The 56827-nt window shown below is 58.9% G+C and carries 54 protein-coding genes and 1 tRNA gene (2 of these 55 cut by a window edge); 30 read left to right on the top strand and 25 right to left on the bottom strand.

Features of this window, described 5'->3' with window-relative positions:
- From JTJ32_RS08965 to JTJ32_RS08915, 11 genes are all read right to left on the bottom strand, one after another.
- Positions 1–34: the 5' portion of a NuoB/complex I 20 kDa subunit family protein gene (locus JTJ32_RS08965; RefSeq protein WP_004884656.1), read on the bottom strand. It extends 641 nt beyond the left edge of the window; the window shows 34 of its 675 coding nt (coding positions 1–34); its start codon is at positions 32–34; its stop codon lies off the left edge, out of view.
- 10 nt (positions 35–44) lie between these two features.
- On the bottom strand, positions 45–458 hold the full coding sequence (locus tag JTJ32_RS08960; protein ID WP_002554011.1) for an NADH-quinone oxidoreductase subunit A: 414 nt from the start codon (positions 456–458) through the stop codon (positions 45–47).
- A gap of 452 nt (positions 459–910) precedes the next feature.
- A complete protein-coding gene (gene aceA, locus JTJ32_RS08955; protein ID WP_099228004.1) occupies positions 911–2236 on the bottom strand; it encodes an isocitrate lyase in 1326 nt (441 codons plus the stop codon).
- Positions 2237–2764: 528 nt separating this feature from the next.
- The gene (locus JTJ32_RS08950; protein ID WP_099228002.1) at positions 2765–3496 is read right to left on the bottom strand and encodes a secretin N-terminal domain-containing protein; all 732 of its coding nucleotides are present in this window, start codon (positions 3494–3496) and stop codon (positions 2765–2767) included.
- 179 nt (positions 3497–3675) lie between these two features.
- On the bottom strand, positions 3676–4098 hold the full coding sequence (locus JTJ32_RS08945) for a GNAT family N-acetyltransferase (protein ID WP_004884663.1): 423 nt from the start codon (positions 4096–4098) through the stop codon (positions 3676–3678).
- Complete coding sequence (locus JTJ32_RS08940) at positions 4091–5257, bottom strand: ribosomal protein uL16 3-hydroxylase (RefSeq protein WP_184323331.1); 1167 nt, start codon at positions 5255–5257, stop codon at positions 4091–4093. Before JTJ32_RS08940 ends, JTJ32_RS08945 begins: the two co-directional genes overlap by 8 nt.
- A 61-nt stretch (positions 5258–5318) precedes the next feature.
- On the bottom strand, positions 5319–6689 hold the full coding sequence (gene purB, locus JTJ32_RS08935; protein ID WP_210041811.1) for an adenylosuccinate lyase: 1371 nt from the start codon (positions 6687–6689) through the stop codon (positions 5319–5321).
- A gap of 131 nt (positions 6690–6820) precedes the next feature.
- Complete coding sequence (hflD, locus tag JTJ32_RS08930) at positions 6821–7441, bottom strand: high frequency lysogenization protein HflD (protein WP_099227999.1); 621 nt, start codon at positions 7439–7441, stop codon at positions 6821–6823.
- On the bottom strand, positions 7441–8571 hold the full coding sequence (gene mnmA, locus JTJ32_RS08925) for a tRNA 2-thiouridine(34) synthase MnmA (protein WP_099227998.1): 1131 nt from the start codon (positions 8569–8571) through the stop codon (positions 7441–7443). The genes hflD and mnmA overlap by 1 nt, the downstream gene beginning before the upstream one ends.
- A 60-nt stretch (positions 8572–8631) precedes the next feature.
- Positions 8632–9078, bottom strand: coding sequence for an NUDIX hydrolase (locus JTJ32_RS08920; RefSeq protein WP_210041810.1), 447 nt, complete (start codon positions 9076–9078; stop codon positions 8632–8634).
- A gap of 133 nt (positions 9079–9211) precedes the next feature.
- The gene (locus JTJ32_RS08915) at positions 9212–11437 is read right to left on the bottom strand and encodes an NADP-dependent isocitrate dehydrogenase (protein WP_099227996.1); all 2226 of its coding nucleotides are present in this window, start codon (positions 11435–11437) and stop codon (positions 9212–9214) included.
- Positions 11438–11876: 439 nt separating this feature from the next.
- Between JTJ32_RS08915 and icd the strand changes: the two genes are divergently transcribed.
- A complete protein-coding gene (icd, locus tag JTJ32_RS08910) occupies positions 11877–13133 on the top strand; it encodes an NADP-dependent isocitrate dehydrogenase (RefSeq protein WP_210041809.1) in 1257 nt (418 codons plus the stop codon).
- 80 nt (positions 13134–13213) lie between these two features.
- Here the strand turns inward: icd and cspD are convergent, their stop codons facing one another.
- Positions 13214–13483, bottom strand: coding sequence for a cold shock domain-containing protein CspD (gene cspD, locus JTJ32_RS08905; protein WP_099227994.1), 270 nt, complete (start codon positions 13481–13483; stop codon positions 13214–13216).
- A gap of 222 nt (positions 13484–13705) precedes the next feature.
- Here cspD and clpS point away from each other — a divergent pair, with 222 nt between their 5' ends.
- On the top strand, positions 13706–14068 hold the full coding sequence (gene clpS / locus JTJ32_RS08900) for an ATP-dependent Clp protease adapter ClpS (RefSeq protein ID WP_004884680.1): 363 nt from the start codon (positions 13706–13708) through the stop codon (positions 14066–14068).
- Between the two features lie 30 nt (positions 14069–14098).
- Positions 14099–16372: an ATP-dependent Clp protease ATP-binding subunit ClpA gene (clpA, locus tag JTJ32_RS08895; protein ID WP_004884681.1), complete on the top strand. Its 2274-nt coding sequence runs from the start codon at positions 14099–14101 to the stop codon at positions 16370–16372.
- A gap of 112 nt (positions 16373–16484) precedes the next feature.
- On the opposite strand, the gene infA is transcribed toward clpA, so the two are convergent.
- The 3 genes from infA to aat all read right to left on the bottom strand — a co-directional run bounded on the left by infA (position 16485) and on the right by aat (position 18251).
- Complete coding sequence (infA, locus tag JTJ32_RS08890) at positions 16485–16703, bottom strand: translation initiation factor IF-1 (protein ID WP_002553999.1); 219 nt, start codon at positions 16701–16703, stop codon at positions 16485–16487.
- Between the two features lie 101 nt (positions 16704–16804).
- Positions 16805–17512 (bottom strand): arginyltransferase, encoded by a 708-nt coding sequence (locus tag JTJ32_RS08885; RefSeq protein WP_004884684.1) that lies wholly within the window; start codon positions 17510–17512, stop codon positions 16805–16807.
- 49 nt (positions 17513–17561) lie between these two features.
- Complete coding sequence (gene aat / locus JTJ32_RS08880) at positions 17562–18251, bottom strand: leucyl/phenylalanyl-tRNA--protein transferase (RefSeq protein WP_210041808.1); 690 nt, start codon at positions 18249–18251, stop codon at positions 17562–17564.
- Positions 18252–18729: 478 nt separating this feature from the next.
- Here aat and JTJ32_RS08875 point away from each other — a divergent pair, with 478 nt between their 5' ends.
- From JTJ32_RS08875 to cysG, 6 genes are all read left to right on the top strand, one after another.
- Complete coding sequence (locus JTJ32_RS08875) at positions 18730–21132, top strand: DNA translocase FtsK (protein WP_184323336.1); 2403 nt, start codon at positions 18730–18732, stop codon at positions 21130–21132.
- Positions 21133–21201: 69 nt separating this feature from the next.
- Positions 21202–21825, top strand: coding sequence for an outer membrane lipoprotein periplasmic chaperone LolA (gene lolA, locus JTJ32_RS08870; protein ID WP_210041807.1), 624 nt, complete (start codon positions 21202–21204; stop codon positions 21823–21825).
- Positions 21826–21844: 19 nt separating this feature from the next.
- Positions 21845–23167 (top strand): replication-associated recombination protein A, encoded by a 1323-nt coding sequence (locus JTJ32_RS08865; RefSeq protein WP_099227991.1) that lies wholly within the window; start codon positions 21845–21847, stop codon positions 23165–23167.
- The gene (gene crcB / locus JTJ32_RS08860) at positions 23167–23541 is read left to right on the top strand and encodes a fluoride efflux transporter CrcB (RefSeq protein ID WP_083181343.1); all 375 of its coding nucleotides are present in this window, start codon (positions 23167–23169) and stop codon (positions 23539–23541) included. Before JTJ32_RS08865 ends, crcB begins: the two co-directional genes overlap by 1 nt.
- A 16-nt stretch (positions 23542–23557) precedes the next feature.
- Positions 23558–24838, top strand: coding sequence for a serine--tRNA ligase (gene serS, locus JTJ32_RS08855; protein ID WP_099227990.1), 1281 nt, complete (start codon positions 23558–23560; stop codon positions 24836–24838).
- Positions 24839–26233: a siroheme synthase CysG gene (gene cysG / locus JTJ32_RS08850; protein WP_099227989.1), complete on the top strand. Its 1395-nt coding sequence runs from the start codon at positions 24839–24841 to the stop codon at positions 26231–26233. It abuts the gene before it with no gap.
- Between the two features lie 46 nt (positions 26234–26279).
- Here the strand turns inward: cysG and JTJ32_RS08845 are convergent, their stop codons facing one another.
- From JTJ32_RS08845 to JTJ32_RS08815, 7 genes are all read right to left on the bottom strand, one after another.
- The gene (locus JTJ32_RS08845; RefSeq protein ID WP_210041806.1) at positions 26280–27278 is read right to left on the bottom strand and encodes a glutathione S-transferase family protein; all 999 of its coding nucleotides are present in this window, start codon (positions 27276–27278) and stop codon (positions 26280–26282) included.
- Between the two features lie 108 nt (positions 27279–27386).
- Positions 27387–28388, bottom strand: coding sequence for a glycosyl transferase family protein (locus JTJ32_RS08840; RefSeq protein ID WP_210041805.1), 1002 nt, complete (start codon positions 28386–28388; stop codon positions 27387–27389).
- Complete coding sequence (locus tag JTJ32_RS08835; protein WP_210041803.1) at positions 28385–28720, bottom strand: TusE/DsrC/DsvC family sulfur relay protein; 336 nt, start codon at positions 28718–28720, stop codon at positions 28385–28387. Before JTJ32_RS08835 ends, JTJ32_RS08840 begins: the two co-directional genes overlap by 4 nt.
- Positions 28717–29013: a sulfurtransferase complex subunit TusB gene (gene tusB / locus JTJ32_RS08830; RefSeq protein ID WP_099227985.1), complete on the bottom strand. Its 297-nt coding sequence runs from the start codon at positions 29011–29013 to the stop codon at positions 28717–28719. Before tusB ends, JTJ32_RS08835 begins: the two co-directional genes overlap by 4 nt.
- The gene (tusC, locus tag JTJ32_RS08825) at positions 29013–29375 is read right to left on the bottom strand and encodes a sulfurtransferase complex subunit TusC (RefSeq protein ID WP_099227984.1); all 363 of its coding nucleotides are present in this window, start codon (positions 29373–29375) and stop codon (positions 29013–29015) included. Before tusC ends, tusB begins: the two co-directional genes overlap by 1 nt.
- 1 nt (position 29376) lies before the next feature.
- Positions 29377–29769, bottom strand: coding sequence for a sulfurtransferase complex subunit TusD (gene tusD, locus JTJ32_RS08820; protein ID WP_025993112.1), 393 nt, complete (start codon positions 29767–29769; stop codon positions 29377–29379).
- 349 nt (positions 29770–30118) lie between these two features.
- Positions 30119–30206, bottom strand: a tRNA-Ser gene (locus JTJ32_RS08815).
- 121 nt (positions 30207–30327) lie between these two features.
- Between JTJ32_RS08815 and JTJ32_RS08810 the strand changes: the two genes are divergently transcribed.
- The 6 genes from JTJ32_RS08810 (at position 30328) to JTJ32_RS08785 (ending at position 37930) form a co-directional block, all read left to right on the top strand.
- A complete protein-coding gene (locus JTJ32_RS08810) occupies positions 30328–30999 on the top strand; it encodes a Bax inhibitor-1/YccA family protein (protein WP_184323343.1) in 672 nt (223 codons plus the stop codon).
- A 489-nt stretch (positions 31000–31488) separates the two neighbouring features.
- Positions 31489–32928, top strand: coding sequence for a serralysin family metalloprotease (locus JTJ32_RS08805; RefSeq protein ID WP_210041801.1), 1440 nt, complete (start codon positions 31489–31491; stop codon positions 32926–32928).
- Positions 32929–32985: 57 nt separating this feature from the next.
- Positions 32986–33375, top strand: coding sequence for a protease inhibitor Inh/omp19 family protein (locus tag JTJ32_RS08800; RefSeq protein WP_184323345.1), 390 nt, complete (start codon positions 32986–32988; stop codon positions 33373–33375).
- Positions 33376–33448: 73 nt separating this feature from the next.
- Positions 33449–35245: a type I secretion system permease/ATPase gene (locus JTJ32_RS08795; protein ID WP_184323346.1), complete on the top strand. Its 1797-nt coding sequence runs from the start codon at positions 33449–33451 to the stop codon at positions 35243–35245.
- Entirely contained in the window at positions 35242–36579 is a 1338-nt protein-coding gene (locus tag JTJ32_RS08790; RefSeq protein ID WP_099227979.1) for an HlyD family type I secretion periplasmic adaptor subunit, read from the top strand. Before JTJ32_RS08795 ends, JTJ32_RS08790 begins: the two co-directional genes overlap by 4 nt.
- A 1-nt stretch (position 36580) precedes the next feature.
- Complete coding sequence (locus JTJ32_RS08785; protein ID WP_184323347.1) at positions 36581–37930, top strand: TolC family outer membrane protein; 1350 nt, start codon at positions 36581–36583, stop codon at positions 37928–37930.
- 7 nt (positions 37931–37937) lie between these two features.
- Here JTJ32_RS08785 and solA read toward each other — a convergent pair whose 3' ends face one another.
- The gene (solA, locus tag JTJ32_RS08780) at positions 37938–39113 is read right to left on the bottom strand and encodes an N-methyl-L-tryptophan oxidase (protein ID WP_210041799.1); all 1176 of its coding nucleotides are present in this window, start codon (positions 39111–39113) and stop codon (positions 37938–37940) included.
- Positions 39114–40132: 1019 nt separating this feature from the next.
- Here solA and JTJ32_RS08775 point away from each other — a divergent pair.
- The 15 genes from JTJ32_RS08775 (at position 40133) to JTJ32_RS08705 (ending at position 50802) form a co-directional block, all read left to right on the top strand.
- A complete protein-coding gene (locus JTJ32_RS08775) occupies positions 40133–41056 on the top strand; it encodes a sigma 54-interacting transcriptional regulator (protein WP_099227976.1) in 924 nt (307 codons plus the stop codon).
- Positions 41057–41171: 115 nt separating this feature from the next.
- Positions 41172–41378, top strand: coding sequence for a type III secretion system major pilin HrpA (locus JTJ32_RS08770; protein WP_004884739.1), 207 nt, complete (start codon positions 41172–41174; stop codon positions 41376–41378).
- A 69-nt stretch (positions 41379–41447) separates the two neighbouring features.
- Complete coding sequence (locus JTJ32_RS08765; RefSeq protein ID WP_210041797.1) at positions 41448–42392, top strand: DNA-binding protein; 945 nt, start codon at positions 41448–41450, stop codon at positions 42390–42392.
- 34 nt (positions 42393–42426) lie between these two features.
- Entirely contained in the window at positions 42427–42786 is a 360-nt protein-coding gene (gene sctI / locus JTJ32_RS08760; protein WP_099227973.1) for a type III secretion system inner rod subunit SctI, read from the top strand.
- Between the two features lie 9 nt (positions 42787–42795).
- Complete coding sequence (gene sctJ, locus JTJ32_RS08755) at positions 42796–43587, top strand: type III secretion system inner membrane ring lipoprotein SctJ (protein ID WP_099227972.1); 792 nt, start codon at positions 42796–42798, stop codon at positions 43585–43587.
- Positions 43584–44207 carry a hypothetical protein gene (locus JTJ32_RS08750; RefSeq protein ID WP_210041795.1) on the top strand — a complete coding sequence of 208 codons (624 nt, stop codon included), beginning with the start codon at positions 43584–43586 and terminating at the stop codon, positions 44205–44207. Before sctJ ends, JTJ32_RS08750 begins: the two co-directional genes overlap by 4 nt.
- Positions 44173–44751: a type III secretion system stator protein SctL gene (gene sctL, locus JTJ32_RS08745; protein ID WP_210041793.1), complete on the top strand. Its 579-nt coding sequence runs from the start codon at positions 44173–44175 to the stop codon at positions 44749–44751. The genes JTJ32_RS08750 and sctL overlap by 35 nt, the downstream gene beginning before the upstream one ends.
- 70 nt (positions 44752–44821) lie before the next feature.
- Positions 44822–45043 (top strand): HrpF family protein, encoded by a 222-nt coding sequence (locus JTJ32_RS08740; protein WP_004884749.1) that lies wholly within the window; start codon positions 44822–44824, stop codon positions 45041–45043.
- Entirely contained in the window at positions 45030–45440 is a 411-nt protein-coding gene (locus tag JTJ32_RS08735) for a type III secretion system chaperone (RefSeq protein ID WP_210041791.1), read from the top strand. The genes JTJ32_RS08740 and JTJ32_RS08735 overlap by 14 nt, the downstream gene beginning before the upstream one ends.
- Positions 45433–47448, top strand: coding sequence for a type III secretion system outer membrane ring subunit SctC (gene sctC, locus JTJ32_RS08730; protein WP_236059221.1), 2016 nt, complete (start codon positions 45433–45435; stop codon positions 47446–47448). The genes JTJ32_RS08735 and sctC overlap by 8 nt, the downstream gene beginning before the upstream one ends.
- Before the next feature lie 115 nt (positions 47449–47563).
- Complete coding sequence (locus JTJ32_RS08725) at positions 47564–47755, top strand: hypothetical protein (RefSeq protein WP_143518954.1); 192 nt, start codon at positions 47564–47566, stop codon at positions 47753–47755.
- Positions 47748–48101 carry a negative regulator of hrp expression HrpV gene (locus tag JTJ32_RS08720; RefSeq protein ID WP_099227968.1) on the top strand — a complete coding sequence of 118 codons (354 nt, stop codon included), beginning with the start codon at positions 47748–47750 and terminating at the stop codon, positions 48099–48101. Before JTJ32_RS08725 ends, JTJ32_RS08720 begins: the two co-directional genes overlap by 8 nt.
- Positions 48102–48201: 100 nt before the next feature.
- Positions 48202–48600 (top strand): type III secretion system chaperone, encoded by a 399-nt coding sequence (locus tag JTJ32_RS08715; protein WP_099227967.1) that lies wholly within the window; start codon positions 48202–48204, stop codon positions 48598–48600.
- Positions 48601–48740: 140 nt separating this feature from the next.
- The gene (locus tag JTJ32_RS26580) at positions 48741–50444 is read left to right on the top strand and encodes a pectate lyase (RefSeq protein WP_210041790.1); all 1704 of its coding nucleotides are present in this window, start codon (positions 48741–48743) and stop codon (positions 50442–50444) included.
- 1 nt (position 50445) lies between these two features.
- Complete coding sequence (locus JTJ32_RS08705; RefSeq protein ID WP_099227965.1) at positions 50446–50802, top strand: HrpW-specific chaperone; 357 nt, start codon at positions 50446–50448, stop codon at positions 50800–50802.
- A 383-nt stretch (positions 50803–51185) separates the two neighbouring features.
- On the opposite strand, the gene JTJ32_RS08700 is transcribed toward JTJ32_RS08705, so the two are convergent.
- A complete protein-coding gene (locus tag JTJ32_RS08700; protein WP_210041789.1) occupies positions 51186–51803 on the bottom strand; it encodes an aspartyl/asparaginyl beta-hydroxylase domain-containing protein in 618 nt (205 codons plus the stop codon).
- Positions 51804–51900: 97 nt separating this feature from the next.
- Positions 51901–56827: the 3' portion of an AvrE-family type 3 secretion system effector gene (locus tag JTJ32_RS08695; protein WP_210041788.1), read on the bottom strand. It continues 239 nt past the right edge of the window; the window shows 4927 of its 5166 coding nt (coding positions 240–5166); its start codon lies off the right edge, out of view; its stop codon occupies positions 51901–51903.

Below are 56827 nucleotides of genomic sequence, written 5' to 3'. Positions count from 1 at the left end.
CGTCCGGGTCGATCCTTGTAAGGTTGTATTGCATCGCCAAAGCCTCATTGTTTCAGCTTCGCTTGCCGGTTACGGCGACCTTCAGGAGCCCAATCAAGTGCTCCAACCCGCCATAGGTAGACAAGACCTGCCAACAGAATTGCTATGAAAACGAGAGCTTCGACGAATCCGGTCCAGCCGCTTTCACGGACGGACACAGACCAGGCAAAGAGAAAAAGGGCTTCAATGTCAAAGATCACGAAAAGCATCGCGACCAGATAGAATTTTGCGGAGAGACGCAGACGCGCGCTGCCGGTGGGCAACATGCCGGATTCGAAAGGTTCGTTCTTGCTGCGGCCCCAGGCCTTGCTTCCGAGCAGGCTGGAGAGACCGAGCATGAAGGCGCAAAGGCCGACAACACCCAAAAGGAAAATGGCGAAGCCCCAGTTGTGGGCAATCAATCCTGTCGATTCGGGCATGCTGGCAGTCCTTGTTAGAGAGCAAAGGTCTCTGTGCTTGATAAAGAGTCGAGGCAGTGACGAAATGTCGCAGAGCAGTCAACGCGATGATTTTATGTGCAAACAGTTGGCAAGTAAATTTTCTACATCAAATTTATTCAACGAATCAATCGGCTATAAGCCCGAAACAAGGCCGGAGGGCCTGCCAGGCGGGCGTTACAGCGCATTTTGCCAATTATGTATCAACCGGTCGAAAATGAATGAAACGCAATTTGAATGATAATTGATATCATTTGAAGGGTTCTGTTAGTTCAACCTGCCATAGTTACGCCATGAGTTGATTAAGAGTCTGCAGGTTTTATCGCATTGCGCGCAGAGTCTTACATTGTCCCGGATCAATACAGTGCACCGATGCCCGGGAATAAAAAAACCGCCCCTTGGGGCGGTTTTTATCTGGCGCATTGCCGGTTGGATCAGTGGAACTGTTCTTCTTCTGTCGAGCCGGTCAAAGCAGTGACCGACGACACGCCGCCCTGGATCACGGTGGTCATGTCGTCGAAGTAGCCAGTGCCCACTTCCTGCTGGTGGGCCACGAAGGTGTAGCCCTTGGCGGCGTCGGCGAACTCCTGTTCCTGCAGTTTCACGTAAGCGGTCATGTCGTTGCGGGCATAGTCGTGCGCGAGGTTAAACATGCTGTGCCACATGTTATGGATGCCGGCCAGGGTGATGAACTGGTGTTTGTAGCCCATTGCCGACAGCTCGCGCTGAAATTTCGCGATGGTCGCGTCGTCCAGATTCTTCTTCCAGTTGAAGGAAGGCGAGCAGTTATAAGACAGCAACTGGTCCGGGTATTCCTTTTTGATCGCCTCGGCGAAGCGACGTGCTTCGTCCAGATCCGGTTTTGCGGTCTCGCACCAGATCAGATCGGCGTATGGCGCGTAGGCCAGGCCGCGGGAGATCGCCTGATCCAGACCGGCACGGACCTTGTAGAAACCTTCCGGCGTGCGCTGACCGGTCACGAACGGCTTGTCGTAAGGGTCGCAGTCCGAGGTCAGCAAGTCCGCGGCGTTGGCGTCGGTACGGGCCAGAATGATGGTCGGCACGCCTGCTACGTCGGCAGCCAGGCGGGCAGCCACCAGCTTCTGAATGGCTTCCTGAGTGGGCACGAGCACCTTGCCACCCATGTGACCGCATTTCTTCACCGAGGCCAGTTGGTCCTCGAAGTGAACGCCGGCAGCACCGGCCTCGATCATGCTTTTCATCAGCTCGTAGGCGTTCAGTACGCCGCCGAAACCGGCTTCTGCGTCTGCCACGATGGGCGCGAAATAGTCGATATAGCCTTCATCACCCGGATTCTTGCCGGCTTTCCACTGGATCTGGTCGGCGCGACGGAACGAGTTATTGATGCGCTTGACCACGGTCGGCACCGAATCAACCGGGTACAGCGACTGATCCGGGTACATGGACTCGGCAGAGTTGTTGTCGGCGGCAACCTGCCAGCCGGAGAGGTAGATCGCCTGAATGCCAGCCTTGACCTGCTGAACCGCCTGGCCGCCTGTCAGCGCGCCCATACAGTTGACGAAGTCCTTGTCAGGCCGGAAGGACGGCCTGGCACCTTGCGTGACCAGATTCCAGAGCTTGTCGGCGCCCATTTTTGCGAGGGTGTGTTCCGGTTGAACCGAGCCACGCAAGCGGACCACATCAGCGGCGGAATAGGTACGAGTCACGTGTTTCCAGCGCGGATTTTCAGCCCAGTCTTTCTCGAGAGCCGCTATTTGTTGTTCGCGTGTCAGTGCCATGGAGATAAACCTCTAGAAGTAGGTCTTGTTGGAAAGTCCTGCTCCGCCAAAACGCCTTGTTTATCGAAGGCACGGTAGATGGCTGCTCGCTGACAAGAGACCCTGCGTCGGGCCGGGGCTTGACTGACTGCGATGGATGAACGATGGCTCGAGGAGAGAGAGCAGGGCGCCGGGCATGACTCAGTCAAGTGGACAGTCTGGCTCGTGGATGCCGTTGTGCGTCACCAAAAGCCTTGCCGGGTTACCGTTTACGCTTCCGTCCCTCGGGACAACTTCGTTCCAGTCGCAACCTCGTCAAACTGCCTTGTGGGCGGTGCGGACACGAATCGGCTCTAGTGGGTGGGTCAGAGCGGCGATTCGAAGGCCTGTTCAGGGCCTCTGATCAGCGGGAGCGAGGCAATCATGCCTCGCGGTTTTTTGTCCGTCAAACAATTTGTAGTGCTTTTTATGAATCACTACATATCTGTTTGAAAGCGACCGGTTGGTCATTAAAAGCCCCGCAGGTATTGGCTTTCAGGCGTGCGCAGGCTATTCGAGGGCTTGCACCATTACGCGCAGTACCATGTCGTCCCGACCCTGGGTCGAATAGCGTTGGGCGACGCCGTTCTGATCGGCCATCGACTGGTCGCTGCTACTGGCCAGCGTGATCCATTCACCGAGGCGGCCGCTGACCTGGCTGTCGGTGCTTTGCACCTTGATGGCGTCAGGGCGTTCCTGGCTCATCCGGTCGCGGTTGGTGCTGATATTCAGGTGCACAGTTTCGCCTGTGACGCTGGCGGTGACGTAAAACCCTTGAGTCACGTTGCGGTATTCGGTATTGCTCTGCGCGTAGCCGTAAGAGTCGGTAGACGAGGTGGTCAAGGGCACGCTTTGTCCGACCTGGATGAGCGCTGGCGTGCCCTCGGTGGCCTGTATCTGTTGCACCCCGCCTTCGCGACTGACGGTGCCGTAGTTGATGACCCGGGACCCGTTGGCGCTGCGAGAGGCGTTTTCACTGGTGTCCACGCTGATGAGCAGGCGCTTGGGCGCGGTATCGAGTTGCGAAATCAAGGTGCGAAGTTCCTCGATCTTGCGTGAGTCCGCATTGACGACAAGCTGGTTTCCGTAAGCGCTGACCGTGCCCTCCTGCCCGAGGAAGGATTTGGCAACGGGCAGCAGATCGGCACTGGTCCGGTAATTCAGCGGTACAACTTCCGTCGCCGCGAGTGTGCAGGTGCTGAATATGATCAGCAGCGAGGCGAGCAGGGTACGTCCTGACATGTCCAGTCTCCGCAATGATTGCGTAAAGCATGAGTGTGCCATGTTGTCGGCCTGTAGCGAGCAAGCTGAATGGCCGGATGGCAAAACGCCCCGAGATTTTTATCTCAGCCTGGTCCGGCTGGAAAAAAATCGGGGCGTCATGTTTTGTAGTGCGTTTATAAGCGCCTACATGCCTTGGTTCAGGCCTGTCGGACCATGTTCACGTGTGGCAGTCCTGCTTCGAGAAACTCGTCACTGACCACGGTGAAGCCGAAACGCTCGTAAAACGCGATGGCTTGAACCTGGGCGCTGAGTTTCTGCTCCTTCAAGCCACGCTTCTCGGCCTCGTTGATCGCGGCGGTCAGCAGTGCTTCACCGACCTTGAGGCCTCGCCAGTCCTTGAGTACAGACAGTCGACCAATTTCACCATCCTGCAGGAGGCGGGCAGTGCCGATCGGGTAATCGCCCTCGGAGGCCAGGAAGTGCACGGCATCCATGTCCTCCGAGTCCCACTCCAGTTCTGGCGGAACCGATTGCTCGGCGATGAAGACCGCATCGCGGATGCGCCTGATATCGGCGTTTTTTCTCTGCCAGTCTGCAACAGATACGGTGACTTTATTCATCGGCAAATCCCAGGCTTCCTTGTTTTACGAGTTCGCAAAGCAGATTGCGTCCTTCGTCATCGGCCAACCATTGGCCAAGGTTTTCGCTGTGCAGTGCATCGGCAGCGCAGATCAGTTTGAGCAGTTCGCGCAGGTTGCCCGGCAACAGGCGGCTCTGGCCACTGGCAAACAGTAGCAGATCATCGTCCACTTCCGACCAGGCCAGGCGTGCGCTCGGATTGCGAATGAGCACTGCACCCTGTTCCAGACTGTCGAGCAGGTCCTCTTCGGCCAGTTCCGGGCCGGTCACCAGCTCCGGGTAGCGGGGCTCGGTCATGAACTGTCCGAACCAGGTCAGCAGCAGGCGCTCGTCGCCCATGTGTTCGGCCAGCAGGGCCTTGAGGCGACCCAGTGCGTCGTGCTGGATCTGGTGCGGATCGCTGACCGGCTGTGCGTCTGCGTCGGTGTAGCGCTCTTCGTCGGAGATGAACTGGCTGAGGAAGTCAGTGAAGTGGGTCAGCACTTCGGCGGCTCCCGGAGCGCGAAAGCCCACCGAGTAGGTCAGGCAGTCGTCCACGGCCACGCCGCAGTGGGCCAGGCGCGGTGGCAGGTAAAGCATGTCGCCCGGCTCAAGCGTCCATTCTTCGGTCGCTTCGAAGTCGGCAAGGATGCGCAGGTCTGCGTGCTGCAGAAGAGGGCTGTCGGAGTCGCACATCTGGCCGATCTGCCAGTGCCGCTTGCCGTGACCCTGAAGCAGAAACACGTCGTAATTGTCGAAATGCGGGCCAACGCTGCCGCCCGGCGCGGCGTAGCTGATCATCACGTCGTCGATACGCCAGCTCGGCAGGAAGCGGAAGTTTTCCAGCAGTTCGCTGACTTCCGGAACGAACTGATCGACCGCCTGGACCAGCAGGGTCCACTCACGCTCAGGCAGTTTGCTGAACTCGTCTTCGGCGAACGGGCCGCGACGCAGCTCCCAGGGCCGCTCGCCCTTTTCGATGACCAGTCGCGACTCGACCTCTTCTTCCAGGGCCAGGCCAGCCAGCTCGTCTGCATCGATCGGACTCTGGAAGTCCGGCAATGCCTGACGGATCAGCAATGGCTTTTTCTGCCAGTAGTCACGCATGAAGACGCGTGCGCTGATGCCGCCCAGAAGTTGAAGAGGAATATCAGGATTCATGTGTAAGCCCTTGAAATGAAAACGCCCGGCACAGCCGGGCGTGTGCAAATTGTCTTGCGTGTCAGATGCGCTTGGCTTGAGCTGCCGCGTTGCCGATGTAATTGGCGGGGGTGAGCGTTTTCAGCTCGGCCTTCGCTTCGGCAGGCATGTCCAGGCCGTCGATGAAAGTTTGCAACGCTTCCGGGCTGATGCCCTTGCCGCGTGTCAGTTCTTTCAGCTTTTCGTACGGGTTTTCGATGTTGTACCGACGCATGACGGTCTGGATCGGCTCGGCCAGCACTTCCCAGCAGGCGTCCAGATCGGCAGCGATGCGTTGCTCGTTCAGTTCCAGCTTGCCGATGCCTTTGAGGCTGGCTTCGTAGGCGATCACGCTGTGGGCGAAACCGACGCCCAGATTGCGCAGCACGGTGGAGTCGGTCAGGTCGCGCTGCCAACGGGAAATCGGCAGTTTGCTGGCCAGGTGCTGGAACAGTGCGTTGGCGATGCCCAGGTTGCCTTCGGAGTTCTCGAAATCAATCGGGTTGACCTTGTGCGGCATGGTCGACGAGCCAATTTCGCCCGCGATGGTGCGCTGTTTGAAATAACCCAGGGAGATGTAGCCCCAGATGTCGCGGTCGAAGTCGATCAGGATGGTGTTGAAGCGTGCAACGGCATCGAACAGCTCGGCGATATAGTCGTGCGGCTCGATCTGAGTGGTGTAGGGGTTGAAGCCCAGGCCCAGTTCATCTTCGATGAATGCACGTGCGTTGGCTTCCCAATCGATATCGGCGTAGGCGGACAGGTGTGCGTTGTAGTTGCCCACCGCACCGTTGATCTTGCCCAGCAGTGGCACTGCCGCGATCTGTGCGATCTGGCGTTCCAGTCGGTAGACGACGTTGGCCAGTTCTTTGCCCAGAGTGGTCGGAGATGCGGGCTGACCGTGGGTGCGCGATAGCATTGGCACATCGGCGAAACGGATGGCCAGTTCACGGATGGAGTCGGCGATCTGGCGCATCAGCGGCAGCATGACGGTGTCGCGGCCTTCGCGCAGCATCAGAGCGTGGGACAGATTGTTGATGTCCTCGCTGGTGCAGGCGAAATGGATGAATTCGCTGACTTTTTCCAGCTCGGGCAGTTTGGCAGCCTGCTCCTTGAGCAGGTACTCCACGGCTTTCACGTCGTGGTTGGTCGTGCGCTCGATCTCTTTCACGCGCTCGGCGTGGTCCACGGAGAAGTCTTCGGCCAGCGTGTTGAGGATGGCGTTGGCCTGTGCGGAGAATGCCGGGACTTCAGTGATCTGCGGGTGGGCCGCCAGACGCTGGAGCCAGCGGACTTCGACCATCACACGAAAACGGATCAGGCCGTATTCGCTGAAAATAGGGCGCAGGGCCTGGGTTTTGCCGGCGTAGCGGCCATCAACAGGGGAAACCGCAGTGAGCGAAGAAAGCTGCATGGGATGCTCTCGGACAGTCGGGCAACGAAAAGGGCGCGTATCATACATGAAAAATCAGTCCGACTGAGGCGGACTGACCAGCGTAGATCGCACCGTGCCTGTGGTGGTGAGGGTCATTGTGGCGCGGCGGGTCAGCCGTGCAGCAATGGGTAAAGTTCTTTCAATAGCTTGCGTCGATTGAAGACCAGCTGCCAGCGATGACCGCCAACCTGTCGCCACAACCGCGCCGAGCGAATCCCGGCCAGCAACAGGGCGCGGATCTTCGATGCGTTGTTGGGCTGCTGCAGATTGCGCATGTCGCCGTGCACCTGGATGCGCTGGCGCAATGTGCTCAGCGTATCCTGATACAGAGCGCCCGTGGCGGCGATGACATTCTCGTGGGCTACACCAAAATGCTCGGCCTGGGACTGAATCACCGGAATCCGTTTGCCGATCACTTCCAGCATGTCGTCACGCTTGGCGAGCTGGCGCTCCAGGCCAAGCATGGCCAGGGCATAGCGCAGCGGCTCGCGCTGCAGGGTCGCGGGATCTCGCTCCAGCGCGCTGACCATCGCGCGATAGCCTTCATGCAGGTTCAGGTCGTCGCCGCCATAGACGTCCAGCGTGTCCTTGGGGTCGATCACCAGCAGGCTGCCGATCATACAGCTCATCGCCGCTTCGCTGACCTGGCCGGTCTTGGCGATCCGGTCGACCAGCACGGCGGCCTGGAATACGCCACCCAGCGCGATCAGTTGTTCCTGAGTCGGGGTCATCAACGCTTGTCCTTGCTGGTCCAGGGTTCGGCGACTTCGATCACGCCGCCGCCCAGGCAGATTTCGCCATCGTAGAACACGACGGACTGGCCGGGTGTGACCGCGCGCTGCGGTTCGTCGAACGTAGCGCGATAACCGTCAGCCGTCTTCTCCAGCGTGCAGTGCTGGTCGCCCTGGCGATAACGAACCTTGGCAGTCAGCTTGCGCGGGCTGCTCAGGTCGATGGGGTTGACCCAGTAGATTTCCGAAGAGACCAGCGCCCGTGAGAACAGCCAAGGGTGATCATTGCCCTGGCCGACAATCAGTTCGTTGTGCTCCAGGTCCTTGACCAGGACGTACCACGGATCATCGCTGGCATCCTTGAGGCCGCCAATGCCCAAGCCCTGGCGCTGGCCGATGGTGTGGTACATCAGTCCGCTGTGACGGCCGATCACTTCACCTTCGGTGGTCTTGATCTCGCCCGGCTGGGCGGGCAGGTACTGGCGCAGGAAGTCGGTGAAGCGACGCTCGCCGATAAAGCAGATCCCGGTGGAATCCTTTTTCCTGGCGGTCGCCAGGTCATGCTTTTCAGCGATGGCACGCACTTCCGGCTTTTCCAGTTCGCCGACCGGAAACAGCGTTCTTGCGATCTGTTCGCCACCCACCGCATGCAGGAAATAGCTCTGGTCCTTGTTCGGGTCCAGCCCCTTGAGCAGTTCGGTACGGCCGTCGATATCCCGGCGGCGCACATAGTGGCCGGTGGCAATCAGATCGGCACCCAGCATCAGGGCGTAGTCCAGGAAGGCCTTGAACTTGATTTCCCGGTTGCAGAGGATGTCCGGGTTGGGGGTGCGTCCGGCCTTGTATTCTTCCAGGAAGTGTTCGAACACATTGTCCCAGTACTCGGCGGCAAAGTTGGCCGTGTGCAGCTTAATGCCGATCTTGTCGCACACAGCCTGAGCGTCGGCCAGGTCTTCGCGGGCGGTGCAATATTCCGTTCCGTCGTCTTCTTCCCAGTTCTTCATGAACAAGCCTTCCACCTGATAACCCTGCTCCATGAGCAGTACGGCGGAAACGGAAGAGTCCACGCCGCCGGACATGCCGACGATCACGCGCTTCATTTCTGAGTTGGAGGGAGCTGGATCACGCATAGGGATTCAATGGGTGGCCTTGAAAAGGACGCGATTCTATCAGGCTGAGGGCGTCCAGTCTCACGCCTTGTCGCGCAGCAGGTCGAGACTGAATCGTTCGCCATTCAAATAATCGTCCACGCAGCGCAGTACCAGCTCACTGCGCCAGCGGTCCTGCTCGCCAAGCAGTTGGTCGCGTGTCAGCCAGATCGGTCGGACGATGCCGTCATCCAAGGTGTAGTCGGGATGATGGCGTAGCGCCTTGGCGGCAAAGCAGATCCGCTGATAGGTCACGCCGTTGCTGGGTGCGGTATAGAGGTAAATCCCCACCACGCTGGTGAGTTCCACATCCCAGCCGGTCTCTTCCAACGTTTCGCGAACGGCCGCGCGCTGCAGGCTTTCGTTCGGATCCAGATGACCTGCGGGCTGATTCAGCACCTTGCGACCCCCCTTGATCTCTTCGACAAACAGAAATCTACCCTGGTCCTCGACAATCGTGGCAACGGTAACGTGGGCTTGCCAATCCATACGTGGCTCCTTCGAGAGAGGAATGAGGCGCGAAGTATAGGTGTTGTAACGTGCTCTTCGCTTGAACGAAAAAGCCCCGGCGCATGGCCGGGGCTTTCAGGGGCGATGCTGGACAGCGTCGCCGTTTTGCCTCTTACAACGCGGCGATGGCTGCGTTCAAGGTTGCGCTTGGGCGCATGGCTTTGCTGGTCTTCTCGGCGTTGGCGTAGTAGTAACCACCGATTTCAACCGGCTTGCCTTGAACCGCATTGAGCTCGGCAACGATTTTTTCCTCGTTGTCGGTCAGGGTCTTGGCCAGCGGAGCGAACTGCGCCTTGAGGGCCGCATCTTCATTCTGAGCGGCCAGCGCCTGTGCCCAGAACAGGGTCAGGTAGAAGTGGCTGCCACGGTTGTCGATGCCACCGACCTTGCGCGAAGGCGACTTGTTGCGGTCCAGGAACTCGCCAGTGGCCTGGTCGAGCGTCTTGGACAGAACCAGTGCTTTCGGGTTGTTGTAGGCGTTGCCCAGATGCTCAAGGGAAGCCGCCAGCGCGAGGAATTCACCCAGCGAGTCCCAGCGCAGGAAGTTTTCTTCCACGAACTGCTGAACGTGCTTCGGAGCCGAACCGCCAGCGCCGGTTTCGAACAGACCGCCGCCATTCATCAGTGGAACGATGGACAGCATCTTGGCGCTGGTGCCCAGCTCCATGATCGGGAACAGGTCGGTCAGGTAGTCGCGCAGTACGTTACCGGTCACCGAGATGGTGTCCTTGCCGGCGCGGGTGCGTTCCAGAGTCAGCTTCATGGCTTCGACCGGCGACAGGATCTGGATGTCCAGGCCCGAAGTGTCGTGGTCGCGCAGGTACTGACGTACTTTCTCGATCATCACGCTGTCGTGCGCGCGGGAGGCGTCGAGCCAGAAGATGGCTGGCGTGTCGCTTGCGCGAGCACGGTTGACGGCCAGTTTGACCCAGTCCTGGATCGGTGCATCCTTGGCCTGACACATGCGCCAGATATCGCCAGCCTCGACCTTCTGCTCCATGAGCAGATTGCCCTGGCTGTCGGTCACGCGCACAACGCCGTCGGTCTTGATCTGGAAAGTCTTGTCGTGCGAACCGTACTCTTCGGCCTTCTGAGCCATCAGGCCGACGTTCGGTACGCTGCCCATGGTGGTCGGATCGAATGCGCCGTTCTTCTTGCAGTCTTCGATAACTGCCTGATAGATGGTGGCGTAGCAGCGGTCCGGGATTACCGCCTTGGCATCATGCAACTGGCCATCGGTGCCCCACATCTTGCCGGAGTCGCGGATCATTGCAGGCATGGACGCATCGACGATCACGTCGCTCGGCACGTGCAGGTTGGTGATGCCCTTGTCGGAGTTGACCATCGCCAGCTGTGGACGAACGGCGTAGACCGCGTCGATGTCAGCCTTGATTTCGGCCTGCTTGTCGGCGGGCAGGGCGCTGATGCGGTCGTACAGGTCGCCGATGCCGTTGTTCAGGCTGAAGCCGATCTGCTTCAGGGTGTCAGCGTGCTTGGTCAACGCATCCTTGTAGAACTCGTCGACGATCTGACCGAACATGATCGGATCGGAGATCTTCATCATGGTGGCTTTCAGGTGTACCGAAAACAGTACGCCCTGTTTCTTGGCGTCTTCGATTTCAGCAGCAATGAAGCTGCGAAGTGCTTTTGCGCTCATGACCGAGCAATCGACGATCTCGCCAGCTTTCACGGCGGTTTTTTCTTTCAGGACGGTGGTGGTGCCATCCTGGGCGACCAGTTCGATCTTGACGGTGTTGTCAGCTTCGATCTGGGCGGCTTTTTCGCTGCCGTAGAAGTCGCCGTTGCTCATGTGGGCAACGTGGGCCTTGGAGTCGGAAGACCAGGTGCCCATCTTGTGCGGGTGCTTGCGAGCGTAGTTCTTGACCGACAGCGGCGCGCGGCGGTCGGAGTTGCCTTCACGCAGAACCGGGTTTACAGCGCTGCCCTTGACCTTGTCGTAGCGGGCGCGGGTTTCTTTTTCGGCATCAGTGGCAGGTGCTTCAGGGTAGTCGGGGATCTTGAAGCCCTGGTCCTGAAGCTCCTTGATGGTCGCTTTCAGTTGCGGAACCGAAGCACTGATGTTGGGCAATTTGATGATGTTGGCTTCTGGCGTGGTGGCCAGTTTGCCGAGCTCGGCGAGATGATCCGGCACTTGTTGATCGGCGCCAAGCGACTCCGGGAAGCTGGAGAGAACGCGGCCTGCCAGGGAGATATCACGCGTTTCCACGTCGATATCGGAGGAGGCGGTGAACGCTTCGATAATGGGCAGCAGCGAATAGGTGGCGAGGGCCGGAGCTTCGTCGGTGAAGGTATAGATGATCTTCGAGCGGTTGGACATTCGTATTAACTCTCTGTTTTGCTGAGCATGCACAAAATCTCGATACGCGCAGGGTATGCACTCTGCTCACAGTTCAGTCATGAGCCTGGGTCGAGGTTTATTCGCGGTGATGTTGGGTGCATCAGTCGAGCGTCAAGCTGCCGGGCGAGCTTCAGTCCGGCGCATCTGTAAGGCTGAGAGGTCTGGATCAGACGGGTCAGCCTTTATGACTCTGCGGTCACGGCGCGCAGTATATCAAACCCTTGGCGCCAAGCATTAATGCTATGCGTGCTATCGAATAATGAATATTCGCCGTTGGTCGAACGAAACCGCTCTGGGTCAATGTTTTCGGGCGTTTTACAAGGTCTTTGCGAGGCGCTTCGCTTTGCGGGTGGCAGCGGCCGTGGCTACGCTCATTGACTGTCACGCAGTCCAATCAGACCCGAAAACGGAGTCAGTCATGGAATACCAGAGCATAAGCATTCCAGATGTGGGCGAAAAAATTACGGTCAATCCCGATCACTCCCTGAACGTACCTGACAAACCGATCATTCCCTATATAGAAGGTGACGGGATCGGCGTGGACATCAGCCCCGTCATGATCAAGGTCGTGGATGCGGCCGTTGAAAAAGCGTACGACGGCCAGCGCCGGATTGCCTGGATGGAAGTCTACGCAGGCGAAAAAGCAACCCGTGTCTATGGCCCGGATACCTGGCTGCCCGATGAAACCCTGCACGCAGTCAAAGACTACATGGTTTCCATCAAGGGACCGTTGACCACGCCTGTAGGCGGTGGCATACGCTCGCTCAATGTCGCGCTGCGCCAGGAACTTGATCTGTATGTGTGTCTGCGTCCGGTCCGCTGGTTCGAGGGCGTGCCCAGTCCCGTGAAGCGGCCGGGTGATGTGAACATGACGATTTTTCGCGAGAACTCGGAGGACATTTACGCTGGCGTTGAATGGAAAGCCGGTTCGGCCGAGGCCGCCAAAGTCATCAGATTCCTGAAAGAGGAAATGGGTGTCACGAAGATCCGTTTCGATCAGGACTGCGGCATTGGCGTCAAGCCGGTTTCCAGAGAGGGCACCCGGCGCCTGGTGCGCAAGGCGCTGCAATACACGGTCGATAACGATCGCGCTTCGCTGACCATTGTCCACAAGGGCAATATCATGAAATACACCGAGGGCGCCTTCAAGGAGTGGGCTTACGAGCTGGCGGCCGAAGACTTCGGGGCGACTTTGCTTGAGGGCGGTCCATGGATGCAGTTCAAAAGCCCGAAGACCGGCAAGGACATTGTCGTGAAAGACGTTATCGCCGACGCCATGCTGCAGCAGATTCTGCTCAGGCCGGCCGAATATGATGTGATCGCTACGCTCAATCTCAATGGCGACTACCTGTCCGACGCGCTGGCGGCCGAAGTCGGCGGAATAGGTATTGCGCCAGGGGCCAACCTTTCGGACACCGTCGCGATGTTCGAAGCGACACACGGCACCGCTCCCCGGTACGCGGGCAAGGATCAGGTCAATCCGGGTTCGCTGATTCTGTCGGCTGAAATGATGCTGCGGCACATGGGGTGGGCAGAGGCGGCAGAACTGATCATCAAAGGCACCAACGGCACAATCTCCGCTAAAACGGTGACCTATGACTTTGAGCGGTTGATGGAGGGCGCAACGTTGTTGTCCTCCTCAGCATTCGGCGATGCGCTCATCGAACACATGTGAACCACCCAGCTATCAGAAGCAGCCGGTTCAGAGATTCCGAACCGGCTGTTTCCTATGGCTGGCGTTTGTGGTGGTTCGCCCTATGCTGGCACGTTTGAAGCTTTCTGAGCTGCATTCGAACCTTCAGTCGCAGCGCTGACGCCTGCCGTGACTGTGGTTATATTCACTGCATGCAAACCCTTCGGGCCCTGGATAATATCAAAGCTGACCGGCTGGCCCGCCTTGAGTGTTTTGTAACCATCCATGTGAATAGCCGAATAATGAGCGAACAGATCTTCGTCCCTGCCGTCGGCAAGGATAAATCCATAGCCTTTTGCATTATTGAACCACTTGACTTTACCACTGAGCATAGCCATATCCCTCTGCAAAGGACTCCGTCTGGAGTATCATCCACCTCAATCCGCCTGACCTAAAAAATTTTGGTTGACTGCGCGGACCCTTTTTACCCAATGTGGGCTCTATTGTTTGTAACACCGTTTAGCTGATAGTCAAGGTCATGCGGCAGTCCATTTCAAAACTGGTCAGATCGCGACTCAGGCTCAATCCGCCCTTTACCATGAACGTTTCTTTCCATGCATGCATTCAGCAAGATTCGACTAACATTCAATCAGGATGGTCCGCAATCACACGAGGACGACTCGGCTGGCATCGCAGTGCAGGACGCCAAGCCGACCCTGCAGGCTCCACCGATGTACAAGGTGGTTTTATTTAACGATGACTACACCCCGATGGATTTCGTCGTTGAAGTGCTCGAGGTGTTTTTTAACCTGAATCGTGAGCTGGCTACCAAGGTCATGCTGGCCGTCCATACAGAGGGACGGGCAGTTTGCGGATTGTTTACCCGCGACATCGCCGAGACCAAGGCAATGCAGGTCAATCAATACGCCAGGGAGAGCCAGCATCCACTACTCTGTGAGATCGAGAAGGACGGTTAATCGCCGACCACTTGGGTATGAGGTGAAGCTATGTTAAACCGTGAGCTCGAAGTCACCCTCAATCTGGCCTTCAAGGAAGCGCGTTCGAAACGTCATGAGTTCATGACGGTCGAGCACCTCCTGCTGGCTTTATTGGATAATGAGGCTGCAGCCACTGTCTTGCGTGCCTGCGGCGCAAACCTCGATAAGCTCAAGCATGATCTGCAGGAGTTTATCGACTCCACCACACCACTGATCCCCGTTCACGACGAGGATCGCGAAACCCAGCCGACGTTAGGTTTCCAGCGCGTCCTGCAGCGCGCAGTCTTCCACGTACAGAGCTCCGGCAAGCGTGAAGTGACCGGTGCCAATGTGCTGGTTGCGATTTTCAGTGAGCAGGAAAGCCAGGCCGTGTTTCTGCTTAAGCAGCAGAGCGTTGCCCGGATTGATGTCGTCAATTACATCGCCCACGGGATCTCCAAGGTTCCAGGGCATGGCGAACACTCTTCTGAAGGTGAGCAAGATATGCAGGACGACGAGGGCGGTGAAGCATCTTCCTCTGGCAATCCTCTGGATGCCTATGCCAGCAATCTGAACGAACTGGCCCGTCAGGGGCGTATCGATCCGCTGGTCGGCCGCGAAAGCGAAGTCGAGCGGGTTGCGCAGATTCTGGCGCGTCGTCGCAAGAACAACCCACTGCTGGTCGGTGAGGCAGGCGTTGGCAAGACCGCAATCGCCGAGGGCCTGGCCAAGCGTATTGTCGACAATCAGGTCCCTGACCTGCTTGCCAGCAGTGTCGTCTACTCGCTTGACCTGGGTGCGTTGCTGGCCGGTACCAAATACCGTGGCGATTTCGAGAAGCGCTTCAAGGCGCTGCTCAATGAGCTGCGCAAGCGTCCGCATGCCATTCTGTTCATCGATGAGATCCATACCATCATTGGTGCCGGCGCGGCATCCGGTGGGGTCATGGACGCTTCGAATCTGCTCAAGCCACTGTTGTCCTCGGGTGACATCCGCTGCATTGGTTCGACCACCTTCCAGGAATTCCGCGGAATTTTCGAGAAGGATCGTGCACTGGCACGTCGTTTCCAGAAAGTCGATGTGTCCGAACCTTCGGTCGAGGACACCATTGGCATCCTGAGAGGGCTGAAGGGGCGTTTCGAACAGCATCACAGCATCGAGTACAGCGACGAGGCGCTGCGCGCCGCAGCCGAGCTTGCATCGCGCTACATCAATGATCGTCACATGCCCGACAAGGCAATCGACGTGATTGATGAGGCGGGCGCCTATCAGCGTCTGCAGCCGGTGGAGCAACGGGTCAAGCGGATCGACGTGCCGCAGGTTGAAGACATCGTCGCCAAGATTGCACGCATTCCCCCGAAACACGTCAACAGCTCCGACAAGGAACTGCTGCGTAATCTGGAACGCGATCTCAAGCTTACGGTGTTCGGCCAGGATGCAGCGATCGATTCGCTGTCCACGGCGATCAAGCTGTCCCGTGCGGGGCTCAAGTCACCGGACAAGCCTGTCGGTTCGTTCCTGTTCGCAGGGCCGACCGGTGTCGGCAAGACCGAGGCAGCTCGCCAGCTGGCCAAGGCGCTGGGCGTCGAGCTGATTCGTTTCGACATGTCCGAGTACATGGAGCGGCATACCGTTTCCCGTCTCATCGGTGCGCCTCCAGGTTATGTCGGGTTCGATCAGGGTGGTCTGCTGACCGAGGCCATCACGCGTCAACCGCATTGCGTGTTGTTGCTTGATGAAATCGAAAAGGCGCATCCGGAAGTCTTCAACCTGCTGCTGCAGGTCATGGACCACGGTACGCTGACCGATAACAACGGGCGCAAGGCCGACTTCCGTAACGTGATCGTGATCATGACCACCAATGCCGGTGCTGAATCGGCTGCAAGGGCCTCGATCGGCTTCACTCATCAGGATCACTCTTCCGATGCGATGGAAGTGATCAAGAAGAGTTTCACGCCGGAATTCCGCAACCGCCTGGACACCATCATCCAGTTTGGCCGTCTCAGCCACGAAGTCATCAAGAGCGTGGTGGACAAGTTCCTCACCGAGCTTCAGGCGCAGCTGGAAGACAAGCGTGTTCTGCTCGAAGTCTCCGACGCGGCCAGAAGCTGGCTGGCGCAGGGTGGCTACGATGCGGCGATGGGCGCTCGACCAATGGCCCGCCTGATTCAGGACAAGATCAAGCGGCCACTGGCCGAAGAGATCCTGTTCGGCGAATTGTCGGAGCACGGTGGTGTGGTTCACATCGACATCAAGGATGGCGAGATCACGTTCGACTACGAAACCACGGCAGAAATGGCGTGATGCAGTAGGGGGTGCGCCCGGAGCGGGCGCAGTCCTGAACATGTTCAGACTGTCTTTACTGGTCAGAAACAAAAACGCCCGGCATATGCCGGGCGTTTTTGTTAATGCCTGATTAACGAGCGCGGTAGGTGATACGCCCTTTGCTCAAGTCATAGGGCGTCAACTCTACACGCACCTTGTCACCGGTCAGAATACGGATGTAGTTCTTGCGCATCTTGCCGGAGATATGCGCGGTTACGACGTGCCCGTTTTCCAACTCCACGCGAAACATGGTGTTGGGCAGGGTGTCGACGACAGTGCCTTCCATTTCGAAGCTGTCTTCTTTCGACATGCAGTAAAGCCCTCGGTATACAAATGAGTGGCCCGGTGCAAGTGGCGCCAGGCAAAAGCGGCGTGCATTGTGCCCGAAAAAACCTGTTTAAGCCAAGGGGTTCAATACAGAGTGACCCATCTTTGATTGGTGAGCAGCTCGATAGGGCGATATTGAGTCTTGTAATTCATCTTTTTGCAGTTCTTTATCCAGTACCCCAGATACACCGCATGCAACTGCAGCCTTGCGGCTTCGGCTATCTGCCACAGGATTGCGTAGCGGCCCAGGCTGCGGCGTTCTTCTTCGGGTTCGTAGAAGGTGTAGACCGCAGAAAGACCATTGGGCAGCAAGTCGGTCACCGCTACGGCCAGAAGCCGACCCTCAAGACGGAACTCGTAAAAGCGCGAAAATGGCAGGTCTCGCACCAGAAATGTCGAAAATTGATCACGGCTCGGTGGAAACATGTCGCCATCGGCATGCCTCTGTTCGATGTAGCGTTGGTAAAGATCGAAGTATTCCTGGGTAAATACGGGCTTGGTACTGCGCACCTGAATATCGGCGTTGCGCTTGAGGATGCGTTTTTGCTGGCGGTCAGGCACGAACAGGTTCACAGGGATGCGCGCCGGCACACAGGCACTGCAGTTCTGACAGTGAGGGCGGTACAGGTGATCGCCGCTACGACGAAAACCCATGTCGGACAGGTCGGCATACACCTGAACATCCATGGGCTGGCTGGGGTCCAGAAACAGTGTTGTCGCCTGTTCTTCAGGCAGATAACTGCAGGTGTGGGGTTGAGTGGCATAAAACTTAAGCCGCGCCAGCTCCGTCATGATCGCCCCCTTGTCAAAAAACCTTTAATCATGAGTGTATGCCAGCCTGTCAAACTCGCCTAGGTAACCAGTCTGCGTTAGTCGGGTGATCCAGATGGCGGTTCAAATAATCGGCAAAGGTCTGCCGTGGAATCGAGCGTGCGCCGAAGCTGTGCAAGTGCCGGGTAGGCATCTGGCAGTCGATCAGAACGAAGCCCCAGGCGTGCAGGCGTTCTACCAGCGTGGCGAATCCGACCTTGGACGCGTTGTCTGCGCGGCTGAACATGGACTCCCCGAAAAACAGTTGCCCCATCGCCAGGCCATAAAGGCCGCCGACCAGAGTACCGTTTTCCCAGACCTCGACGCTGTGCGCGTGCCCGCGGCGATGCAGCTCGACGTAGGCATCCTGCATCGAACGGGTTATCCAGGTTTCATTGGCATAGCTGCGCGGCTCGGCACAGGCCTGTATGACAGCGGCGAAGTCCTGGTCGAAGGTAACGGTGTAGCGGGCCTGACGCAGGATCTTGCCCAGGCTGCGCGAGACGTGCAGCTCTTCTGGCAGCAGCACGGTCCTGGGATCGGGCGACCACCACAGGATCGGCTGGCCATCCCGAAACCAGGGGAAACAACCGTGACGGTAGGCGCGAATCAGGCGGTCGGCAGAAAGGTCACCACCAGCAGCGAGCAGTCCGTTTGGCTCGCGAAGTGCATTGTCCAAGGGCGGAAAATCGAGGCTGTTGCGTTGTAACCAGGTCAGCATGGGTATCACGACTTTGCGGAAGGGGAGGGCGCATGCGGTGCGTGTGTGCAACTCCGTGCGGCAAACGCGGTCACAAGCGGTCGTCATTATGGCGCTTGTCTGCCGCTTGCGGTAGGGCATGCAGAGGATGGCGGGGTCATGCACCGAGTGTTGGGGGCTATTGGCAGAATCCTGTCATAAGCCTTTGTCACAAAAGAAAATGCGTGCTCAAATTGAACGCTGTCGACAATGGATGAAGATCGTCGACCTCAACGCAGGCTTTTTATCAGGCATGAAGCCGGTCAAGCGAGTTTTCGTACAGACCTCAAGGCCCGTAAGGCCGTACAATGCCAGCTTTGCGCATTATCATTCAAACGGTTCTCGAACAGGCCTTACAGCGGGCTGTCGCCTTTTTTGCCAGGGCGCAGTCGGTGCCGGCGACAACCGTTCAACGTCAATCAACGAGATGTTCGCGCTCCAGCGCAGGAATTAAAGCGTTTTGAAGAAATCCACACCCGCACCCAGCGCTGTTCCGCTTTGGCGACAGCAACTGCATTACCGGCTCAAGGAAGGTGCTTTGATCGCCTTCGGTGCCCTGTGCCTGTACCTGATGATGGCGTTGTTGACCTACGATCAGAGCGATCCGGGCTGGAGTCATACCAGCAGCGCCGCGCAAGTGCAGAATGCGGCCGGCCGTGCCGGCGCGTTCTGTGCCGACATCCTGTTCATGGTACTGGGCTACTTCGCCTATATCTTCCCGTTGCTTCTGGCCATCAAGGCCTGGCAGGTATTCCGTCATCGCCATGAACCTTGGCAGTGGAGCGGCTGGCTGTTCTCCTGGCGTCTGATCGGTCTGGTATTTCTGGTGCTGGCGGGTGCTGCGCTGGCGCACATCCATTTTCATTTTGCAGCCGGCTTCCCCGGTTCCGCGGGCGGTGTGCTCGGCGAAGTGCTGGGTGATCTGGCCAAGAAAGCACTGAACATTCAGGGCAGCACCTTGCTGTTCATTGCCCTGTTCCTGTTTGGTCTGACCGTTTTCACCGACTTGTCCTGGTTCAAGGTCATGGACGTGACCGGCAAGATCACCCTGGACCTGTTCGAACTCTTCCAGAGTGCCGCCAATCGCTGGTGGGCTGCGCGTGTAGAGCGCAAACAGATGGTCGCGCAATTGCGTGAAGTCGACATGCAGGTCAACGACCCGGTTGCGCCCGCAGCTTCTGAACGTCGCGAGCAGGCCAAGGCCCGCGAGCGGATCACCGAGCGCGACGCAGTCCTCGGCAAGCAAGTGCCCGAGCGTGAAAAGCATGTGCCTGCTGTCATTGCACCTGCGCCTTCTCGTCCGCCCGAGCCCAGCAAGCGCGTGCAGAAGGAGAAGCAGGTGCCGCTGTTCGTTGACAGCGCAGTCGAAGGCACGCTGCCACCGATCTCGATTCTTGACCCGGCGGAAAAGAAGCAGCTCAATTATTCCCCCGAGTCCCTGGCGGCTGTGGGTAATCTGCTGGAAATCAAGCTCAAGGAATTCGGAGTCGAGGTCACGGTAGATTCCATTCATCCGGGTCCTGTGATCACTCGCTACGAAATCCAGCCAGCGGCAGGCGTCAAGGTCAGCCGTATTTCCAACCTGGCGAAGGACCTTGCTCGCTCTCTGGCGGTGACCAGCGTACGTGTGGTTGAAGTCATTCCCGGCAAGACCACAGTGGGTATCGAGATTCCCAACGAGGACCGCCAGATCGTGCGTTTCTCCGAGGTTCTTTCGACGCCTGAATACGATAACGCCAAGTCTCCGGTGACACTGGCTCTCGGCCATGACATTGGCGGCAAACCGGTCATTACCGACCTGGCCAAGATGCCGCACCTGCTGGTCGCGGGTACGACCGGCTCCGGTAAGTCGGTGGGCGTGAACGCGATGATTCTGTCGATCCTGTTCAAGTCCGGCCCCGATGACGCCAAACTGATCATGATCGACCCGAAAATGCTGGAACTGTCGATCTACGAAGGCATTCCGCACCTGCTGTGTCCTGTAGTGACCGACATGAAAGACGCTGCCAACGCGTTGCGCTGGAGCGTGGCCGAGATGGAGCGTCGCTACAAACTGATGGCCAAGATGGGCGTGCGTAACCTGTCGGGCTTCAACCAGAAGGTCAAGGATGCTCAGGATGCCGGCGAGCCGTTGGCGGATCCGTTGTACAAGCGTGAAAGTATTCACGACGAAGCGCCTTTGCTGACCAAGCTGCCGACCATTGTGGTCGTGGTGGACGAGTTCGCTGACATGATGATGATCGTCGGCAAGAAGGTTGAAGAACTCATTGCCCGTATCGCCCAGAAGGCACGTGCTGCGGGTATTCACCTGATCCTTGCGACCCAGCGGCCGTCGGTGGATGTGATCACCGGTCTGATCAAGGCCAACATCCCGACGCGCATGGCGTTCCAGGTGTCGAGCAAGATCGACTCGCGCACCATCATCGATCAGGGTGGCGCCGAACAACTGCTGGGCCATGGTGACATGCTGTACATGCCACCGGGCACCAGCCTGCCGATTCGTGTGCACGGTGCGTTCGTTTCCGACGAAGAGGTTCACCGTGTGGTGGAAGCCTGGAAACTGCGCGGCACCCCGGACTACAACGACGATATTCTGGCTGGCGTCGAAGAAGCCGGTAGCGGCTTCGATGGCGGTGGTGGTGAGGGCGGTGAAGACAGCGAAAGCGATGCGCTTTACGACGAAGCCGTAAAATTCGTGCTTGAGAGCCGTCGTGCGTCGATTTCCGCTGTGCAGCGCAAGCTCAAGATCGGTTACAACCGGGCGGCGCGCATGATCGAGGCGATGGAGATGGCGGGTGTCGTGACGTCCATGAACACCAATGGCTCGCGTGAAGTTATTGCGCCGGGCCCGATGCGTGACTGATTGCAAAACTGCGTCGACAGCGGGTCCTGCTCGCTGTCGTGACATCCAATGACTGCAAAGAGGAATTCCATGCGTCTTATCCGCATGCTGCTGGCAACCGCACTGACCTTTTCCCTGATTCCCGCCCATGCAGACAGCAAGGACGTGGCACGCCTGACCCAGTTGCTGGAAAACTCCCGCACCCTGACTGCACGCTTCTCGCAGTTGACATTGGATGGTGGGGGCACCCAGTTGCAGGAAACGTCCGGTGAAATGGCACTGCAGCGCCCTGGCCTGTTCAACTGGCATACGGACGCACCTCAGGAACAACTGATGGTGTCCGACGGCAAGAAAGTCTCGCTCTGGGACCCGGATCTTGAGCAGGTCACGATCAAGACCCTTGATCAGCGTCTGACCCAGACCCCGGCCTTGCTGCTGTCCGGCGACGTGTCCAGGATCAGCGAAAGCTTCGACATCACCGCCAAGGAAGCCGGTGGGGTGATCGATTTCGTGCTCAAGCCCAAGACCCGCGATACCCTGTTCGACAGCCTGCGCCTTTCGTTCCGTAACGGCATTATCAACGATATGCAGCTGATCGACAGCGTCGGCCAGCGCACCAATATCCTGTTCACCGGCGTCAAGGCCAACGAGCCGATCGCCGCCAGCAAGTTTCAGTTTCAGATCCCCAAGGGTGCTGATGTCATTCAAGAGTAAGAAGGCCTGATTCCGAACCATGGACCTGTTTAGCCGCGAACCCATCGCCCAGCCACTGGCCGCACGTCTGCGTGCGACCAATCTGGACGAATATGTCGGTCAGGAGCACGTGCTGGCTCATGGCAAGCCGTTGCGCGAGGCGCTGGAGCAGGGCGCGCTGCACTCCATGATCTTCTGGGGGCCGCCGGGCGTCGGAAAGACTACGCTCGCCCGGCTGTTGGCCAAGGTATCGGATGCGCACTTCGAAACGGTTTCCGCCGTACTGGCCGGGGTAAAGGAAATTCGCCAGGCCGTTGAGGTCGCCAAGCAGCAGGCGGGTCAGTACGGTCGTCGCACGATCCTGTTCGTGGACGAAGTGCACCGCTTCAACAAGTCGCAGCAGGATGCGTTTCTGCCGTATGTCGAAGACGGTACCCTGATTTTCATCGGTGCGACTACCGAGAATCCGTCCTTTGAACTGAACAATGCGTTGCTGTCCCGGGCGCGGGTCTATGTGCTCAAGAGCCTGGATGAAACCGCACTGCGCAAGCTGGTTCATCGTGCACTGACCGAGGATCGCGGTCTGGGGCAACGTCAGTTGACCTTGAGCGATGAGGGGTTCGCGATTCTCATGGCCGCCGCTGACGGTGACGGGCGGCGCATGCTCAATCTGCTCGAGAATGCTTCCGACCTGGCCGAAGACGGCAGCGAGATCGGTACCGAACTGCTGCAGAGCCTGCTCGGTGACAGTCGACGTCGTTTCGACAAGGGCGGCGAAGCGTTCTACGACCAGATATCGGCGTTGCACAAGTCGATTCGCGGTTCCAACCCGGATGCTGCCCTGTACTGGTTCGCCCGTATGATCGATGGTGGCTGTGATCCTTTGTACCTGGCGCGCCGTGTCGTGCGCATGGCCAGCGAGGATATCGGCAACGCCGACCCGCGCGCCTTGCCGCTGTGCATGTCGGCCTGGGATGTTCAGGAGCGCCTGGGCAGTCCGGAAGGCGAGCTGGCAGTCGCTCAGGCCATTGTTTATCTGGCCTGCGCACCAAAAAGCAACGCGGTGTACATGGCCTTCAAGAGCGCCATGCGTGAAGCGTCCGAACAGGGTTCGCTTGAGGTCCCGCTGCATTTGCGCAATGCGCCGACCAAGCTGATGAAGCAGCTCGGCTATGGTGAAGAATACCGCTATGCCCATGACGAGCCGGATGCCTACGCCGCAGGCGAAGACTACTTCCCTGAAGAGCTGGAACCGCGCCAGTACTACCAGCCGGTACCTCGCGGTCTCGAACTCAAGATCGGCGAAAAGCTCAGGCATCTGAGTGCGCTGGATGACGCCAGCCCCCGCAAGCGGAGAAAGTAATGATTCAGACCATTCTTGCGGTGTCGATTGCCGGTATCGCTGGTACATTACTGCGCTTTGCGACAGGTACCTGGATCAGCGCAAACTGGCCGCGGTATTTCTACACGGCGACGCTGGCCGTCAACATCGTCGGTTGCCTGATCATCGGCGTGCTGTACGGGCTGTTTCTGCTGCGCCCTGAAGTGCCCATCGAAATTCGTGCCGGCCTGATCGTCGGTTTTGTAGGGGGTCTGACGACCTTTTCTTCTTTTTCACTGGATACGCTGCGCCTGCTGGAAAGCGGGCAACTGCCACTGGCCCTGGGCTATGCCGGTATCAGTGTGTTCGGCGGGCTGCTCGCAACCTGGGTCGGCCTGTCCCTGACCAGACTTTGATAGACGAGAGAACGATATGCTCGATTCCAAACTGTTACGTACTCAACTTCAGGACGTAGCGGATCGCCTGGCTTCCCGTGGTTTCACACTGGACGTGGCCCGTATTGAAGCGCTGGAAGCCCAGCGCAAGGTTGTGCAGACCCGCACCGAACAGTTGCAGGCCGAGCGCAACGCCCGTTCCAAATCCATCGGTCAGGCCAAGCAGCGCGGTGAAGACATCGCGCCGTTGATGGCGGACGTTGAGCGAATGGGCACCGAGCTGAGTGAAGGCAAGGTGGAACTGGACGGCATTCAGGCCGAACTGGACGCATTGGTGCTCAATATCCCGAACCTGCCACACGAATCGGTGCCGGTAGGCGCGGATGAAGACGGCAACGTCGAGGTGAGCACTTGGGGCTCGCCGACCCGGTTCGATTTCGAGGTCAAGGACCACGTTGCGCTGGGCGAACAGTACGGCTGGCTTGATTTCGAAACCGCCGCCAAGCTGTCCGGTGCGCGTTTTGCGCTGCTGCGTGGCCCTATCGCACGTCTGCATCGCGCGCTGGCGCAGTTCATGATCAATCTGCACATCAACGAGCATGGCTACGAAGAGGCTTACACGCCTTATCTGGTTCAGGCGCCTGCGCTGCAGGGCACCGGTCAGTTGCCGAAGTTCGAGGAAGACCTGTTCAAGATTTCCCGCGAAGGCGAAGCGGATCTGTACCTGATTCCGACCGCCGAAGTCTCGCTGACCAACATCGTGTCGGGCGAGATTCTGGATGCCAGGCAGCTGCCGATGAAGTTTGTCGCCCACACGCCGTGCTTTCGCAGCGAAGCGGGCGCGTCGGGTCGTGACACTCGCGGCATGATTCGCCAGCATCAGTTCGACAAGGTCGAGATGGTGCAGATCGTTGCGCCGGACGAATCCATGGCCGCTCTTGAATCCCTGACTGGCAACGCCGAACGCGTTCTGCAACTGCTGGAGCTGCCTTACCGCAAGCTGGCCCTGTGCACCGGCGACATGGGTTTCAGTGCTGTAAAGACCTACGACCTTGAAGTCTGGATTCCGAGCCAGGACAAGTACCGTGAAATCTCTTCGTGCTCCAATTGCGGTGATTTCCAGGCGCGTCGCATGCAGGCTCGCTGGCGCAACCCGGAAACCGGCAAGCCGGAGCTGGTTCATACGCTGAACGGATCCGGTCTCGCCGTAGGTCGTACGCTGGTCGCGGTGCTGGAAAACTATCAGCAGGCAGACGGTTCGATTCGCGTGCCTGACGTTCTCAAGCCCTACATGGGCGGCCTTGAGGTCATCGGTTAAATGGAATTTCTGCCGCTGTTCCATAACCTGCGTGGCAGTCGCGTGCTGGTGGTCGGCGGCGGCGAAATCGCCCTTCGCAAATCTCGCCTGATCTTCGAGGCAGGTGCCGTCATCCGGGTCGTTGCACCGGAAATCGAGAGCCAGTTGCGCGAGCTGGTCGTACAGAGCGGTGGTGAACTGATTCTGCGTGGCTATCACGAAGATGATCTGGACGGCTGCGTGCTGATCATCGCTGCGACCGACGACGAGCCGCTCAACGCTCAGGTTTCCCATGATGCCCGCTCGCGTTGCGTGCCAGTCAACGTGGTCGATGCGCCTGCGCTGTGCACGGTGATCTTTCCGGCCATCGTCGACCGCTCTCCGCTGGTGATTGCAGTGTCCAGTGGCGGCGATGCGCCGGTGCTGGCGCGGCTCATCCGCGCCAAGCTGGAAACCTGGATTCCTTCTACCTACGGGCAACTGGCCGGTCTGGCGGCGCGCTTCCGTCATCAGGTCAAAGGTCTGTTTCCCAACGTGCAGCAGCGCCGCGCCTTCTGGGAAGATGTATTTCAGGGGGCCATTGCCGATCGTCAACTGGCCGGGCAGGGCGCGGAGGCCGAGCGTCTGCTGATTGCCAAGATTGCAGGCGAGCCGCCAGCCGAAACCGGTGAGGTCTATCTGGTGGGCGCAGGCCCTGGCGATCCCGACTTGCTGACGTTCAAGGCGTTGCGGCTGATGCAGCAGGCGGACGTGGTGCTCTACGACCGTCTGGTGGCGCCGACCATTCTTGATCTATGCCGCCGCGATGCGGAGCGGGTCTACGTCGGCAAGCGCCGCTCCGAACATGCCGTGCCGCAGGATCAGATCAACAAGCAACTCGTCGATCTGGCAAAGCAGGGCAAGCGCGTGGTTCGCCTGAAAGGCGGCGACCCGTTCATCTTCGGCCGTGGTGGCGAGGAAATCGAAGAGCTGGCCGCCCACGGCATTCCGTTTCAAGTGGTGCCCGGCATTACAGCCGCCAGCGGTTGTGCGGCCTACGCCGGTATTCCGTTGACCCACCGCGATCATGCCCAATCGGTGCGCTTCATTACCGGCCACCTGAAAGATGGCACCACCGATTTGCCGTGGTCCGATCTGGTGGCTCCGGCGCAGACCCTGGTGTTTTACATGGGGTTGATCGGCCTTCCGGTGATCTGCCAGGAACTGATCAGGCATGGGCGTTCTGCGGACACGCCAGCGGCATTGGTTCAACAGGGCACTACCACCAATCAGCGAGTGTTCACGGGTACTCTGGCCAACCTGCCGCAATTGGTTGCCGAGCACGAAGTACACGCGCCGACGTTGGTGATCATTGGCGAAGTGGTTCAGTTGCGTGAAAAGCTGGCCTGGTTCGAAGGTAACCAGGCGACTGTCTGATTGCGGTCAGTGGATAGCCCGTTCGGGCTATCCCTCTTCACATTGCTTACTTTTCCCAGACGCCCATCCCGGACAGCCGTTCGCGATCATGGCTGGACTGGAGGTTCAGAGCGGGACCTTTGGGAATTATGCCGGTCGGATTGATGGTGCGATGGCTCGCGTAGTAATGGCCTTTGATGTGCTCGAAATTCACCGTCTCGGCAATACCCGGCCACTGGTACAGCTCGCGCAGCCAGTTGCTGAGGTTCGGGTAATCCGCGATACGCCGTTGGTTGCATTTGAAGTGGCTGTAATAAACCGCATCGAAGCGCACGATGGTGGTAAACAGTCGCACGTCGGCTTCAGTCAAGTGTTCACCTGCCAGATAGCGCTTCTCGCCCAGCAGGTTTTCCAGCTCGCCCAGTTCGGCAAACACGTCATCGAAGGCTTGCTCATAGGCATTCTGCGAGGTGGCAAAGCCTGCGCGATACACGCCGTTGTTGACGGCGGGGTAGATGCGTTCGTTGAGCTCGTCGATGGTCGCCTGCAGCGCTGACGGATAGAAATCCAGGCGGTTCCCTGTCAGTTCGTCGAACGCCGAGTTGAACATGCGAATGATTTCCGCCGACTCGTTGCTGACGATGCGCTGTGTGTGCTTGTCCCACAACACCGGCACAGTCACTCGGCCTGTGTACTGAGGGTCATCGGCGGTGTAGCGCTGGTGCAGGAAGCTCAGGTTATCGAGGGCGTCGCCGCTTGAGCCTTTCTGCTGATCAAAGGTCCAGCCGTTTTCGAGCATCAGCCAACTGACTACCGAAACGTCGATCAGGCTCTCCAGCCCCTTGAGTTTGCGCAGGATAAGCGTGCGGTGCGCCCAGGGGCAGGCGAGAGAAACATACAGATGGTAGCGACCAGCCTGCGCTGCAAAACCGCCATCGCCTGTAGGTCCAGGTTTACCATCGGCCGTGACCCAGCTACGGCGTTGGGCGTTTTCGCGCTGGAAGGCGCCGTCTTTGCTGCTTTCGTACCACTGGTCCTGCCAGCGTCCTTCGACCAGAAGGCCCATGTTTGAATCTCCATCTTTGATTAAGTAAAGCTTGGAGATCAGTCTAGTGACATCGGTTCGACCTAAAAGCGCAAATTCTGACCGATCATTATCGATAAAGCCGATCGTTCATAGATTCTTGTGACGTTGCTCCCAGAATGTCTGTGCCCGCACGAACGCTTCGTCACGCGCAATACCAAGGCCGCGCAGCGCCAGCGCCATGGTCGAGATCAGCGCCAGTTGCGGGTAACTGTCCTCAAGTTCGCCGCGCCAAAGACCGACCAGTTGTGTCGGATCGAGTGTGGCGGGTTTGACGTGACGTCGTGGTGAGAGGGCTGGCCATTCCTCATCCCATGGCTGTCCGCCGGTCGTCCCGTACAGATGGCTGATGGTGTCCGGGTTGATCTCGATTTCGCCGCCATCGCCTTTGACCACGATGGCGTTGTCACCCAGCAGGCTGCTGGCATCCCGGTGAACGCTCTGATAGCCAGGATGGAAAATGCTTTGCAGCCCGCAGCGTGCCTGCAACGGATTGAGAATCCGTGCCAGCGAGTGGATCGGTGAGCGCAACCCAAGCGTGTTGCGCAGGTCGATCATGCGCTGCAACTGCGGCGCCCAGTCGGCAAGCGGGATGAACGCCAGATTGCCCTGTGCCATCGCCGTTTCGACCGATGACCAGTTGCGGCACAGTGGAATATTCAGCAGACCGAGCAACTGTTCGGTGTACAGCCGCCCGGCCGTATGAGCACCGCCGCCGTGCAGCAGGATCCTGATGCCGTTCTGGGCCAGGCATTTGGCAGCCAACAGATACCAGGGCAGGTGGCGCTTCTTGCCTGCGTAGGTCGGCCAGTCGATGTCGATCGTGATCGGTGGCGCGTTCAGGCGTTGGCGCACGGCCTCGGTAAAACCGGCCAGTTCTTCCGGGCTTTCCTCTTTATGGCGCAGCAGCATCAGAAAGGCGCCAAGCTGGGTGTCCTCGACCTTTTCATCGAGCAGCATGCCCATGGCCTCGCGCGCTTCTTCGCGCGTCAGGTTGCGTGCGCCACGTTTGCCTTTGCCCAGAATGCGGACGAACGGTGCAAAGGGGTGCTCTTCGGGTGTTTCGGTGACAAGCGGGGCGTAGTCGTTCATATGCAATTGGTCGGCTTTGGCAGGCCCGCCAGCTTGGCGGCAAGTTTGGCGGGTGTGCCGTTGAACAGGCGATTGAGGTGCATGCTGTTGCCTTTTTCGGCACCCAGTTTCAGTGCGGTGTACTTGATCAGCGGCCGGGTTGCAGGAGACAGCTGAAATTCTGCGTAGAACGCACGCAATAATTCGAGGATCTCGACGTGGTCTGCCGTCAGCGTCAAGCCTTCTTTGCACGCCAGTGCATGGGCGACGTCCATGGACCAGTCGTTCAGGTCCTTCAGAAAACCATCCTTGTCGAGTTCCAGAGTGCGCTCGGCGACGATCATCTGCTTCATAGCCAAGTGTTCACTTTGTCAAAGCGGATCGACAGTTCGACGAAGCCTGCGTAATCCACACGGGTGATTCCGTCTGGCAACGCCAGGTTGCGTGCCTTGAGGTCCTCGTCCAGTACGAACAACAATTGCGAGCCGGTCTGCTGCAGCGTCTGCGAAACAGGACCTGATGGCATCAGGGCATAGGCGGCGTCGCCACACAGCAGAACTCCGTCATTTTCGCCCAGCAGGCGCAGACAGCTTTCCAGCCGGTTGTCGGTGAAGGGCGAATGGGAAAGAACGTGCAAAGTGCTCATCAGATCGTAATCACCTGGTCATAGCGCTCGAACAGGGCCGACAACTCGGTACGGCCGGACAGCAGGCGGACATCATCATCCAGGCCATCACTTGGAATGCCGCGTTCTGCAATGCTCTGAGCGCAGGCATAGAGGTCTTCGACGCCGAACATCGACAGCGCCTTGAGGTTGGCCGTCAGGTCTTTCTGCTGCAAGGCTGCTGCGCTTTGTTGCGGCAGCAGTTGCAGAACGCCGTCATCCAGGAACAGCAAACCAATGGGCAGATCGAATGCGCCGCCTGCCAACACGATGTCCAATGCCTCACGCGCGCCTGGGCCGGACCAGGGCGATTGACGGCTGACAATCAGAAGTGATTTGGGCATTTCAAGGCCCTCCGAAGCAGATCAGTCGGTCTGCCGACTGCACGGCGTCGTGCAACTGACCCAGCCCCGATAATTCCCAAGGCTCCAGCAGATTGGCCGCCGGACGCTGATAACGTTCGGCTTCCTCCTGATTCAACACGCCGCGACGCAGCGCAGCGGCGATGCACACCACGCCGTCAAGCTGGTGCTCGACAATGAAGTCGCGCCACTGACGAGGCACATCCTGTTCGTCCTGAGGTGTGACGGCATTGGCCGACGCGCTGTGCACGCCGTCCTGATAGAAGAACAACCGGACAATCTCGTGCCCACCCGCGAGCACCGCCTGGGCAAACAGCAGCGCACGCCGGGAAGAGGGCGCATGGCCCGCGGAAAACAGGGAGATGGCGAATTTCATTATCGGCTCTGCCAGCAAAACATGCGCAATGATAAAGAATTCGAGGGCGGGGGTGTGAGTTTGCCGAGACAAAGAGGCTGCTTCAAGACGTCAACGGCCTCTGCCAGCGTCTGCCTCCGCTGGCCCTGGGTGAGCGGAGGCTGACGGGCATGGAGCCCAGAGGCTTGCCGTCGCGTACGAGCCAGAACTCCTCGGCGCTCTGGAATGCACTGTAGAACGCGTAATGATTGACCAGCCGCTCACCGATCTCTCCGTGTAGCACCAGGAGGAAAATCCGACATCCGATCCTGAGGTACGAACTCCAGAAACGACAAAGCCCTGAATAATCAGGGCTTTGCGCTACAAAATATGGCGGAGGCATAGAGATTCGAACTCTAGGACCTGTTACAGTCGGCAGTTTTCAAGACTGCTGCCTTAAACCACTCGGCCATACCTCCACTTCGTTGCGGGCGCCATAATACCGGAATGAAACAAGCTGTCAAACTCTCTGACTAGCCAGTTGCAGCGCCTCTGTTATGATCTTTGCAACTCAACATTTCAACAGTAAGGAGTTTCGCAATGCGCGAACAGGATTACGCCCTTAAAACCGGCATGCAGGCCGACCAGCTAGAGGTTAGTCGTGTCCTGCGCAATACGTATGGTCTTCTGGCCCTGACCCTCGCATTCAGCGGTGTCATGGCGTTCGTGGCTCAACAGATGCGCGTCGGTTACCCGAACATTTTCGTGGTGCTGATCGGCTTCTACGGCCTTTTCTTCCTGACCAACAAGCTGCGTGACTCGGTATGGGGTCTGGTTTCGACCTTCGCCCTGACAGGTTTCATGGGCTTTCTGCTCGGCCCGATCCTCAACCGTTACCTGGGTATGGCAGGTGGCGCTGAAGTCGTCAGCTCGGCGTTCGCAATGACTGCTCTGGTGTTCGGTGGCCTGTCGGCTTACGTGCTGATCACCCGCAAGGACATGAGCTTCCTGGGTGGTTTCATCACCGCGGGCTTCTTCGTTCTGCTGGGCGCAGTGTTGGCGAGCATGTTCTTCCAGATCAGCGGCCTGCAACTGGCGATCAGTGCCGGTTTCGTACTGTTCTCGTCGGTCTGCATTCTGTTCCAGACCAGTGCCATCATTAATGGCGGCGAGCGCAACTACATCATGGCGACCGTCAGCCTGTACGTTTCGATCTACAACCTGTTCGTCAGCCTGCTGCAGATCTTCGGCATCATGAGCCGCGACGACTGATAACGGCTTACCGTTCGCAGGAGTTCGCTTCTGTCGAATGAACACAAGGTTTGCCACGCGATAAACAAACGCCCCGACTCGTCGGGGCGTTTGCGTCTGTAAGATCCGACATGGTGCAGCTGAGCGGGCAGGGGGATCGTACGTCGGGAGCCGTCTGGAGAGGCCTGAACCAGCACTCACCTGCCGTAAAAATCCCTGACCAATCAATCAAAAAATTCATGACCAATCGGTCATATTTATCAAGATTGAGACAATCCTTTCAGCGGCCTATGGCCCACTGGCATATCACTAAAATAATTATCAGGTTATTCCCCAATGTCTGTAGGCATTTTCCTGCTTTTGGCTAATTGACATCATCGTCGAGGGATAGACACAGGATTTCCAAATGTGTCAGTTTGCTTACGCTTCAAAAGGCGAGTGACAGGACTCTCTCGCTACCCGAGGGAGGCTGTCGTATCAAACTGTTCTATCTGTAGACAAGGAAGTGACATGTCGAAAGCTAAAGAAAATGCTGCTCTCTCGGCCGTGCAACTGGCGGCAACCGGCAGCACGGCGTTCAACCAGATCGATACTTTTATCCATACCTACGATCGCGGTGGCAATCTCACGATCAATGGCAAACCGTCGTATTCTGTCGATCAGGCTGCTGACTACATCCTCCGTGACGACGCTGCATGGGTGGATCGTGACGGCAACGGCACCATCAATCTCACCTATACGTTCCTGACCGCTCGACCTTCCGGGTTCGATACGTCGCTGGGGACCTTCAGCGCATTCAACACACAGCAGAAAGCTCAAGCTGTGTTGTCGATGCAATCCTGGGCGGATGTCGCCAAGGTCACGTTTACCCAGGCCGCTTCCGGCGGCGATGGGCACATGACTTTCGGCAACTACAGCGACGGCAGCAGCGGCGGAGCGGCGTTCGCTTATCTGCCGAGCGGCAATAGCCGTTACGATGGACAGTCCTGGTACCTGACCAATAATTCCTACACGGTCAACCTGACGCCAGACAATGGCAACTACGGCCGCCAGACCCTGACCCACGAAATCGGCCACTCCCTGGGCCTGTCTCACCCTGGCGATTACAACGCCGGCGAAGGCAACCCGACTTACAACGATGTCAGCTACGCAGAAGACACGCGTGGTTACAGCGTCATGAGTTACTGGAGTGAATCCAACACCGACCAGAACTTCGTCAAGGGCGGCTCGCCGACCTACTCGTCGGGGCCATTGATGGATGACATCGCAGCCATCCAGCAGCTCTACGGTGCCAACATGAGCACCCGTGCAGGCGACACGGTGTATGGTTTCAACTCCACTGCCGGTCGTGACTTCTACAGCGCAACCTCCGCCTCTTCCAAGGTGGTGTTTTCGGTCTGGGATGGCGGCGGCAAGGACACACTGGATTTCTCCGGTTTCACTCAGAACCAGAAAATCAACCTCAACGAGGCTTCGTTCTCGGATGTGGGCGGCATGGTGGGTAACGTCTCGATCGCCAAGGGCGTGCTGGTCGAAAACGCCGTGGGTGGATCGGGCAACGATCTGCTGGTCGGTAATGCGGCGGCCAACGACCTCAAAGGCGGTGCCGGCAACGACATCATCTACGGCGGTAGCGGTGCGGATTCCCTGTGGGGCGGCGCGGGCGCGGACATTTTTGTGTTCGGTGCCAGTTCCGATTCCAACCGCGCAGCGCAAGACACCATCCGTGACTTCACCCGCGGTCAGGACAAGATCGACGTATCGGCCATTTCGTCGCTGACCTCGCTGCAGTTCGTGAACGCGTTCAGCGGTCATGCGGGCGAAGCCATCCTGAGCTACACCCAGAGCACCAACCTGGGCAGCCTCGCCATTGACTTCACCGGTCAAGGCGTCGCTGACTTCCTGGTCGGTACTGTCGGCCAGGCGGTTGCCACCGATATCGTGGTGTAAACAGGCGTACTCATGGGCGGTCCGCACGGGCCGCCCATGTTCTGGAATAGACCCATCATGAACATCCGTCACCTTTTTCGACACGTGGCAGCGGCCGTTGCGCTGCTGGCAGGGATTTCTGGAGTCAGTATGGCGACGAGTTTGAAGTTACCCAGCCCCGCTGAACTCAGCGGTAAATGGCGACTGTTCACTCAGGCCCAGCCGAGTGAGGTCTGTGAATTGCAACTCAATACCGATGCGCCGCAATTGGGCGGAGACCCGGCCTGTGCCGCGCGTTGGTTGAGCGAGACGCCCATTGGATGGTTTCCCACGCCTGACGGGCTGGCGTTTACCGGCAAGGAAGGTAGCGGTCTGATTCATTTCAACCACATGGGCAATCAGCTGTATCAGGCCCGTTTGCCTGGAGGCGACCTGCTCACGCTGGCGCGTCTGGACGAGCAGAACTGAGCCGCACGGATTCGTAAACCGATCACTTTTACCGATGTCACCCGGCTGCGAACGCGGCCTTCAAGGAAGAATCATGAGTGCGTTGCCGTTGGGTGCCCACCCTCCGCTTTATAAAGCCCTTGGGCACTACAAACGCGCGCTGATCAGCGTCGGCTGTTTTACCGCACTGATCAACGTGTTGATGCTGGCTCCATCCATTTACATGCTGCAGGTCTACGATCGCGTTCTGACCTCGCAGAACCAGACCACGCTGGTCATGCTGACCTTGATGGTGGTCGGCTTTTTTGCCTTCATCGGCCTGCTGGAAATGATCCGCAGCTTCGTGGTGATCCGCATCGGTAGCGAGCTGGAGCGTCGCTTCAACCTGCGCGTCTATCAGGCAGCGTTCGAAAGCAATCTGCATGCAGGGCAGCGCCAGGCGGGGCAGGCGCTGGGTGATCTGACGTTCATTCGCCAGTTTCTGACCGGCCCGGCCTTGTTCGCCTTCTTCGATGCGCCCTGGTTTCCTGTCTATCTGGCGGTGATTTTTCTGTTCGATCCGTGGCTGGGTCTGCTGGCCACCGTGGGCGCCGCGTTGCTGGTGGCGCTGGCCTGCCTGAATGAATGGCTGACCCGCAAACCTCTCGGCGAAGCCAGCGGTTTTTCGCAGCAGTCCTCGCAACTGGCTACCCGTCACCTGCAGCAGGCCGAAGCCATTCAGGCCATGGGCATGCTCGATGCCTTGCGCCGCCGCTGGTTCGATGTGCACGGGCGGTTTCTGGCTCGCCAGAACGACGCCAGTGACACGGGCGCGGTGATCAGTTCGATCAGCAAGGCGCTGCGCCTTTGTCTGCAGTCACTGGTGCTTGGCCTGGGTGCGTTTCTGGTCATTCGCGGCCAGATGACCCCCGGCATGATGATTGCCGGTTCGATCCTGATGGGACGGGTATTGAGTCCGATCGATCAATTGATTGCCGTCTGGAAACAATGGAGTTCGGCGCGTTTGGCGTATGGTCGACTGGATCAACTGCTCAGAACCTATGCCGAACCTGCACAGCGCATGGCCTTGCCAGTGCCGCGTGGTCAGCTGGGTGTCGAGCAAGTCAGCGCTGCGCCACCGGGGGTGAGCGTGCCCATGTTGCATCAGGTCAGCTTTCAATTGAAAGCCGGTGAGGTGCTCGGCGTGCTGGGTGCGTCCGGCTCGGGAAAGTCGACCCTGGCGCGCGTGTTGATCGGAATCTGGCCGGTGCTCGGCGGCGCAGTACGTCTCGACGGTGCCGACATGCATCGTCTGGACCGTGAGGCGCTCGGGCCTTATATCGGTTACCTGCCGCAAGATATCGAACTGTTCAGCGGCACCGTGGCACAGAACATCGCGCGCTTCCGTGAAGGTGACGCCAGCGCTGTGGTGGCTGCGGCGCAACTGGCGGGTGTGCACGAGCTGATTCTGCGTCTGCCGCAGGGTTACGACACTCGCCTGGGCGACGACGGCAGTGGCTTGTCCGGCGGGCAGAAACAACGGGTAGCACTGGCCCGCGCGTTATATGGCGAGTCGAAGCTGGTGGTGCTCGATGAACCCAACTCCAATCTGGACACCGCAGGCGAAGCCGCATTGACCCGGGCAATTGGTGAGCTCAAGGCACGTGGCTGCACGGTGGTGCTGGTCACTCATCGAACCGCGTCCTTGTCGCAGACCGACCAATTGCTGGTGCTCAACGAAGGGCGCATGCAAGCGTTCGGGCCTACGGCACAGGTTCTTCAGGCCCTGTCCGGTCAGGCTTCGCAGCCACAATCTCCCGTGCAGCCGCATCCACCGTCATCACCGCGTCCCGCCGTCGGGCTTTCCATGAGCCGCCAGTACGGCACACAGAACAGGCAGTCCGAAGCATGAGCAGCCCACTCGTTAATGATTACGCCGTTCCGGGCAAGGAGCGCGGCGTGCAATTTTTTACCCGTGCCGGTTGGCTGCTGACGCTGGTCGGTGCTGGCAGTTTCTTTTTATGGGCAAGCCTTGCGCCGTTGGATCAGGGCATCGCAGTGCAGGGCACAGTGGTGGTCTCGGGCAAGCGCAAGGCAGTGCAGTCGCTTGACAGCGGCGTGGTGAGCAGGATTCTGGTCACTGAAGGGCAGGCTGTAAAAGAAGGCGAACCGCTGTTTCGTCTGGATCAGACCCAGGTTGAAGCTGATGTTCAGTCGCTGCGCGCTCAGTATCGTATGGCCTGGGCAAGTCTGGCGCGCTGGCAGAGTGAGCGCGACAACCTGAGCGACGTGAATTTTCCCGCCGAGTTGATTGCCGCCGGGCAGGGGCAGGATCCCGATCCGCGGCTGGCAATGGTGCTCGAAGGGCAACGCCAGTTGTTCAGCAGCCGCCGGCAGGCCCTTGCGCGTGAGCAGGCCGGGCTGCAAGCAAGCATCGAAGGTGCTGGCGCGCAACTGGCCGGCATGCGTCGGGCGCGCGCCGATCTGCTGGCCCAGGCCGATTCGTTACGCCAACAGCTGAGCAACCTGCAACCGCTGGCGCAGAATGGCTTCATTCCGCGCAATCGCCTGCTGGAATACGAGCGTCAGTTGTCCCAGGTCCAGCAGGAAATGGCTCAGAACGCGGGCGAAACCGGGCGGATCGAGCAGGGCATCGTCGAGTCCCGGCTGCGCCTGCAGCAACAGCGTGAGGAGTACCAGAAAGAGGTGCGCACGCAGTGGGCCGATGCGCAGGTCAAAACCCTGACCCTTGAGCAGCAGCTGGCGTCTGCGGGTTTCAGTCTGCAGCACAGCGAGATTCTCGCGCCTGCGGACGGCATTGCCGTGAACCTTGGCGTACACACGGAAGGTGCCGTGGTGCGCGCCGGTCAGACTCTGCTGGAAGTTGTCCCGCAAGGTACCCGGCTTGAAGTCGAAGGCCGTCTGCCGGTCAACCTGATCGATAAGGTCGGCAGTCACCTGCCCGTGGACATTCTGTTCACCGCCTTCAACCAGAACAGCACGCCCCGTGTGACCGGCGAAGTGAGCCTGATCTCTGCCGACCAGCTGGAAGACGAGAAAACCGGTCAGCCTTACTACGTGCTGCGCACCTCGGTGAGTGATGCGGTGATGGAGAAGCTCAACGGCCTGGTGATCAAGCCCGGCATGCCCGCAGAGATGTTCGTGCGCACCGGTGAGCGGTCACTGCTCAATTATCTGTTCAAACCTTTGCTGGATCGTGCCGGCTCCGCGTTGACCGAGGAATAGGATGATCCACTTGACCCGTAAGGCTGCCGCGCTGGCAGCCCTGTTGCTCTGCGTCTCTCCCGCAAGCCATGCCCTGGGGCCGTTTCAGATCTACGAGCAGGCGCTGCGCAATGATCCGGTGTTCCTTGGCGCGTTGAAGGAACGTGACGCCGGGCTGGAAAACCGCGCCATAGGCCGTGCAGGCCTGTTGCCCAGAGTGTCTTACACCTACAACAAGGGGCGTAACGACTCCAAAGCGACCTTGAAGGGCGGCCGTGAAGACACCACTGATCATCGCCATTACAACAGTTTCGGTTCCAGCCTCACGATCCAGCAGCCCCTGCTCGATTACGAGGCCTACGCCAGCTACCGCAAAGGTGTGGCTCAGGCGTTGTTTGCCGACGAGACCTTTCGCGGCAAAAGTCAGGAGTTGCTGGTTCGGGTTCTGACGGCCTACACCCAGGCGCTGTTCGCTCAGGACCAGATCAACATCGCCCAGGCCAAGCAACAGGCGTTCGAGCGTCAGTTCGAACAGAACCGGCAGATGTTTCAACAAGGCGAGGGCACTCGTACCGACATTCTTGAAGCCGAATCGCGCAACGAACTGGCGATTGCCGAGCAGATCGAAGCTCGCGATGAACAGGATGCCGCCTTGCGTGAACTGGGAGCGCTGTTGGGTGAGCAGGCGATCTCCATCGAGCAACTGGACCCGCTCAGGGATAGCTTTCAGGCCATGGTTCTGGAACCGTCAAGTTTCAGTGAGTGGCATGCGCTGGCAATGGCCAACAGCCCGATTCTCGCCTCGCAACGCCAGGCCCTGGAAGTGGCTCGTTACGAAGTGGAGCGTAACCGCGCGGGGCATCTGCCGAGGGTCAATGCGTATGCGAGCATTCGCCAGAACGAGTCCGACAGCGGTAATACCTACAACCAGCGTTACGACACCAATACGGTGGGCATTGAGGTCAGTCTGCCGCTGTACGCAGGCGGCGGCACCAGCGCCTCGGTGCGTCAGGCCAACAGCGTGAGGGAGCAGGCGGAGTACGAGTTGGAAGGCAAGACGCGGGAAACCCTGATCGAACTGCGTCGGCAGTTCAATGCGTCCACTTCCGGTGTGAACAAACTGCGCGCCTATCAAAAGGCGCTGGTGTCGGCGCAGGCGCTGGTCGAGTCGACGCGGCAGAGCATACTGGGCGGCGAACGCATCAACCTCGATGCGCTCAACGCCGAACAGCAGCTCTACAGCACGCGCCGCGACCTGGCGCGTGCCCGATATGACTACCTGATGGCCTGGATCAAGTTGCATTATCACGCAGGCACCTTGCGCGATACGGATCTGGCGCGTATCGACGAGGCGTTCGTACAGCCTCGTTGAGCACGCCTCAGGCTTTTTTGCCGAAGCGCTTCAACGAGAACGCTGACAGGTCCACATCGCTGGTGCCATGCAGACAACGCTGGGCCAGCGCCAGCCCCAGTCCGGCCGAATGCTTGAAACCGTGCCCGGAACAGGCCGAGACCACCGTCACATTTTTCAGGTGCGGGTGGTCGTCGATGATGAAATGGTAGTCCGGCGTCACGGTGTAGGCGCATACCGATGACTTCACTACCTCTGCCTTGAGTCCTGCGATCTTGCCGCTCACCTGCGTCTTGAACATCGTCCGCTCATCCTCGGCACTGACGCTGCGGTCCAGCTCGCACGCCGCAGATGCCTGCAGGTATTGCTCGGTGGCAATCTTCATGCTGCCTTCGCCGGGCAATGGCGGAAAGCCGTAATTGATGTCCATCTCGCCAGGGCCGTGGGTCAGGATGAAGCTGGGCGATACCGGGGCGAATGCGGCAGTGTCTTCCAGTGCGAACCAGAACAGTTGCTGCCGACAGACTCGCAACAGATCGGTAAACGGTTCGCCGAGCAGTTGTGACGACCACATCCCGGCACTGACCACTACCTTGTTCGCGAGGATCGACCCCTGATCAGTCGTGATGCGCACCTGGTCACCCTGAGGCTGCAAGCGGGTGACGGTTTCGTTCATACGGATACGCGCGCCCAGTTTTTCGGCCAGTTGCAACTGAACGGCGATGCAGCGCTCGGGCCTTACGAAGCCTCCGTCAGGTTCGAAATAGCCAATGGCGGTCTCCAGGATCGGACTGAACTGGGGGAATCGTTCGCGAATGGCCCCGGCTGAAAGCACCTCATGCTTTACAGCATACTCACGGGCAAGGGCGATGGTCTTGTGGGTGAAATCTTCCGGGTCGTGTGGGTCATAGGCCGGGCTGGATGTCATCACCAACACGCCGCACTGCTCGAACAGGGATTCACCGGTCAACGCTTCAAGCTCGCGCCAGATGCGCTGCGAATGGCGCACCAGCGGCAGGTATTGCGGTCCTTCACCTACCGATAGCCGGGTGATGCGCGTATCGCCATGGCTGGAACCCTGCGTGTGTGGCGGTGCGTACCGGTCGATCCCCAGCACATCTGCACCTTGTCTGGCCAACTGATACAGCGTTGCGGCACCCATCGCGCCCAGGCCGAGAACGGCCACCTCACATTGTTGCTCCATCTTGCAGACTGCCTCGGGTAAAGGATCCATTTCAGAGGCAAGCGCGTCAGGAATCAACAGTCATTTTCATCTATCGATAGGCCGGGGCATGACCACGCATATTCGGGGCTGGATTTGAATCAAGTAGATGTAAGATTTTTGGCTTGCACTCATCGCCGGTTTTAAGGTTCGAAATTCGTCAGAAGTTGTCCACGGAAATCGTGGGTATGTCTGTGGGTAACTTTTTGAAACCCTTGAATGACGTGGGGTGCAGCTGTGTGGTTAATTTATGAACAGCTCATGTTTCGCTCCCACGCTGAGCAGTGATTTGCCCGCAAATCACTGCGTTGCCGAGTGCCATGGCGCACAAAAAGGAAATTTTTTCGTTGTCCGGGGCGTGTGAATGACGCGTTCCTGCATGACAAAAATCTGCCGTTGGCGCACCTGAGTGACCGTTGCGTCAGGCCGGTTCCACAATCATTCATCAGGTCGCTCCGGGCGTAGCTGACGGGCTCGATCTCCCTGCGCAGGGTGCGAAAGCGGAGCCGTCACAATCGGATGCTATATTTTTTTGCCGTGCGCAGCGCTCGAAAAATCTATCGTTGTACAGAATTCAGCCAACTAAGCCGCGACAAAGGCGTTCGGAAAACCGAATGTTTTGCACCGTATCACGGCGCAATTTCGGTGCGTGTTACTACAACTACTGGCGGGGCTGCGTCAAACAAGACGTGTACGGACAGCCCGACACTTCGTTGATGACAACCTTATTAAAACATTTGCTGGAAGTTGCGCATGATTGTGCGGATTTTACGGGCATGCCCTGTTTCAGTGCCGCGCCACATTCGGTAAACCGAATGTCGTCATGGTGGCCTCAATAGGCACGATAGAAAAACACCACAAGATAATTGTCTTACATTAATTTAAAGTATGCGATTCGCGGCACCGGACGCCTGGAGACTCTTGAAGTCCGTACCCGAAGTATTCCTGATATTCGACGGAAGTGATTATCATCGTGAGGGGAATGGATGGATGAGTGTGCTATGAACAACGACTCATTGCCGATGGAGCATGAGGTTCTCGATATCTTTGGCACTCTGCAGTCCTTTATCCGCAAGGCAGCACCGCTCAATGTCGATATGGTTCTGGAAGGCGAAACCGGCACGGGGAAAGACACGCTTGCCCGCCGGATTCACCAATTGTCCGGCCGGGAAGGGCCGCTGATTGCGATCAACTGTGCTGCGGTGCCCGAGCAACTGGCCGAGAGCGAGCTGTTCGGTGTGATGGCCGGCGCCTACACCGGTGCCTCCAAGTCCAGAGCGGGGTATATCGAAGCCTCTCACAACGGCACTCTGTATCTGGACGAGATCGACAGCATGCCGCTGCTGCTGCAGGCCAAGCTGTTACGTGTGCTGGAGATGCGCGGAATAGAGCGGCTGGGTTCCACACGGTTCGTGGCGTTGAACCTTCGGGTGATCGTGGCAACCCAGACTCCGCTGGAAAAACTCGTCGAGGAAGGCAAGTTCCGCCGCGACCTGTTTTTCCGGCTCAATGTCATCAAGATTCAGTTGCCGACCTTGCGCTCCCGACTGGATCATCTGCCTTCGCTGTTCGAGCGATTTGTCGTCGAGACCGCCGAAAAGCATGGTCAGCCCATCCCGGTGCGTGATCCGCATGTCCTCAACCGGCTGCTCAGCCACCGCTGGCCCGGTAATATTCGCGAACTCAAATGTGCGGCAGAGCGTTTCGTTCTGGGTATGCCGCCGCTCAGTAGCGAGAACGATTCTCAGACTGAAAACAGTATTCATTTGAAGAGTTACCTTCGACAGTTCGAGAAAGCACTTATTCAGGATTGTCTGTCGCGCCATCCCAAGAGCATCGACTCGGTTATCAATGAACTGGGTATTCCCCGGCGCACGCTGTATCACCGCATGAAGAGCCTGAGCATCAACTCGCCCGAGCTGTGATCATCACCATGAAATGATTGTTGTCATTCAATGGAACCGCTTTTGACTATCGGCCACTCATGCTTCGAACACACATGATGTGTTCGAACATTCTCGATGATCAGGAGTAATAACTATGGCTGGTACTGCTTCGCTCGGCGCTTCGATGGCTGCAATGACCAAAATGGATGCAACTGCGGCTGCAACCACAACAATGAACGCTGAAGCCCAATCCAACAAAATGATGACCGATACCGTAAACGGTATCGCCAGCGCCTATCAGGACTCCGCCACCAAGGCGCAGAACTCTGCACAGCAAACCGGTAAGGCGATCAACTACTAAGTGGTTGGCGTGCCCTCTCGGTTGATACCGGGAGGGCTTCAACCTGTGCGGTTTTCAAGGAGTGGATTCATGATTTCTTCTACTGCAAGCGTTCCACAAAGTGCCTCCTTCCAAAGTACCTTCGCCAGTACGCAGATGACCTCCATGCAGTCCGATTCGGGCGGCGCGGCAGGCAAGATCGCTTCGCTGCTGGGCGATTCGATGTTCGAAAAAAAAGGCAGCGGTGCCAACATCCGTGATACCGACAATCCATTGCTTGGCATGGTCGCCGATCACATGGACAAGAATCCGGGTAAATACGGCAAACCCGACGACGCCACAGGCAATGTCAACGGTTGGCGCGACGAGCTTTCCGAAGACAAGTACCTGAACAGTGAAGAGAAGGAAGCGTTCACCAAAGGGCTTGAAGGACTGATCACCGAGTTCCTCAGTGGCGGCTCGACCGGCAGCGCTTCCGGCGGTGCGGGTACCGGGCAGGGCGTGGGTTCCGGTCAGAATCCTGCGTCCAACTGGGGCGCACCGGCTGCCAACAGCGGCAATGCGTCGGGCGGCGGTCTGCAGGAGCTTCTGGCGGCGCTGCTCGGTAGCCTGGGCGAGGAAAAGCTCGACAACCTTCTGCAACCCAACACCAGCCCCAATGCCAAGAGCGGTCAGACGACGTTCTCGTTCGAAGACAAGGATGTGCTCAAGGAAGTGTCGCGTTTCATGGACATGCACCCTGAAGAATTCGGCAAGCCTGATGGCAAGTCCAAGGACTGGATGGGCGAGTTGTCCGAAGGCGACAACGTCATGTCCAAAGGCGAAAGCGAGCAGTTCCAGAAAGCCATTGACATGATCAAGGGCGAAATCAAGGGCAGCGCGCAAGGCGACTCACTGGGCGGCCTGTTTCCGAACGCGGAACAGAATTTCCAGAACGGCGGCGCGGGCAACACCCTGAAAACCGATGCCAGCATCGCGGCGGGCAATGTCCTGTCGGTTCTGGTTCAGCAAAGCACCACCAACTATCGCGGTTGATGGGTAAACCTTCGTCTTGGCAGGAGAATCAACTATGGCGATCACTCGCATATCCCATCATCAATCGGGTCTTCCCGAGCTTGATGCAGCGTCAGATGCGGCTCCTGCCGAGGCGGACATCAGCTGGTTCAACGCGGCCATGCGCTCGAACGCAGCGCCTGCGCAAAGCGACCCGCAACGAATGATCTCGCCGATCTCCGAGGCGTCGCTTGCCTACCAGAAAGATTCGGAAAAGGTCGACCGCAATCTGCAGCGCGCCGCCCGTTCCAACGATCCGCAAACCCTGATCGAGGCCAACCGTTCGTTGTCTTCGTTCTATCTGGAAAGTCTGTTGAGCGCCAAGCTGGTGAGCAAGGCCGCCCAGACCGTGGAAAAACTGACCAGTCTGCAATAAGGCGTGATTATGCATCCCAGGACAGTCAGGTGTGTCGTGGTCGTTCTGTTGGCATTACTGATGGCCGGTTGTGGTGATCGCATGGAATTGCATCGCGACCTGACCGAACAGGACGCCAACGAAGTTCTGGCCGAACTCGCCAGCAAAAACATCGATGCGCAGAAGCGTCTCGACAAGGGCGGTGTTGCAGTGCTCGTGTCCACGCAGGACATTTCCCGGGCCGTGCGGGTACTGGAAGCCGTGGGTTTGCCGCGCCGTTCCCGCTCCACACTGGGCCAGGTGTTTCGCAAGGAAGGCGTGATTTCATCGCCGCTGGAAGAGCGGGCCCGCTACATCTATGCCCTGTCTCAGGAGCTAGAGCAGACCCTGTCGCAAATAGACGGCGTGGTCGTTGCCAGGGTCCACGTGGTTCTGCCCGAGCGCATCGCGCCGGGGGAGCCTGTGCAACCGGCGTCGGCTGCTGTGTTCATCAAGCATCGGGCCGACCTGGAGCCTGACAGCGTGCTGCCGCGCATCCGGCGTATGGTCGCCAGCAGTATTCCCGGCATGACCAATGCGGACGAACGGAAACTGGCCGTGGTGTTCGTGCCGGCCCAGGGTTACCAGGAGACGGTGGAAATGGTCAGCATCGGGCCGTTCAACGTCACGCGTGAACGTTTCGAGTTCCTGCAGTGGGTTGCAGCGCTGTGTGGGGTTGGACTGGTGCTGCTGCTGGCCGGTCTGTGGGCGCTCAATCCGCGTCTGCGAGAACGTCTGCTACGCAGAAACACTACGCCGCCTTCGAGCGAAACCTCGCTATGAATATCAGCGAGCCTCAGGCGCTGATCTGGGTTCGCTGGTGGGCTCAGGGCTGGCGCGACGCTCACGCCAGTTGGCAGCTGTCGGAGCAGGCCCGGGCCAATGCCTCGACCCTGCATCTGCTGGAGCAGGTCAGTGCGCAGTCGGCCGATCGCTGTCTTGGCATGACGTCGGCGATACCGCCGCAGCCCGAAGCGTTGTTGATGCCCTTGCTGGATCTTGATCCGCAGGAGTGGGCGCTGGCGCTGAGGCTGTGTGTGACGGTCTGCGCCGGTACCCATCGACAGCGAACCTCTGGTCTGGATGAGTCTGCCCACCTGTGGTGTCGCCGGCTCGGCAAGGGATTGCAGCCGGGTCGCTGGATGCCCGGTCAGTGGAACCCCGATCCCTGCGAGGTGGCCGGATTGAGTCTGTTGCGCCGCCGTGTCGGTGAACGGCTGTGGCAGAGGCTGCGACTCAGGTTTGCGCGCACCGCGGTCGAGGAAGCCGAGCGGATGGTTTTCGAAGAGGTGCCTGCCGTGCGTCTGCGTGCGCTGTGGCAGGCCATCGCCGGGTACGTACTGAACGCTCGTAATGAAGGAAACACTCATGTTGACCCGTCGCAGTCTGAACCTTCCAGCTGATCGAATCACACTCATCGAGCCGCTGTTGCGTCGGGAGACCCTTGAGGATTGTCTGCTGGCCGATGAGGTATTGCATGACGCCCGTACCCAGGCCGAGGCCATTCTCGCCGAGGCCCATGCCGAAGCCGATGTGTTGCGTCAGTCCTGTGAAGAGCAGGCGCGGGCCGAGGTCTGGGAAGAGGCGCGGGCGTTGCTCGATGACTTGCGCACCCAGCGCGAGCAGGCCCTGGAAACGTTGGTCGAGACGGCCGCGCAATTGGTGAGCCAGGCATTGGGAAGTCTGCTGGAGAAAATCCCGACCGATAAAAAGGTCAGGTCGGTGATTCGTCAGTTGGTGCTGGCCAGTTCGAATCAGGAGACCGCCTTGCTGTTCTGCCATCCCGATCAGTTGGAAGCGGTGGCGCTGAATCTTGAAACACATGATCAGCCTGGCTGGACCCTGCGAACCGATGCCAGCCTTGACCCGGACGCGATCAGCCTGCGCACGGAACACGGGGATTTCAGCCTCAGCTGGAGCGGCTTGCAGCAACAGATCTGGCCTTGAACATCAGGTTCTGGAACCAAAACCGGTGCCTTGCCACTCAGTCAGCAGTTTCCGGACCAGGAGTATCACCATGCTTTCTTCAGATGCACTCAGACGCCGTCTCGACAGTAATTTTGAAAACGCCCAGCAGGATCTGGATTCGGCTGCGCTGAATATGGATGCCTTTTCCCCCGAAGACTGGCACGCCTTCAACTCGGCCATTCGCCAGTCATCCACCGCCAGTTGGGCCGCCAACCAGGAGATTGTGGTCAAGCACAACCTGGCCAAGGCGATCATCAATGAAATCCGTTGACCTGCTCGCCACGGTCGAGCGTTGGCTCGACAGTGGTAAGGCCGAGTTGCTGTTGCAGATCGATCAGCAGCCGCTGCGCATTCAACGTGGCACCAACGGGCTGATCTATACCGCGCCGCTCAGCGCGGCCTGGCGTGGCGACGATGAAAGCCTGGCCGCCGCACTGCGGTTGTCGGGCCCCAGCATTCGACGTTTCAGCGCGGCGCTGGCACTGGACCCGCAAAGCCATCGGCTCTGTCTGGTGCAGTTCCAGTCGTTCCAGGGCACCTCGCCGGTCATCAGCATCATTGAGGCGCTGGTCAACCAGCGTGACGTGTGGGAGTCGATGCTCGAAGCGGCAGCATCGCCTGTAAAACGCCCGGTTCGTCCTCTGTCTCTGGGGAATTCGTATGTTTAAGCAGTGCCTGAAACGTTTTTTCTGGATTTCAGTGTTGTGCGTGCAGGCTGAAGTCGCCACCGCTGGCGTGCCTGAAGAGTGGCGCCAGTCCGCCTATGCGTATGAGGCGTCGCAAACCCCCTTGACCACCGTGTTGTCGGATTTCGCCAGCTCGTACGGGGTGGGTATCGACAGCCGGGGTATCACCGGTGTGGTGGATGCGAAGATCCGCGCGGGCAACGCTCAGGAATTTCTTGATCGTCTGGCGCTGGAACATCAGTTCCAGTGGTTTCTGTACAACGGCAAGCTGTACGTGAGCCCGCAATCGAGCCAGGTGTCCCAGCGCCTTGAAGTGTCGGCTGATGCCGCGCCGGATCTGAAGCAGGCGCTGACCGACATCGGCCTGCTGGACAAACGTTTCGGCTGGGGCGAGTTGCCGGATGAAGGCGTGGTGCTGGTCAGCGGACCGGCTCGCTATGTGGAACTGATTCGCGGTTTCAGCAAGGAGAAGGTCAAGGCACAGGACAAGCATCAGGTCATGATGTTTTCGTTGCGCTACGCCGCCGTGGCCGATCGCGAGATTCAATACCGCGAGCAGAGCATCACCATTCCGGGTGTCGCGACCCTGCTGGACGGCTTGCTGGAAAGTCAGCGCAGGCCTCCGTTGCCGCAGGACCCGGCCGCCAACATTCGCGCCATGCAGGACATGGCCGAGATGGGCCAGAGCAAGATCATGAACCTGGCCAGCAGCCGCAAGGCCGCACCCGCACGCAGCGGTGAGAGCAAGTCCAACAGCAACCGCCGTGTGGTGGCGGACGTGCGCAACAACGCCGTGCTGATCTACGATGATCCCGAAAAGCGCGACACCTATCAGCAACTGGTACAGCAGCTCGATCAGCCCAGTAATCTGGTGGAAATCGACGCGGTCATCCTCGACATCGATCGCAGTCAGCTGAGCAGCCTGGAATCCCGATGGTCTGCACGTGCAGGCTCGGTCAACTTCGGCAGTTCCTTGCTGACCGGAGGTTCCTCTACCCTGTTCATCAACGATTTCGACCGTTTCTTTGCCGATATACAGGCACTCGAAGGGCAGGGGGTTGCCTCGGTCATTGCCCGACCTTCGGTACTGACGCTGGAAAACCAGCCCGCGGTGATTGATTTCAGCCGAACCGCTTATATCACCACCACCGGAGAGCGGGTCGCGAACGTTCAGCCGGTGACGGCGGGCACCAGCCTGCGGGTCATTCCACGGACCATCGCCGGTGAACAGCCCAACCGGTTTCAGTTGATCGTCGATATCGAAGACGGCCAGCTCGAGCGCACCCGCGACAACGATACGCCGGATGTGAAGCGTGGCACGGTCAGTACTCAGGCGGTCATCGGAGAAAACCGTTCGCTGGTCATCGGCGGTTTTCACGTCGACGAGAGTGGAGAACGTCAGGACAAGGTACCGATTCTCGGAAGCCTGCCTGTGATCGGCGCGCTGTTCACGTCAAAGCGCCATGAAGTCTCTCGACGTGAACGTTTATTCATCCTCACGCCCCGGCTGGTGGGCGATCAGCTCGACCCATCGCGCTATATCGCCAGGGAAAACCGCCCGCAACTCGACAGAGCCCTTGCGCTGAGCGGCTCGCCCAGTACCCGGCAGCAAAAGAGGGACCTGGTGGGCAAGGCGTTTTCGGAACTGGCCAATGGACGACTGCCGCCTGATGTCAAAGAGTCATCATCTGGCGTGGCGCTGAAGGACCTGTGTAGAGTGGATCAGGGTCTTTCGATCGATGCGTCTCGGGGACAATGGTTCAGAGGCGACACCTTCGATGTCACCGTCGGGGTGGTTCGCAACGACAGTGCCCGTGCCAAGGCTTTTTCACTGGCGTCCTGTGCCGGTGCTCGGACACTTGCAGTAACAATGTTACCCGTAACGGAGTTGCAGCCGGGCCAGTCCACCGAAGTGTTCGTGGCCACCCGATCTGCCGCCGCCACTGCGGTGCCTGCAGCCCCTGTGAGAGTTTCAATATTGCCGCCTTGATGCCGATGTTGATACATGGATATACCGTGCCTGACGGTGCAATCGTTCATATCCGGCACTCGTAATACGCGTTAACGGTCATTTCAATACAGTCCTTTTGTCGGGAGATTCCTAAATGAAGTGGGTGCGTGTGGGTACCTTGTTTGTCGTCGCGGTATTGTTGAGCGCCTGTGCGACAATGCAACCATCTTGTTTTTCCAGTGATTGCCAGCAACTTGGCGCCAACAATTCCAGCCTTAAAGTTTGGTGGTCGCCGGAATTGCGCAACGATTCATCCGAATACAGCCTGGTACATCTGAATGACTGAAACGATTTTGCGCAGTAATGATCAGCGGGACTTCTTCGTCAGTATCGGCCAGCAGCGGCCGAGTACCTGGCAATGGGCTCCGGGGATCGACTTCGTTCATCGCAAGGATAGCGTGGGCTGGGGGCTGTCGCTGATGATCGAGCGCAGAGCCCAACGGCCGGATCTGTTTTCCGACGCGCTCAAGCGTCGATTCGAGAATATCGAATCTTATGATGGTTACTTTATTTGCCTGGACAGCCAGCAACGGTTTGTCGTGTGGCATGAATTGGATCCTGACTATCGGCGTGAGGACGCCCTTCAGGAATTGGTCGGCGAGTTTCTGATGCTGGCAGGGTTCAACAACTGAATTCGGAATATTTGTTCCAGCCGGAACCGGACGCCATTAATTTTCCACTCACTTGTCGCCGCGGTCTGTTTACCGCAATGACTAACTTGAGGATTATTCAATGGCGAACTCCCAACGCGACATGCAACGTTTTATTGCCCGCCTAAGTGCCACACTCGGTACACCGTTAACCCTGCAGAATGGCGTGTGCGCGCTCTACGACGGTCAGCAGCGTCAGGCGGCCGTTATTGAAGTCGCTGCGCACAGCGACCATGTGGTTATTCATAGCCGGCTTGGCCATTTGCGCAAAAGCCCGGAAAACCTGCAACGCCTCCTTGCCACGAACTTTGACACCGCGAAACTGCGCGGCTGCTGGCTCGCCCTTGATCAGCAGGACGTGCGTCTGTGCACCCAGCGTGAGTTGGCGGGCCTTGACGAGGACACGTTCTGTGATCTGGTAAACGGCTTCATTGCCCAGACCCAGCAGACCCGAACTGCCGTGGTTTCCCTGCTCAATTGACCGAAACGTCGGGAACCGCAGGTGCGCTGCGGGCCACACAGCGATGAGTGTCATGGCGGTCATGCCTGCCAGTGACACCGACGGATCGGCGGAATCGACTGTCGTTTTCCGACACATTCACTGATGGAGCGGGGTAAGCAATGTCTGATTTAACAAGCCTTTCAGGTTCGATGGGCAACCTGTCCAGCCTTCCCGGCGTGGGCGGCACGAGTATGGGCATCGGGGCGTCGCTGGCCGGTGCCGGTCAGGGCGCGCAGGGCGGCCAGTCCGCGCTGCAGGAGCTGGCCGGCATGCTGGCGGAGATGCTGCTGGGTTCCGGTTCCGGTTCAGGCTCGGGTGCAGGCTCGGGTGCAGGCGGTGGACAATCGGCCGGCAAAACCGGTCAGGGCGGACAAAGCGATCTGGACTCGCTGCTGCAGTCGCTCCAGGGCAACGGTCAGGGCGGTGACAAGCAGACCAAGGATTCCGGCGCTGCCGGCGGCGGCGAAAAGGAACTGCTGACTCAGGTCTTGATGGCCCTGTTCGAGAAGATCCTTGGCGGCTCGGATTCATCATCCGGCGCGGGCAACGGCTCTGGCGGTGGTTCGGGCGGCGCCAGTGGCATTGGCGGTGGCGGAACCGGCGCCAGCAAAGATGCCGGTGCTCTCGGTCAAGGGCAGGGACTCGGCGGCACTCAGGGTGCTACGGGCGGATCGAACACTGAGGATCTGGTCAACACGCTGATGCAGAAACTGGGTGGTGGATCGCTGGATAACTCCATTCAGCCGACTGCCGATGGCGGCGGTGAGGTGTCCCAGAACGGCAAGCTCAAAGAGCTGCTGGAAATGATCGCTCAGTTCATGGACAGCCATCCGGAGACTTTCAACCAGCCGTCTGATGCTGCGGGCAAAGGTGGTGGTGGCGGAACACCTTCCTTAGGCGGCGGTGGCGGTGGCGGAGGTGGTGGCGGTACACCTTCCGTAGGTGGTGGCGGAGGCGGTGGCGGAACACCTTCTTTAGGTGGCGGTGGCGGTGGCGGTACTCCTTCCGTAGGTGGCGGTGGTGGCGGAGGCGGTGGCGGTGGCGGAATACCTTCGGTGGGCGGCGGTGGCGGGGGTGGTGGCGGTACACCTTCCATAGGCGGTGGCGGTGGTACGCCTGCACCGACCGGCCCGACGGGAACACCTTCCCCCACCGGTCCGACCGGCACAGGCACCAGCGGCTCGGCCACTCCGGTCTCTTTCCCGACGGCCTCGGGCACGCCGACCGTCGTCAACGAGACCATCAAGGTGGGGCCTGGCGAGACGTTCGACGGCGGCGGCAAGACTTTCACCGCAGGCAAGGCGCTGGGAGATGGCGGACAGGGCGAGGGACAGAAGCCGATGTTCGAACTGGCTGAGGGCGCCACCCTGAAAAACGTGGTGTTGGGTGACAACGCTGCCGACGGTGTGCATGTCCGTGCTGCCAGCGAAAAAGCCGTGAACGTGGATAACGTCCATTGGACCAATGTCGGCGAAGACGCGCTGACCGTGAAGGGTGAGGGCGGTGCCAAGGTCACTAACCTGAACATCACCAACAGCAGTGCCCAAGGCGCCAATGACAAAGTGTTCCAGCTCAACGCCGATGCAAACGTGAACGTGGACAACTTCAAGGTCAAGGATTTCGGCACCTTCATGCGCACCAATGGCGGGCAGCAGGGTGACTGGAACCTGGACCTGAAAAACATCAGCGCTGAAGACGGCAAGTTCTCCTTCGTGAAGAGCGACAGCGAAGGCCTGAACCTGACCACCAGCGGCATTGATCTGAAGAATGTCGAGAACGCCTACAGCAAGCTGCCAGGCTCGACCAACCACAAGGAGGCTTGAGATGACGGTCACGCGACAACCGCAACCGCTGCAAGAGGCGCAGGACACCCCTGAAGAACGCTCCTGGGCAGCGCTGGTGCGTGCCGGGGGCTATCTGTCTCCGGCACAGCGCCAGGCCTTCGAGAAAGCTATCGCGCTGGTTACCGACCGGATGCGCGACACCCTGGAAAAGCCGGCCACTCAGGTGGGCGATCGCTTCAGTCTGGATCATTACGTCGACAGCCTTGAACCGGGCTTCAAGCGTGATGCAGGCCAGGGCGAACTGCAGGGCGATGCGGCGCTGACAGCGTTCTGGATCGTACGCCTGATGGCAGACCGTCTGCTTGAAGCGGCGGGTGGCAAACCGAACGTGCATTGAAGCGCTGATCGTGGAAAACAAAACGGGCTCCTGTGAGCCCGTTTTTTTATGGGTGGGTTTTGTCGAATTGGCTTCTGGCCGGAATCCGCCAGTAGCGCTGTCGCCCAGCGAACGCAGGACGGTGGGAGGCGGCTTGCCGGCGATCTGCCGGGGACCGGCAGCAAAGCCCGCACACGCGGTGTATCGGATGCAACCTGGGGCTGCCGCGCTGCCCATCTCTACCTTGGTGGCCTGCGAGAGCGCCCACGCCCTGCGGGCAGACAGGCGCTGGCGTGCAGTTTCAGAAGATCACGGAGTGTCTGATAAGCGCGGAGAAGTCCGCTCACGAAAACAGAGGGAGAAACGGCTGTCGTCAGACAGCCGTCGGTGCCGGGCGGGAAGTGTCAGTGGGTGGCGGGCTTCATGAAGCGCTCTTTTTCGAACTCCATGTAGATGATCGTTCTGGGGACCGGCGTTGCGTTGACCGCGAAGTGATCCAGCGCGCCGTCGAAGATCGCGCCTGTTCCCGGTTGCTGGTGATAGAACTCGCCTGCCACATTCAGGTACGAGAAGTTCGCTTCGTCCGCAGCACTCAGGGTGATGTGCATCTGCAGCAGGCCTTCGTCGGTCAGTTCCGGGTGGCGATGAATACTCAACAGGGTGTGCGGAGCCAGGCGCGCCAGCGCCAGCACCTTGATGCCCTTGAGCGGTGCGAACAGGGCCAGGGTGCGCGGCAGGGCCGCCTGGGCCGGACCGATAGGCGTGTCCCGGAACAGCAGTGCGTACTGGGTCCAGTCGCTGTTGCCGCCTGCGGCGCCCCAGCCTTTGAGCCAGCCGTAATCACCCCCTTGCCGCAGGTGTTCGCTGATTTCGGTATGAACCTGCTGATGGGACTTGTCGGTACGATCGATGTCGAGCAGCGGCGCGTCCATGGCGGCGACCTCTTGCTGGATCACGGAGCAATTGGCAACCAGATGGGCGAGTGCGGGAAAGTCGTCGAGCGAATAAAAGGCCGTGATCATTTTCGGTATTCCTTGAGAACGCAAAAGAGAGCTCGTGGTGCAGTCAGGACTGCACCACGAGGGTGTTCAACAGACGTTTGACTGACACCCAGGCGCGTCAGGCCCTGAATTCCATCCCGTCCTTTTTCAAGGCCTGCGCCGTGGCGATAACCTCTTTGGTCGGGCGAGACATCTCACCGTCCACGCTGAAGCTGCTCGGCCTGTTCTGATCTTCCCCGTAGTTGAAGTTGATCTTGGCCAGCGTCTTGTTGACGTTGACTGCCGCCGAGCTGCTGGCGCTCAGCAGAGGCGTCGGGGTCGTGAAACCGTCGGACTGACCCGCCAGCTTGAACACCGTGATGGCCTTGATCCGCAGGTTGTCACGGTCATTGAGCATGCCGATGATTTCCTTTTGGGTGATGCTGCCGTCGCGGGTGCCTTGGTCGACTTTCTGCATCATCTCGTCCTTGGGCTCCAGACGAACCCGTGCCATGGTGCCGGGGCTGGCTTTCATCTGGCCGATCAATGACTTCAGGTTGGGCTCCTCGGCAATCAGTTGGGCAATGTTCTCGGCGTTGCTCGGAGAGTGCAGACTGCCCAGCATGCTCATGATTTTCGAGGCGACACTTTGCTCATCCAGACGCGAAAGGTTGGTGTAGTTGCTTTCATGACGGGCGTTATCGAGCACCGAATGTTTATCGATAGCCGAATCGTGTTTGGTCGTTGCACGGCTCAGGGCCAGCAGCGCAGCTTTTTGCGCGCTGTTATTCGAAGGGCGTTCCTTGAAAAGCGTGTTGAGCCCATCCAGGTGTGCCTGGATTTTCTCTTTCGGCGTTTTGTCTGCGTACTCGGGTTGTTTCGCGTCCGCCAGTCGCGTCAGCTCTTTTTGCGTTGGCTTGTCCTTGAACGCGCCGTCCAGCTGTTTGCTCAGCTTCGTCAGTTCCGCAGTGGTCATGGCCACCCCTTCCTTGGTCTGGAACTTGGTGCGTTTGGTGGTTCTGGAATCGATTGAGGCAGTGACCGTCGCGTTGGGGCCGAATGCGGAGGCCTGCGCGCCCGGCTGTGCCACTGCAGCAGGCGTCGGGGCTGCAGCTGAAGGCTGGGTGGTCGTTGCCGGCTGCGCTGCAGCGGTCTGATCGGTGTGGCCAAGGTTGATCTGCGCACGTGCGTAGGCGGTGACACCGGCCGAGTTGGCAAGGCGTACCCGGTTATTGGATTTTTCGTCCAGCAGGCCCTTGTCATTTTCCTGGGTCGCCGAGTATTTGGTAAACGTGGCCAGGTTAAGGTTGATGTTGGCACCGATGCCTGCCCGGGCGCCCGCAGTCCACTCTTTTTCATTGGGATCGCTCAGCCCCAGCTCGACGCGAAGCTCAACACCCACGCCACCGGTTGCATCTGCATTGAAGCGCTTCATCGAGTGCGCTTCGTGAGCCGTGCCGTTCTTGAGTACGTCCAGCGCATTGACCTTGCCGCCAAACAGATCGTCGACAAACTGGTCGATTTTTTCGTCAGGCACGGTGAAGGCTGTGCCGCTGCGCGACATGCCGGTCCCCTGTAACGTGCCGTCGCCGCCAAGGCGAAGGGCCACAAAGCCCCGTTGATCATTGATGTTGTACTCACCGAAGTTGGGCACCAGTCTCTGACCGCCGCCCAGGCCCGCGCTGCCGCTGACACCGCCTTCGTGGAACATGTAGACCGTCACGCCCTTGTCACCGCGCTCGGCATTGAACGCGTAGTTGCGTGCCACGCCGAGCGAAGCGCTGGGCCAGGGGCCTGCACCCATATTGGCCAGGCTGATGAACGGGGTCGTCGCAGTGACGCCATAGCTGCGTGACATGGCAATTTCATCGTCAGGGTGCTCAAGGTGTTTGAGCGCGCTTTTCATTTTGTCGGCCAGATCCGCCTGGCTCGTCGCACCCATCGCCGCGCGCATGTTCACACTGGTGGCGTGAGTCGGGTCCTTGAAGCCGTTGAGAAACGACTTGATGCTGTCGTAGCCGTCTTCCAGCTGCTTGTGCCCGCTGAACCCCATTTCGGTCACGACCTTGACGGGGTTGTCGTTGTACTGCTTGTTGATTGCGTTCAGCTCGGTCTTGAGCGCTTTCAAATGGGTGGCGTTATCCACTTCAGGATTGCGCGTCTCGGCCTTGTCGATCAGCTTGCCTACCTTGTCCAGCGTCACCACATCCAGCGCCAGACGTGCCTTGCTCAAGGCGAGCTTGTCACTCTGACTGCGCCGGTGATCGGGAGACGTATCGCCGTCCAGGTGCTTGAGCTTCATGCCGTTGTCATTGAGGCGTTTGAGCAGGACGCCGGCCGGGTTTTCGGAGGAGGGTGCAACCTTGCTCAATGCGCCCTGTACATCGGCGGCCAGGTCATTCTTGACCGGCTTGGCGTGTGCCGCTTTTGCGATCTGGGCTTCTGTCGGCTTGCGCTCGGGTTTGATGAATTCGCCGTGCAGGTTGAGCACGCCTGTCTTCTGACCCAGTTGCTGGACCACTCCGTGGCTGTGGTTTTCCAGATCATCACGCAGCTTTTCCATATCCTCGACCAGCTGTTTGCCTTCCGGGCCCAGATCCAGGCGGGAGATACGCTCCTTCAAGGTCTGACCAGGCTGAGGCGCGGGGCTCGACGAATTCTTGATCTCGGTCAGTTCCTTGAACACAGGTGCCTCTGCCTGATACACCTCCTGGAGTCCTTCGCGGCCCTTGATCCGATGTTGGATGTGGTAGAAGCCGTTCATGATCGGTCGAGGAATACTCAGGTCGGGCTTCACAATGTGAGCCGGAATGAACTCTCGTACGCTCGACTTGTGACTGAGCGAGGTGTCACTGCGACCCGCCAGGGTGCTGCTGATTTTCAACGTGTTGCCGGTTCCGAAAATCTTGACGTTTTTCGAGCCATCATCCAGTCGCCCGAACAGGTTGTTCAAACCGTTCTCCGGCTCCTTGCGCGGCTCCATCGGCTGGAACTTCTTGTCCTTGAGGGCGAAGGAGCCCTCGTCAGGCGCCCCATCCTTCAGTTTCACACTGACGGTGTTGTTGTCCTCCTTGCGGATACTGTCCACCGGGCGATTGCCGGGCGTATCGATTTTCTGCCATTTGGCGTCAGGCTTGGGGGCCGATTCCGGTGCCTGCCAGTCGTCCTTGGCCATGAAGTACAACTCGCCCGCGGTGGTTGTGGCGTGCAGGTTGTGATTCTCGTCCAGGGTCAGCGAGGCGACTTCGCCGGACAGATCCTTGCGGCTCAGCTCGGTCGGCTCGCCAGTCTTGTGATGGGCCGTCAGGCGGCCTTGATCATCGACGGCGGCAAACTGTTTGTCGTTGAGCATGGCAAAGGCTTTGATGACGCGGTCATCGAGGCCTTCGATGGCATCGCCCATTTCAACCTTGGTCGAGCGGGTCGGCTGGTTGAGGTTGTGAGTGCCGCTCAACGAAGTCTTGGTGTATTCGGGGCTGACCTTGAGTTCGGAGATCTTGCCGTCCTTGAGAACGTAAGCGCTGCTGTTGGCGCCACGCTGCAACTGATCGATGCCCTTGACGCCGGTGTCCTTCCAGCCTTCCGTGGTTGCATCCCATTTCTGCACACGGTTGTCCACCACGCCTACCCGGCCGTTGCGGTCCAGGTCGAAGGTGTTTTCCGGCGTTGGCACCTTGCCTTCGGGCAGGCCGCGCCTGTTCTCGACGACCACCACATCCGTCATGTTCCAGCCGCTGCGCAGGCTGGAATTCGCTTCGTCGAGGGTGTGGCTGTGGGTGTCGCCGATATCGTTCTTGATCAACGCGTGCAACTGACCGTTTTCACCGCTCAAAAAGCCGGTGACCTGCTGGCGCTTGCCCAGTGGCGAGTCTTCAGGCTGATAGTGTTTCTCGGGTTGCAGGTGCAGGATGCCGTCTTCGCTTTTCAGGTCCTTTCGCGCAGCGCTGTAGAGTTGGCCTTCGGCGTCGGCGACGAACAGGCGGTCACGGGTCAGGCCGACATGTTTGGCTTCGGATTTGCCGTCATTGAGTTCGAGCGTCAGGTGCATGTCGGGCACCTTGCCCATTTCGCCCAGCTGCAGGGTCTGGGTGTCCTTGCCCGCGAGCATGGCCACGGTGCCGTCCGGAGAGACCGAGTGTGCCGTCAGCCCTTCAAGCTTCATTTCCGGCTTGTTTTTTTCGGTGCTGGACAGGTTGACCAGCGTATCGCCCGTCCGGCCATAAACCTTGCCATCGCCCTGGGTTGCAAGGTGGCTGAACGTGGTCTCCTTGCTGTCTTCGCTGGGGGACCAGGTCGCGGTTGCCGGGTGCAGTTCGTAGAGCTTCTCGTCCTGCAGCCGCAGATGCTTTCCGCTGCTGTCCAGATGGGCACCGCTCAGATGAGCGATATGGGCCTTGTCCGGCAGTGACTGAACGCCGCTGTCGCGGCCGGCAATGTTTACCGAATGGTCTTCGCGTTGCAGTTCCAGGCTGTTGGGTTTGCTGCCAGGGGGAACACTCAGTGGTTTGCTGCTGCGAAGCAGCGCCAGAGCGGTGTCGGTCTGGGCTATCTGCACGAGATGCCCTTTGGGCTCGAGCAGCACTTGATCACAGTTACTTTCCGAATTCTTGGCCAGATAGCTCCTTCCCGGCTGGGCCAGCCGGTCCTTGAGCAGGTTACCCAGCGCTGAGGGAATGAAATGATCGAAGTCTGGTCGGCCTTTGGCGTCCAGAGATATGAGGTTGACAGCGGGTGTGTTGCGCTCGAGGTTGCCGTTCTCCATCCGGAAGGTCCCGGCGTTGCCGGCGGCACTGCGCGTCAACTGAGGTTGTGGAGACGCGTCTTGCGTGCCAGTCGAAGCACGGCCTTGTATCGGTGCGGGCGTACTGCCGCCCGATCGAGGCGGGCTGGACTGATGGTCGGCCCGCGCTGGCGTATTTTCCTGCCCGGGCAGCCAGTCCTTGAACGACAGTTCCCGTTGCAGCGCCGTTGTCGGACGCTCGCTGGCCGTGGAGGACGAACGGGTACCGGGCTGGCGTCGAGCCGAGCTGACATGAGCGATATCGTCGGCATCCAGTGTCGGTGCG

The organism is Pseudomonas alliivorans (assembly GCF_017826695.1).
Classification (GTDB): domain Bacteria; phylum Pseudomonadota; class Gammaproteobacteria; order Pseudomonadales; family Pseudomonadaceae; genus Aquipseudomonas; species Aquipseudomonas alliivorans.
The sequence above is the reverse complement of the archived record's forward strand: the minus strand, read 5'-3'. Positions and strand labels throughout refer to the sequence as shown.

Coding starts and splice junctions, on each gene's coding strand:
- JTJ32_RS08960 (WP_002554011.1), bottom strand. CDS start 458: ATGCCCGAATCGACAGGATTGATTGCCCACAACTGGGGCTTCGCCATT.
- aceA (WP_099228004.1), bottom strand. CDS start 2,236: ATGGCACTGACACGCGAACAACAAATAGCGGCTCTCGAGAAAGACTGG.
- JTJ32_RS08950 (WP_099228002.1), bottom strand. CDS start 3,496: ATGTCAGGACGTACCCTGCTCGCCTCGCTGCTGATCATATTCAGCACC.
- JTJ32_RS08945 (WP_004884663.1), bottom strand. CDS start 4,098: ATGAATAAAGTCACCGTATCTGTTGCAGACTGGCAGAGAAAAAACGCC.
- JTJ32_RS08940 (WP_184323331.1), bottom strand. CDS start 5,257: ATGAATCCTGATATTCCTCTTCAACTTCTGGGCGGCATCAGCGCACGC.
- purB (WP_210041811.1), bottom strand. CDS start 6,689: ATGCAGCTTTCTTCGCTCACTGCGGTTTCCCCTGTTGATGGCCGCTAC.
- hflD (WP_099227999.1), bottom strand. CDS start 7,441: ATGACCCCGACTCAGGAACAACTGATCGCGCTGGGTGGCGTATTCCAG.
- mnmA (WP_099227998.1), bottom strand. CDS start 8,571: ATGCGTGATCCAGCTCCCTCCAACTCAGAAATGAAGCGCGTGATCGTC.
- JTJ32_RS08920 (WP_210041810.1), bottom strand. CDS start 9,078: ATGGATTGGCAAGCCCACGTTACCGTTGCCACGATTGTCGAGGACCAG.
- JTJ32_RS08915 (WP_099227996.1), bottom strand. CDS start 11,437: ATGTCCAACCGCTCGAAGATCATCTATACCTTCACCGACGAAGCTCCG.
- icd (WP_210041809.1), top strand. CDS start 11,877: ATGGAATACCAGAGCATAAGCATTCCAGATGTGGGCGAAAAAATTACG.
- cspD (WP_099227994.1), bottom strand. CDS start 13,483: ATGCTCAGTGGTAAAGTCAAGTGGTTCAATAATGCAAAAGGCTATGGA.
- clpS (WP_004884680.1), top strand. CDS start 13,706: ATGCATGCATTCAGCAAGATTCGACTAACATTCAATCAGGATGGTCCG.
- clpA (WP_004884681.1), top strand. CDS start 14,099: ATGTTAAACCGTGAGCTCGAAGTCACCCTCAATCTGGCCTTCAAGGAA.
- infA (WP_002553999.1), bottom strand. CDS start 16,703: ATGTCGAAAGAAGACAGCTTCGAAATGGAAGGCACTGTCGTCGACACC.
- JTJ32_RS08885 (WP_004884684.1), bottom strand. CDS start 17,512: ATGACGGAGCTGGCGCGGCTTAAGTTTTATGCCACTCAACCCCACACC.
- aat (WP_210041808.1), bottom strand. CDS start 18,251: ATGCTGACCTGGTTACAACGCAACAGCCTCGATTTTCCGCCCTTGGAC.
- lolA (WP_210041807.1), top strand. CDS start 21,202: ATGCGTCTTATCCGCATGCTGCTGGCAACCGCACTGACCTTTTCCCTG.
- JTJ32_RS08865 (WP_099227991.1), top strand. CDS start 21,845: ATGGACCTGTTTAGCCGCGAACCCATCGCCCAGCCACTGGCCGCACGT.
- crcB (WP_083181343.1), top strand. CDS start 23,167: ATGATTCAGACCATTCTTGCGGTGTCGATTGCCGGTATCGCTGGTACA.
- serS (WP_099227990.1), top strand. CDS start 23,558: ATGCTCGATTCCAAACTGTTACGTACTCAACTTCAGGACGTAGCGGAT.
- cysG (WP_099227989.1), top strand. CDS start 24,839: ATGGAATTTCTGCCGCTGTTCCATAACCTGCGTGGCAGTCGCGTGCTG.
- JTJ32_RS08845 (WP_210041806.1), bottom strand. CDS start 27,278: ATGGGCCTTCTGGTCGAAGGACGCTGGCAGGACCAGTGGTACGAAAGC.
- JTJ32_RS08840 (WP_210041805.1), bottom strand. CDS start 28,388: ATGAACGACTACGCCCCGCTTGTCACCGAAACACCCGAAGAGCACCCC.
- JTJ32_RS08835 (WP_210041803.1), bottom strand. CDS start 28,720: ATGAAGCAGATGATCGTCGCCGAGCGCACTCTGGAACTCGACAAGGAT.
- tusB (WP_099227985.1), bottom strand. CDS start 29,013: ATGAGCACTTTGCACGTTCTTTCCCATTCGCCCTTCACCGACAACCGG.
- tusC (WP_099227984.1), bottom strand. CDS start 29,375: ATGCCCAAATCACTTCTGATTGTCAGCCGTCAATCGCCCTGGTCCGGC.
- tusD (WP_025993112.1), bottom strand. CDS start 29,769: ATGAAATTCGCCATCTCCCTGTTTTCCGCGGGCCATGCGCCCTCTTCC.
- JTJ32_RS08810 (WP_184323343.1), top strand. CDS start 30,328: ATGCGCGAACAGGATTACGCCCTTAAAACCGGCATGCAGGCCGACCAG.
- JTJ32_RS08805 (WP_210041801.1), top strand. CDS start 31,489: ATGTCGAAAGCTAAAGAAAATGCTGCTCTCTCGGCCGTGCAACTGGCG.
- JTJ32_RS08800 (WP_184323345.1), top strand. CDS start 32,986: ATGAACATCCGTCACCTTTTTCGACACGTGGCAGCGGCCGTTGCGCTG.
- JTJ32_RS08795 (WP_184323346.1), top strand. CDS start 33,449: ATGAGTGCGTTGCCGTTGGGTGCCCACCCTCCGCTTTATAAAGCCCTT.
- JTJ32_RS08790 (WP_099227979.1), top strand. CDS start 35,242: ATGAGCAGCCCACTCGTTAATGATTACGCCGTTCCGGGCAAGGAGCGC.
- JTJ32_RS08785 (WP_184323347.1), top strand. CDS start 36,581: ATGATCCACTTGACCCGTAAGGCTGCCGCGCTGGCAGCCCTGTTGCTC.
- solA (WP_210041799.1), bottom strand. CDS start 39,113: ATGGAGCAACAATGTGAGGTGGCCGTTCTCGGCCTGGGCGCGATGGGT.
- JTJ32_RS08775 (WP_099227976.1), top strand. CDS start 40,133: ATGAACAACGACTCATTGCCGATGGAGCATGAGGTTCTCGATATCTTT.
- JTJ32_RS08770 (WP_004884739.1), top strand. CDS start 41,172: ATGGCTGGTACTGCTTCGCTCGGCGCTTCGATGGCTGCAATGACCAAA.
- JTJ32_RS08765 (WP_210041797.1), top strand. CDS start 41,448: ATGATTTCTTCTACTGCAAGCGTTCCACAAAGTGCCTCCTTCCAAAGT.
- sctI (WP_099227973.1), top strand. CDS start 42,427: ATGGCGATCACTCGCATATCCCATCATCAATCGGGTCTTCCCGAGCTT.
- sctJ (WP_099227972.1), top strand. CDS start 42,796: ATGCATCCCAGGACAGTCAGGTGTGTCGTGGTCGTTCTGTTGGCATTA.
- JTJ32_RS08750 (WP_210041795.1), top strand. CDS start 43,584: ATGAATATCAGCGAGCCTCAGGCGCTGATCTGGGTTCGCTGGTGGGCT.
- sctL (WP_210041793.1), top strand. CDS start 44,173: ATGTTGACCCGTCGCAGTCTGAACCTTCCAGCTGATCGAATCACACTC.
- JTJ32_RS08740 (WP_004884749.1), top strand. CDS start 44,822: ATGCTTTCTTCAGATGCACTCAGACGCCGTCTCGACAGTAATTTTGAA.
- JTJ32_RS08735 (WP_210041791.1), top strand. CDS start 45,030: ATGAAATCCGTTGACCTGCTCGCCACGGTCGAGCGTTGGCTCGACAGT.
- sctC (WP_236059221.1), top strand. CDS start 45,433: ATGTTTAAGCAGTGCCTGAAACGTTTTTTCTGGATTTCAGTGTTGTGC.
- JTJ32_RS08725 (WP_143518954.1), top strand. CDS start 47,564: ATGAAGTGGGTGCGTGTGGGTACCTTGTTTGTCGTCGCGGTATTGTTG.
- JTJ32_RS08720 (WP_099227968.1), top strand. CDS start 47,748: ATGACTGAAACGATTTTGCGCAGTAATGATCAGCGGGACTTCTTCGTC.
- JTJ32_RS08715 (WP_099227967.1), top strand. CDS start 48,202: ATGGCGAACTCCCAACGCGACATGCAACGTTTTATTGCCCGCCTAAGT.
- JTJ32_RS26580 (WP_210041790.1), top strand. CDS start 48,741: ATGTCTGATTTAACAAGCCTTTCAGGTTCGATGGGCAACCTGTCCAGC.
- JTJ32_RS08705 (WP_099227965.1), top strand. CDS start 50,446: ATGACGGTCACGCGACAACCGCAACCGCTGCAAGAGGCGCAGGACACC.
- JTJ32_RS08700 (WP_210041789.1), bottom strand. CDS start 51,803: ATGATCACGGCCTTTTATTCGCTCGACGACTTTCCCGCACTCGCCCAT.